Annotated in this window: 55 protein-coding genes and 1 other annotated feature (2 of these 56 cut by a window edge); of the genes, 36 read left to right on the forward strand and 19 right to left on the reverse strand. The window is 48.0% G+C overall.

Translation table 11 applies throughout. The annotated features are described in order from the left end of the window. On the reverse strand, positions 1–1,365 hold the 5' portion of the coding sequence (locus tag MKY22_RS15020; RefSeq protein WP_341089678.1) for an alanine/glycine:cation symporter family protein. The gene continues 81 nt to the left of window position 1, outside the view; the window shows 1,365 of its 1,446 coding nt (coding positions 1–1,365); it begins with the start codon at positions 1,363–1,365; its stop codon lies beyond the left edge, outside the window. Positions 1,366–1,547: 182 nt separating this feature from the next. Then, a complete protein-coding gene (locus tag MKY22_RS15025) occupies positions 1,548–4,001 on the reverse strand; it encodes a CoA-disulfide reductase (protein WP_341089680.1) in 2,454 nt (817 codons plus the stop codon). 200 nt (positions 4,002–4,201) lie between these two features. Here MKY22_RS15025 and MKY22_RS15030 point away from each other — a divergent pair, with 200 nt between their 5' ends. From MKY22_RS15030 to MKY22_RS15070, 9 genes are all read left to right on the forward strand, one after another. Beyond that, positions 4,202–4,729 carry a YbjN domain-containing protein gene (locus tag MKY22_RS15030; RefSeq protein WP_023469644.1) on the forward strand — a complete coding sequence of 176 codons (528 nt, stop codon included), beginning with the start codon at positions 4,202–4,204 and terminating at the stop codon, positions 4,727–4,729. 156 nt (positions 4,730–4,885) lie between these two features. Next, positions 4,886–6,070 carry a hypothetical protein gene (locus tag MKY22_RS15035; RefSeq protein ID WP_341089682.1) on the forward strand — a complete coding sequence of 395 codons (1,185 nt, stop codon included), beginning with the start codon at positions 4,886–4,888 and terminating at the stop codon, positions 6,068–6,070. A gap of 26 nt (positions 6,071–6,096) precedes the next feature. Further along, positions 6,097–7,008: an NAD-dependent epimerase/dehydratase family protein gene (locus MKY22_RS15040; RefSeq protein ID WP_341089683.1), complete on the forward strand. Its 912-nt coding sequence runs from the start codon at positions 6,097–6,099 to the stop codon at positions 7,006–7,008. Beyond that, positions 6,990–7,844 (forward strand): lysylphosphatidylglycerol synthase transmembrane domain-containing protein, encoded by an 855-nt coding sequence (locus MKY22_RS15045; protein WP_341089685.1) that lies wholly within the window; start codon positions 6,990–6,992, stop codon positions 7,842–7,844. The genes MKY22_RS15040 and MKY22_RS15045 overlap by 19 nt, the downstream gene beginning before the upstream one ends. After that, entirely contained in the window at positions 7,841–9,277 is a 1,437-nt protein-coding gene (locus MKY22_RS15050) for an alkaline phosphatase family protein (protein WP_341089687.1), read from the forward strand. Before MKY22_RS15045 ends, MKY22_RS15050 begins: the two co-directional genes overlap by 4 nt. Beyond that, complete coding sequence (locus MKY22_RS15055) at positions 9,274–10,002, forward strand: glycosyltransferase family 2 protein (RefSeq protein ID WP_214729914.1); 729 nt, start codon at positions 9,274–9,276, stop codon at positions 10,000–10,002. The genes MKY22_RS15050 and MKY22_RS15055 overlap by 4 nt, the downstream gene beginning before the upstream one ends. Then, positions 9,999–10,733 carry a hypothetical protein gene (locus tag MKY22_RS15060; protein ID WP_341089690.1) on the forward strand — a complete coding sequence of 245 codons (735 nt, stop codon included), beginning with the start codon at positions 9,999–10,001 and terminating at the stop codon, positions 10,731–10,733. The genes MKY22_RS15055 and MKY22_RS15060 overlap by 4 nt, the downstream gene beginning before the upstream one ends. 12 nt (positions 10,734–10,745) lie before the next feature. Beyond that, positions 10,746–11,663: an FTR1 family iron permease gene (locus tag MKY22_RS15065; RefSeq protein ID WP_214729915.1), complete on the forward strand. Its 918-nt coding sequence runs from the start codon at positions 10,746–10,748 to the stop codon at positions 11,661–11,663. Then, positions 11,576–13,039 carry a hypothetical protein gene (locus MKY22_RS15070; RefSeq protein WP_341090156.1) on the forward strand — a complete coding sequence of 488 codons (1,464 nt, stop codon included), beginning with the start codon at positions 11,576–11,578 and terminating at the stop codon, positions 13,037–13,039. The genes MKY22_RS15065 and MKY22_RS15070 overlap by 88 nt, the downstream gene beginning before the upstream one ends. 72 nt (positions 13,040–13,111) lie before the next feature. On the opposite strand, the gene MKY22_RS15075 is transcribed toward MKY22_RS15070, so the two are convergent. The 3 genes from MKY22_RS15075 to MKY22_RS15085 all read right to left on the reverse strand — a co-directional run bounded on the left by MKY22_RS15075 (position 13,112) and on the right by MKY22_RS15085 (position 15,453). Next, positions 13,112–13,678: a GNAT family N-acetyltransferase gene (locus MKY22_RS15075; RefSeq protein ID WP_341089693.1), complete on the reverse strand. Its 567-nt coding sequence runs from the start codon at positions 13,676–13,678 to the stop codon at positions 13,112–13,114. Between the two features lie 38 nt (positions 13,679–13,716). Further along, positions 13,717–14,655 carry an IS30 family transposase gene (locus MKY22_RS15080; protein ID WP_341088793.1) on the reverse strand — a complete coding sequence of 313 codons (939 nt, stop codon included), beginning with the start codon at positions 14,653–14,655 and terminating at the stop codon, positions 13,717–13,719. 180 nt (positions 14,656–14,835) lie between these two features. Beyond that, positions 14,836–15,453: a YitT family protein gene (locus MKY22_RS15085; RefSeq protein ID WP_214729026.1), complete on the reverse strand. Its 618-nt coding sequence runs from the start codon at positions 15,451–15,453 to the stop codon at positions 14,836–14,838. A 410-nt stretch (positions 15,454–15,863) separates the two neighbouring features. On the opposite strand from MKY22_RS15085, the gene MKY22_RS15090 reads away from it, so the two are divergent. Then, the gene (locus MKY22_RS15090) at positions 15,864–17,213 is read left to right on the forward strand and encodes an FAD-dependent oxidoreductase (protein ID WP_341089695.1); all 1,350 of its coding nucleotides are present in this window, start codon (positions 15,864–15,866) and stop codon (positions 17,211–17,213) included. A gap of 63 nt (positions 17,214–17,276) precedes the next feature. Here MKY22_RS15090 and MKY22_RS15095 read toward each other — a convergent pair whose 3' ends face one another. Then, complete coding sequence (locus MKY22_RS15095; RefSeq protein ID WP_214729030.1) at positions 17,277–17,738, reverse strand: VOC family protein; 462 nt, start codon at positions 17,736–17,738, stop codon at positions 17,277–17,279. 131 nt (positions 17,739–17,869) lie between these two features. Between MKY22_RS15095 and MKY22_RS15100 the strand changes: the two genes are divergently transcribed. The 9 genes from MKY22_RS15100 to MKY22_RS15140 all read left to right on the forward strand — a co-directional run bounded on the left by MKY22_RS15100 (position 17,870) and on the right by MKY22_RS15140 (position 27,085). Continuing rightward, entirely contained in the window at positions 17,870–18,754 is an 885-nt protein-coding gene (locus tag MKY22_RS15100) for an SDR family oxidoreductase (protein ID WP_058704422.1), read from the forward strand. Between the two features lie 122 nt (positions 18,755–18,876). Continuing rightward, positions 18,877–19,428 (forward strand): maltose acetyltransferase domain-containing protein, encoded by a 552-nt coding sequence (locus MKY22_RS15105; protein ID WP_058704421.1) that lies wholly within the window; start codon positions 18,877–18,879, stop codon positions 19,426–19,428. A gap of 159 nt (positions 19,429–19,587) precedes the next feature. Then, positions 19,588–20,760: an IS200/IS605 family element RNA-guided endonuclease TnpB gene (gene tnpB, locus MKY22_RS15110; protein WP_341089701.1), complete on the forward strand. Its 1,173-nt coding sequence runs from the start codon at positions 19,588–19,590 to the stop codon at positions 20,758–20,760. A 114-nt stretch (positions 20,761–20,874) separates the two neighbouring features. After that, entirely contained in the window at positions 20,875–21,759 is an 885-nt protein-coding gene (locus MKY22_RS15115; RefSeq protein WP_251137654.1) for a hypothetical protein, read from the forward strand. A 19-nt stretch (positions 21,760–21,778) separates the two neighbouring features. Continuing rightward, on the forward strand, positions 21,779–22,462 hold the full coding sequence (locus MKY22_RS15120) for a response regulator transcription factor (protein WP_029342874.1): 684 nt from the start codon (positions 21,779–21,781) through the stop codon (positions 22,460–22,462). After that, complete coding sequence (locus tag MKY22_RS15125) at positions 22,459–23,730, forward strand: HAMP domain-containing sensor histidine kinase (RefSeq protein ID WP_214729034.1); 1,272 nt, start codon at positions 22,459–22,461, stop codon at positions 23,728–23,730. Before MKY22_RS15120 ends, MKY22_RS15125 begins: the two co-directional genes overlap by 4 nt. Positions 23,731–23,797: 67 nt before the next feature. Next, entirely contained in the window at positions 23,798–24,871 is a 1,074-nt protein-coding gene (locus MKY22_RS15130) for a site-2 protease family protein (protein WP_133208400.1), read from the forward strand. Positions 24,872–25,021: 150 nt separating this feature from the next. Continuing rightward, entirely contained in the window at positions 25,022–26,410 is a 1,389-nt protein-coding gene (locus MKY22_RS15135; RefSeq protein ID WP_341089709.1) for an MATE family efflux transporter, read from the forward strand. 108 nt (positions 26,411–26,518) lie between these two features. Beyond that, positions 26,519–27,085 carry a 3'-5' exonuclease gene (locus tag MKY22_RS15140; protein ID WP_214729040.1) on the forward strand — a complete coding sequence of 189 codons (567 nt, stop codon included), beginning with the start codon at positions 26,519–26,521 and terminating at the stop codon, positions 27,083–27,085. A gap of 52 nt (positions 27,086–27,137) precedes the next feature. Here MKY22_RS15140 and MKY22_RS15145 read toward each other — a convergent pair whose 3' ends face one another. The 3 genes from MKY22_RS15145 to MKY22_RS15155 form a co-directional block, all read right to left on the reverse strand. Next, on the reverse strand, positions 27,138–28,253 hold the full coding sequence (locus tag MKY22_RS15145) for an NADH-dependent flavin oxidoreductase (protein ID WP_023469665.1): 1,116 nt from the start codon (positions 28,251–28,253) through the stop codon (positions 27,138–27,140). A gap of 92 nt (positions 28,254–28,345) precedes the next feature. After that, complete coding sequence (locus tag MKY22_RS15150; RefSeq protein WP_341089712.1) at positions 28,346–30,436, reverse strand: MMPL family transporter; 2,091 nt, start codon at positions 30,434–30,436, stop codon at positions 28,346–28,348. 69 nt (positions 30,437–30,505) lie between these two features. Next, the gene (locus MKY22_RS15155; RefSeq protein ID WP_341089714.1) at positions 30,506–31,300 is read right to left on the reverse strand and encodes a hypothetical protein; all 795 of its coding nucleotides are present in this window, start codon (positions 31,298–31,300) and stop codon (positions 30,506–30,508) included. Between the two features lie 115 nt (positions 31,301–31,415). Between MKY22_RS15155 and MKY22_RS15160 the strand changes: the two genes are divergently transcribed. Then, positions 31,416–31,589, forward strand: coding sequence for a YycC family protein (locus MKY22_RS15160; protein ID WP_023469668.1), 174 nt, complete (start codon positions 31,416–31,418; stop codon positions 31,587–31,589). A 45-nt stretch (positions 31,590–31,634) separates the two neighbouring features. On the opposite strand, the gene MKY22_RS15165 is transcribed toward MKY22_RS15160, so the two are convergent. Continuing rightward, positions 31,635–32,117 carry a site-2 protease family protein gene (locus MKY22_RS15165; RefSeq protein ID WP_214729050.1) on the reverse strand — a complete coding sequence of 161 codons (483 nt, stop codon included), beginning with the start codon at positions 32,115–32,117 and terminating at the stop codon, positions 31,635–31,637. A 185-nt stretch (positions 32,118–32,302) separates the two neighbouring features. Next, positions 32,303–34,309 (reverse strand): type I pullulanase, encoded by a 2,007-nt coding sequence (pulA, locus tag MKY22_RS15170; protein WP_341089718.1) that lies wholly within the window; start codon positions 34,307–34,309, stop codon positions 32,303–32,305. Between the two features lie 111 nt (positions 34,310–34,420). Here pulA and MKY22_RS15175 point away from each other — a divergent pair, with 111 nt between their 5' ends. Further along, positions 34,421–34,915, forward strand: coding sequence for a YajQ family cyclic di-GMP-binding protein (locus tag MKY22_RS15175; protein WP_023469671.1), 495 nt, complete (start codon positions 34,421–34,423; stop codon positions 34,913–34,915). A gap of 113 nt (positions 34,916–35,028) precedes the next feature. Here the strand turns inward: MKY22_RS15175 and MKY22_RS15180 are convergent, their stop codons facing one another. Then, a complete protein-coding gene (locus MKY22_RS15180) occupies positions 35,029–35,814 on the reverse strand; it encodes a 3-hydroxybutyrate dehydrogenase (RefSeq protein WP_058704411.1) in 786 nt (261 codons plus the stop codon). Positions 35,815–35,935: 121 nt separating this feature from the next. Between MKY22_RS15180 and MKY22_RS15185 the strand changes: the two genes are divergently transcribed. The 3 genes from MKY22_RS15185 (at position 35,936) to MKY22_RS15195 (ending at position 37,989) form a co-directional block, all read left to right on the forward strand. Then, entirely contained in the window at positions 35,936–36,814 is an 879-nt protein-coding gene (locus tag MKY22_RS15185) for a LysR family transcriptional regulator (RefSeq protein ID WP_214729051.1), read from the forward strand. A 91-nt stretch (positions 36,815–36,905) separates the two neighbouring features. Further along, positions 36,906–37,319 (forward strand): carboxymuconolactone decarboxylase family protein, encoded by a 414-nt coding sequence (locus MKY22_RS15190; protein WP_023469674.1) that lies wholly within the window; start codon positions 36,906–36,908, stop codon positions 37,317–37,319. Between the two features lie 76 nt (positions 37,320–37,395). Continuing rightward, positions 37,396–37,989 (forward strand): metallophosphoesterase family protein, encoded by a 594-nt coding sequence (locus tag MKY22_RS15195; RefSeq protein WP_214729053.1) that lies wholly within the window; start codon positions 37,396–37,398, stop codon positions 37,987–37,989. Between the two features lie 61 nt (positions 37,990–38,050). Here the strand turns inward: MKY22_RS15195 and MKY22_RS15200 are convergent, their stop codons facing one another. Beyond that, complete coding sequence (locus MKY22_RS15200) at positions 38,051–38,656, reverse strand: hypothetical protein (protein ID WP_214729055.1); 606 nt, start codon at positions 38,654–38,656, stop codon at positions 38,051–38,053. 30 nt (positions 38,657–38,686) lie between these two features. Beyond that, positions 38,687–40,369 carry an arginine--tRNA ligase gene (gene argS / locus MKY22_RS15205; protein ID WP_341089724.1) on the reverse strand — a complete coding sequence of 561 codons (1,683 nt, stop codon included), beginning with the start codon at positions 40,367–40,369 and terminating at the stop codon, positions 38,687–38,689. Positions 40,370–40,429: 60 nt separating this feature from the next. After that, positions 40,430–40,648, reverse strand: a binding site (T-box leader). Between the two features lie 129 nt (positions 40,649–40,777). On the opposite strand from argS, the gene MKY22_RS15210 reads away from it, so the two are divergent. Continuing rightward, on the forward strand, positions 40,778–42,454 hold the full coding sequence (locus MKY22_RS15210; protein ID WP_214729059.1) for a GGDEF domain-containing protein: 1,677 nt from the start codon (positions 40,778–40,780) through the stop codon (positions 42,452–42,454). Positions 42,455–42,469: 15 nt separating this feature from the next. Continuing rightward, on the forward strand, positions 42,470–43,252 hold the full coding sequence (locus MKY22_RS15215) for an alpha/beta hydrolase (RefSeq protein WP_341089727.1): 783 nt from the start codon (positions 42,470–42,472) through the stop codon (positions 43,250–43,252). A gap of 60 nt (positions 43,253–43,312) precedes the next feature. On the opposite strand, the gene trhO is transcribed toward MKY22_RS15215, so the two are convergent. Then, on the reverse strand, positions 43,313–44,227 hold the full coding sequence (gene trhO / locus MKY22_RS15220; RefSeq protein WP_341089730.1) for an oxygen-dependent tRNA uridine(34) hydroxylase TrhO: 915 nt from the start codon (positions 44,225–44,227) through the stop codon (positions 43,313–43,315). A gap of 238 nt (positions 44,228–44,465) precedes the next feature. Between trhO and MKY22_RS15225 the strand changes: the two genes are divergently transcribed. The 4 genes from MKY22_RS15225 to MKY22_RS15240 all read left to right on the forward strand — a co-directional run bounded on the left by MKY22_RS15225 (position 44,466) and on the right by MKY22_RS15240 (position 48,231). Next, positions 44,466–45,113, forward strand: coding sequence for a TVP38/TMEM64 family protein (locus MKY22_RS15225; RefSeq protein ID WP_029342892.1), 648 nt, complete (start codon positions 44,466–44,468; stop codon positions 45,111–45,113). A gap of 266 nt (positions 45,114–45,379) precedes the next feature. Continuing rightward, positions 45,380–45,706, forward strand: a complete 327-nt coding sequence (locus MKY22_RS15230; RefSeq protein WP_214729066.1) for a DUF485 domain-containing protein — start codon at positions 45,380–45,382, stop codon at positions 45,704–45,706. After that, on the forward strand, positions 45,703–47,259 hold the full coding sequence (locus MKY22_RS15235; protein WP_341089736.1) for a solute symporter family protein: 1,557 nt from the start codon (positions 45,703–45,705) through the stop codon (positions 47,257–47,259). Before MKY22_RS15230 ends, MKY22_RS15235 begins: the two co-directional genes overlap by 4 nt. 114 nt (positions 47,260–47,373) lie before the next feature. Beyond that, positions 47,374–48,231, forward strand: a complete 858-nt coding sequence (locus tag MKY22_RS15240; protein WP_050678439.1) for a sulfite exporter TauE/SafE family protein — start codon at positions 47,374–47,376, stop codon at positions 48,229–48,231. A gap of 268 nt (positions 48,232–48,499) precedes the next feature. Here the strand turns inward: MKY22_RS15240 and MKY22_RS15245 are convergent, their stop codons facing one another. Next, positions 48,500–49,876: an alanine/glycine:cation symporter family protein gene (locus MKY22_RS15245; RefSeq protein WP_341089738.1), complete on the reverse strand. Its 1,377-nt coding sequence runs from the start codon at positions 49,874–49,876 to the stop codon at positions 48,500–48,502. 144 nt (positions 49,877–50,020) lie between these two features. Here MKY22_RS15245 and MKY22_RS15250 point away from each other — a divergent pair, with 144 nt between their 5' ends. From MKY22_RS15250 to MKY22_RS15260, 3 genes are all read left to right on the forward strand, one after another. Further along, positions 50,021–51,238, forward strand: a complete 1,218-nt coding sequence (locus tag MKY22_RS15250) for a PucR family transcriptional regulator (protein WP_035395605.1) — start codon at positions 50,021–50,023, stop codon at positions 51,236–51,238. Positions 51,239–51,359: 121 nt separating this feature from the next. Next, the gene (ald, locus tag MKY22_RS15255; protein WP_023469687.1) at positions 51,360–52,484 is read left to right on the forward strand and encodes an alanine dehydrogenase; all 1,125 of its coding nucleotides are present in this window, start codon (positions 51,360–51,362) and stop codon (positions 52,482–52,484) included. 173 nt (positions 52,485–52,657) lie between these two features. Continuing rightward, positions 52,658–53,518, forward strand: coding sequence for a tetratricopeptide repeat protein (locus MKY22_RS15260; protein ID WP_341089742.1), 861 nt, complete (start codon positions 52,658–52,660; stop codon positions 53,516–53,518). 3 nt (positions 53,519–53,521) lie between these two features. Here MKY22_RS15260 and MKY22_RS15265 read toward each other — a convergent pair whose 3' ends face one another. Next, positions 53,522–54,169, reverse strand: a complete 648-nt coding sequence (locus tag MKY22_RS15265; protein ID WP_087681632.1) for a diacylglycerol/polyprenol kinase family protein — start codon at positions 54,167–54,169, stop codon at positions 53,522–53,524. Between the two features lie 115 nt (positions 54,170–54,284). Between MKY22_RS15265 and MKY22_RS15270 the strand changes: the two genes are divergently transcribed. Beyond that, entirely contained in the window at positions 54,285–54,908 is a 624-nt protein-coding gene (locus tag MKY22_RS15270) for a DUF1836 domain-containing protein (RefSeq protein WP_149428005.1), read from the forward strand. 45 nt (positions 54,909–54,953) lie between these two features. On the opposite strand, the gene MKY22_RS15275 is transcribed toward MKY22_RS15270, so the two are convergent. Together MKY22_RS15275 and MKY22_RS15280 are read right to left on the reverse strand one after the other, a co-directional pair. Continuing rightward, complete coding sequence (locus tag MKY22_RS15275; RefSeq protein WP_023469691.1) at positions 54,954–55,430, reverse strand: hypothetical protein; 477 nt, start codon at positions 55,428–55,430, stop codon at positions 54,954–54,956. Positions 55,431–55,601: 171 nt separating this feature from the next. Then, positions 55,602–55,988 carry a restriction endonuclease gene (locus tag MKY22_RS15280; protein WP_230088865.1) on the reverse strand — a complete coding sequence of 129 codons (387 nt, stop codon included), beginning with the start codon at positions 55,986–55,988 and terminating at the stop codon, positions 55,602–55,604. 290 nt (positions 55,989–56,278) lie between these two features. On the opposite strand from MKY22_RS15280, the gene MKY22_RS15285 reads away from it, so the two are divergent. Beyond that, positions 56,279–57,217 (forward strand): IS30 family transposase, encoded by a 939-nt coding sequence (locus tag MKY22_RS15285; protein WP_341088793.1) that lies wholly within the window; start codon positions 56,279–56,281, stop codon positions 57,215–57,217. A 132-nt stretch (positions 57,218–57,349) separates the two neighbouring features. After that, positions 57,350–57,671, forward strand: partial view of an ATP-binding protein gene (locus MKY22_RS15290; protein WP_341089753.1) — the 5' portion only. The gene runs 1,814 nt beyond the window's last position; the window shows 322 of its 2,136 coding nt (coding positions 1–322); its start codon is at positions 57,350–57,352; the stop codon falls past the right edge of the window.

Raw genomic sequence — 57,671 nt, forward strand, 5'->3', positions numbered from 1 at the left:
ATAGAATCGTGGCTCTTTTCCAGCTTTTCGTTGCCCGACATAATCTTCGAGCGCTAGTTTCGCGATTTTCGAGAGACGGAAGATCGCATACAAGTTAACGATCGCCATCAGTCCCATGAAGATATCTGCCAACGCCCACACGAGGTTCGCCGATTCAACGAGTGAACCGAAGACGATCATGACGAGAACGAGTACACGATACGCCATCAAGACTTGTTTATTTTCACGGATGAAGTTGATATTCGATTCACCGTAGTAGTAGTTTCCGACGACAGAACTAAAAGCAAAGAGGAAAATCGCGACGACCATGAATCCTGTAGCGAGTGATCCCACTTGTGATGCGAGCGCACCTTGCGCTAAGTCGATCCCAGCTACCGGTTGACCACTAGCATCCTTTGTTGCCACTCCACTGACGAGAACGATCATCGCTGTCGCCGAACAGACCATCAACGTATCAACGAAGACCGCAAACGATTGAATCAACCCTTGTTTGACCGGGTGAGAGACTTCCGCTGTTGCCGCCGCGTTCGGCGCTGAACCCATACCGGCTTCGTTCGAGAACAAACCACGACGAATCCCGTTCAAAAGTGCTGCACCTACTGCACCACCTGCGAGTGTCTTGAATTCGAATAGACCTTCTTGGAAGATCAATTTAAAAATACTTGGCAGTACTTCAAGATTCGTAGCCATGATGTAGAGTGCGATCAGAATATAACCACCGGCCATGATCGGTACGAGGAACGACGCGACGGTTGCGATACTACGGACGCCACCAAAGATGACAAGTGCCGTCAGCACGACTAGTCCGACCGTAATCCATGTTTTATCAAAGCCATATTGATTTTGAAGAGAAAGCGAAATCGTATTCGATTGAACGGAATTGAAGACAAATCCGAATGAGATCGTAATCAAGATACTAAATAAGATTCCTAACCAACGTTGACCGAGTGCTTTTTCCATATAATAGGCAGGACCCCCACGCCATGCCTTATCGTCCCGCACCTTGTAGATCTGCGCGAGTGTACTCTCGACGAATGCTGACGCCGATCCAATCAAGGCAATTAACCACATCCAGAAGACTGCTCCCGGACCGCCGAGCGCGATTGCAGCCGCAACACCCGCGATGTTACCGGTACCGACGCGAGCTGCCGTACTGATTGCGAATGCTTGGAACGGTGATACACCGTCTTTGCCTTTATCCGTTCCTTGGAACAGTAAACGTAACATCTCCGGTATCATCCGGAATTGAACGAACCGCATCCGGAATGTAAAATAAATGCCTAATCCGACGAGTAAGATGATCAGTACGTTTGTCCATAACATGTCACTAATTCTACTGACTACATCCATTACCTGCTTCTCCATCCGATTCCCTCCACTTCCACCACATAGTTTCTCTTTTTAGATGTAAACTTTTTTCACATGTGAATTATCATACGCAATTTTTTTTGAAAAATCAAACTCATCTATACCTCATACCACAAAAAACGTGTCAAACCTCACATCAGATGTTAGGTTTGACACGTTCATTTAAAAAGGTTTTTAGATTAGATGAACAGATTCAGATTGGCACCATCCGTTGCACCAAGGTAACTGGCGACGCCACCATAATCGATACCATCCAGTAATTCCTCTTTCTTGATGCCCATGATATCCATCGACATCGTGCAGGCGATCATCCGGACACCAGCAGCTTGTGCTTTTGCCATCATCGTTTCAAGCGCATCGACTTGTTTGTCCTTCATGACTTTTTTCATCATTTTTTGACCGGCGCCTGCCATGTTCATGTTCGAGAGCGGTAGCTCCCCGGCATGCTTCGGCATCATCATGCCCATCATCCGTTCAATACCGGCTTTTTCGACTGCCGGTGCGTCTGGTTTTCGAATGATGTTCAAGCCCCAGAACGTAAAGAACATCGTCACTTGTTTCCCCATCGCTTGTGCACCTTGTGCGATGACGAAAGAGGCAAGTGCTTTATCAAGATCACCACTGAAAACGACCATCGTCGCATCATCTGCTGGATTGACTTGAACCGGCGCTGCAGCAGGTGTCTCTCCTTGCCCTTTTTCAAGCATGACCTCGACGACACCTTGATTCATCTCCGCTGAATGAACTGTGTGACCTAGTTTTTTCGCCCATGCTTGAACGTCTGGCAAGAATCCTGGGTCTGACGCCTTGACGAAAATTTGCTCGCCGTCCGTCATCTGATCAATTTTTGTTTTCAGCTCTAAGATTGGACCTGGGCACTGTAAGCCGCACGTATCGAGCAGCGTCACTTGTTCTGGTGCAGTCTTCGTTGTTGGCTCACGTTTCGTTACCGTCACAGCAATCTCCTCCTTCGCTTGGCTTCGTGCTTCTTGATCACGACGCACGACCGACCATGTTTTGTATCCGCCGCTTAAGTTTTTCACATCATAACCGTGTTGTTGCAACAGTTGACTCGCAACATATCCACGTAATCCGACTTGGCATGTCACATAGATCGTTTGATCCTTCGGCAGATCAGTCAACTTCTCACGTAATGTCGGTAACGAGATATTGACCGATCCCGGAATCGCGCCTAACTCGTTTTCCGATGGTTCACGGACATCGAGTAACAAACCTCCGTTTGCGACGATTTTATCGATTTCGTGCCAATGAACGTTCGCACTGTCACCAAGCACGATGTTCGACGCAATATATCCTGCCATATTGACCGGATCTTTTGCTGAACTATACGGCGGTGCATATGATAGTTCAAGATCTGGTAGATCAAGCACTGTCAATCCACCTTTAATCGCTGTCGCGAGGACATCGATTCGTTTCTCGACACCTGTCATGCCGATTGCCTGCGCTCCGTAGATCGTTCCTTCGATCGGATCAAATAACAGCTTCATCGAAATCGGACTCGCCCCTGGATAGTAACCCGCATGGGATCCCGGATGGAGGTGAATCGCTTCATAACGCATACCGAGCTGACGCAATCGTTTTTCGTTGTTACCGGTAGAAGCGACTGTCAAATCGAAGACTTTCGCTACTGCTGTACCGAGCGTTCCACTGTACCGGACATCGCGTCCGGCAATGATGTCGGCAACGAGACGCCCTTGACGGTTCGCAGGCCATGCGAGCGGCACATGTGTCGCTTCCTTCGTGATAAAATCCTTAACTTCGATCGCATCACCGATCGCAAAGATCGACGGATCGGATGTCCGCAGTTGATCGTCGACTTGAATCGTCTGTTTGATGCCAAGTGTTAAACCAGCATCTGCTGCGAGCGTACTCTCCGGTGCGACACCGATTGATAGGATGTTCATCTCGGTTTCGATCACGCGTCCGCTTGTCAGGACGACGCGGCGACCTGCCTCTTCAAAACGAGCGACGCCATCTTCTAGAATCAACTCGACGCCTTTCGCACGCAGATGTTCATGAACGATTGCTGCCATTTCCGGGTCGACCGGAGCCATGACTTGATCCGCCATCTCGACGAGGGTGACGTGCGCCCCACGTTCGACGAGGTTTTCTGCCATTTCGAGACCGATGAATCCTCCACCGATGACAACTGCTTGCTCTGGACGCGTCGTATCGACGTATTCCCGCATCCGGTCCGTATCCGGGATGTTCCGTAACGTAAAGACGTTTGTTGCGTCATCGAGTCCTGGAATGTTTGGACGAATCGGTTTTGCACCTGGAGAAAGAATCAGATGATCGTACGATTCATCGTATTCTTCACCCGTTTCAACATTGCGGATCGTGACCGTCTTCGCTTCACGGTTAATCCGAATCGCTTCCGACAAATTGCGGACATCTAAATTAAACCGTGCATGCATGCCTTCTGGCGTCTGGACGAGTAATTTATTGCGATCTTTGATGACATCTCCGATATAGTAAGGCAGTCCACAGTTCGCGAACGAAATCTCTTTTCCCCGTTCAAGCAAAATGATTTCTGCCGTTTCGTCAATCCGACGCAGTCGTGCTGCTGCCGTAGCGCCACCAGCGACGCCGCCTACGATGATCGTTTTCATCTGATGATTCCTCCTCGATTTTCTATCTGCCACTTAATATACCCTGTTAGGTATGTATTTTCAAGTCAGTTGCTCGCAGATTCACAAACATGACATATCTCTACTCTTTTGTATTTTCTTCCTATCTTAACGGACATTAGTTGCAATTCCTTCTGAAATGCTTGAAACTGAATTTATAGTATATAAAGGGGGATTTTGCAATGGACCAGGAACGTAACTCGAACGAATCAAACGAGAACAATAAAGTGACACCGATTCACCAAGATCGTCAACCCGAAACAAACGAACAAGGAATCGCGCCACAACAGCAACAACACTTGGAAGCATTCCAAGCTTTCCTCGTTGAAAAAGGCATTCCAATGGAAGCACGTGAGAATGAGACACACGTCTTCTTCATGACACAAGAAAAAACACCTGCTGGAGCAGAACCGATGATGATGATCGTCTTCAGTAAGACGACGACAGATGTCGAATTGTTCGCTCGTACGGTGACACACGTACCAGATGGTGTCGAGGATCTCCCGATTCTGAACGCCATCAACGACTTCAACCAAGAATTCAAATACTTCCGCGTCGTTCTCGACAGCGACCGTGATGTCACGATCGCATCAACGATCGATCTTGATCACGGCTTCAATCCAGCTGCCATCTTCGGACATTCTGTCATGATGTTCCAAGCATCAGACGAAGTCTACACGTATTTGACAAAACTGTACGAACAGTTCTAATTTCTCATTTTAAAACGGCTTTGGAGCCCTGCTCCAAAGCCGTTTTTTTCTTTAAAGTTCAATTGACAATGAGAATTATTCTCGCTATAGTTAGATTTGTGAAAACGACTACATGACGGAAAACGTCTTATTAATTCTTCTGGGGGAATCACGATTATGAAAAAACGTTTAAAAGTAGCTTCGATCTTCATGGTAGCCGGTATCTTGGCTGCCTGCGGTTCGAATGAAACGGATACGACTGCACCGAAAAAAGAGAAAACGGAACAGTCGACCGAAACAAAATCAGCAGATGCGGGGATTGCTGCAACGACACTGACAGATGAATTGACGATCTTCAGCTCAATCAAAACAGAACTCGACAAAGCAAAAGAAGGACAAGCGATCGATTGGAAGATGGTCACGACAAGTTATGAATCGAAACTCAAAGGTGGTGTCGAGACGACAGCACCAGAAATCGAACAAGTCATCCAGTCTGCTTTAGCAGGTGTGGAAGCGAAGGACCTCGATGAGAACATCGCGCGTCAACTCGTGGATAAAGGTCTACAATCGTATTTCTATAAATTACAAAAAGCAACACAAGCAAAAGCTGAAGAAGCACTCGTAGCTGGTAAACCGGAAGCTGCAACGGAAGCACTCAAGGACGTGGAAGCGATGGCGAAGACCGTCTTCATTCCGACAGCTGAAAAACGTGACGCGAGCTACGGCTTTAAAAACGAAGACGCCATCGCTCAAGCGATCACATCAGGTCTTACAGCTCAGCAAGAAGCCATCGACGCGAAAGAAATCGGTGACTTCAATGTTGCAAAACAAGTAACGGATAAATCGATTTATCGTTCCTTCTATTTAGCTGCCCTCGGCTACGCACAAAAAATCGAGGATGGCGCAAAAGCCGGTACGGACGAAAAAGAATTACAAATGGAGCAAGCGGAAGGATATGGTTTCCTCCTTGCGATTGAAGAATCATTAGCAGGCGGAGACGAAGAAGCTGTCAAAACGCTGAAAGAGCGTTATGATTTCTCGAAAACAAAACCAGCTGATGTCTCTTACAAAGAAATCGAAGGGTTGTTCGCAAAAGCGTTGACGGAAAAAGTCGACGGGTATCATGAAGAGGCACAAGAAGCGATTGAGAAGAAAGACGTCGATACAGCACGTGCCGAAGCAATGGAAGCGAACATGTTCGTCGTTGCGATGAAACCGACGCTTGAGAATCGTCTCGGCAAGGACAAAGCAGCACAAGTCGCAAAAGACGCAAACGAATGGTTCGCACTCGTCGAAAAAGGTGACATCAAGGCTGAAACGACAGGTGAACGGATCACAGACGCACTCGAATCACTTAACTAAGAAGGAAATGGAAACGGAGGGATAAGATGAATATCGGAATCACAGGAGGTGCCGGCTTCATTGGCGCCGCCCTCGCCCTCCGGCTCCAGCAGCACCATACCGTCCATGTCCTTGATGCTTTCACGGACTACTATGATGTCCAGTTAAAAGAAGAACGAGCAGATGAACTAAGACGTGCCGGTGTTACCGTTACGACGGGTGACGTTCATCACGATCTCGACGCCTGGATGGAGACGTCGTTCGACGCTGTCTTTCATCTCGCAGCACTTCCTGGTGTTCCGCGCTCGCTCGAAGAACCGCATCACTATATTCGTGAGGACATCGATATGACGGTGACCTTGTTAGAAGCCGCAAAAAGACATGGCATGCCACATGTCTTTTTCGCGTCTTCTTCTTCCGTTTATGGGGAGCAGACAGGTCCACTGAAAGAGGAACAGGCAACGGGACATGTCGCCAGTCCTTATGCAGCAGCGAAGTATAGTGCCGAAAGCTTTTGCCATGCTTATGCTCATTTATATGATGTAAACGTGACGCTGTTTCGCTTCTTTACGGTCTATGGTCCATCGGGTCGTCCCGATATGGCGCTGTTTCGCTTCATTGAACAGGCATTACGCGGAGAGACACTCACCGTCTTCGGTGATCCAATCCGTGACTTCACATATATCGATGATATCACCCGCGGAATGGAACAGGCGTTGCTGGCTCGTGCAGTCGGGACGTATAACCTCGGCGCGAATCAGCCGGTCTCCGTCCGTACGCTAGCTGAACGGATCGGTCAACGGTTTGATGTGCCTGTGAAGACTCAAACTGCACGACGCGGAGACGTGACGATGACATGGAGTGATACGACGGCAGCACAGAAAGCCTTCGGTTACCAACCGTCAATCGAAATTGATGTTGGACTGGAGCAGGTGATCGCGTGGCATCAAAACCGCTGATTCGAACGTTTCTGTATCTGACGCTTACCGGGCTTGTCATCTTTTTACTGCTCCGTTTTTTCTTGGAGTTACCGGTCTCGTATCGGTACATTGAAGCTTTATTTAAGAGTCCCTGGACGATCCTTGCGACCTTGACGTATGCGACCGCCTTTTATTTACGGGCGGTCGCCTGGCGCCGCGCCGATGCAAAACGTGCACCGACCGCTGTATACCTGTCGAGCCTGTATCTCGGACTGACGATCAATCACCTCTCACCAGTCAAACTGGGAGAGATGATCCGACTCGTGACGGCGAGAGCCGTCGGAAGTCCATGGAAGCAGACGAGCGCGATCTTCGTCTTACAACGAAGTATTGACTTGATCGTTCTGTGTACCTTCATTTTGATCGGTTGGTTGTTTCATCCGATCGTCTTGCTCGTCGCGCTCCTTGCGACCGCGTTATTGCTCGTGTTACGCCGACATGTCCCGCATCTCCCATCGCTCGTTCTGTTCGGAACGCTCGCTTGGGCCGTTGAGGCACTCGCCGTCTTCCTCCTCTTGCACGGAGCTGGTGTCGATGTGTCCTTCCCGACGACATTGATCGCGATGAGTGCCGGTGTCCTGTCTGGTGTGATTCAGTTCACGCCGGGTGGACTCGGTACGTACGAACTCGCGATGGGTACGGTGTTACGGCAAGCCGGTGTTGCTCATGCGTACGACGTTGCCTTGATGACGCACTTCTTTAAATATGCCTTTGCTTTTCTTATCCCGCTGTACGTTCTCATTCGGCATCCGGCTACGTTTCGGTTGTTGGTTCGTCAGCTCAAATACACTGATTGGAAAGGAGGAAGACGATGAAAAGTGCTTCTCGCTTTGAAAAAGTCGCAGCACGCGCCTGGAACTTACTCAATGAAGGAAAACCCTTCACACCCATTTTTACGATCGGCGTCTTCTTGACGTACGCCTTATGGACGCAGATGCCACTCACAGAAGCTGGTCTTGGTTTCATCGTGACGCTTCCTTTATTCATCTTGCTGTGGCGTTATGATTTTCCGTTATTTTTACGAAATTACCTTTGGATTCCGGTCATCGTTTGGCTGTTCCTTCGGGGTACGAATGCAGATTATTTACCTTTGTTCGCCTATGGCGCAGGTCTCTATTTCTTCTTTACGATTTTTTTCTGGGGGACGATCTATTATCATCTCCGGATTGGAACGCGCTGGACGAACTTTACGCGCTTTTGGAAACTCGTTCTGAAGAATAGTGATTCGACAAGTGGTAACGCGCAGGAGCAACTGCCTAAGGTTGCTCTGTTGCTCATGTACTGGTGGACGGCAAATGACGCGTCGACACTCGACATGACATTCGTCTGGTTCCCAATTGGTCTATTCGTCTTTGCATGGATTCTGCATCACTACCTGTTCGACTGGAAACCGAAGTTGCCAGAAGCATTAACGACGGATGCGACACTTCCGACTTCAGAAAAAGTGTACGTTCTGATTGTCGATGGGATGCGTAAAGATCGCTACATGGCAGCAAACACACCGTTCCTCGAACGATTGCGTCAGGAAGGAACGGAATATACGAATATGGAGACTGTCTACCCCGCCCGGACCGTCGTCTGCTTCAGTTCGATGTTCACCGGTGCTCGCCCGGAAGATCACGGCATTCATTCGAACATGGTCTGGAACACGACCGGCGTTAAAACGGATACCGTCTTCGACCGTCTCCGTGCCGTCGATAAATCAGGAAAAATCCTTGGCATCGCACACCTTGTCGATGCGTTCGGTTCAACTGACGTACAGACCGTCACGGCGGTCATGCATAACGATGTCGCGGATCGAAATATCGTAGAGCGCGCCAAACAAATCGTCCATGAAGAGGATCCGGATCTACTCGCAATCCAGCTGATCGGAACGGATCAAACGGGACACAGTCGAGGCACCCTTTATTCCGAGTATGTCGAAAAAATCGAGGAAGCGGATGCGCTACTCGCTGAGTTTTGTGAGGAGCTCGATCGTCTTGGTAAACTCGAGGATGCGACACTCATCGTCATGGCGGATCACGGTCAAGCGGACGGAATCGGTGGACACGGTCACTTGGATGAAGGCGAACGGTTCGTTCCGTTCTGGATGTATGGCAAGAACGTTCATGCCGGTCTGAAAGTGGATACGCACCGCCATATCTTGTCACTCGGACCAACGATCACCAAAGTCCTAGGGGCAGACATCCCGCACGATAGCCGTGGTGTGCTGCTGACAGAAGCGTTCAAGGAGGCGAAGTCTAAATGAAGATCATCGTCTTTTTACCAGCACACAATGAAGAAGTGTCACTTCCGCTCGTCTTAAAACGAATCCCGGATATGATTGACGGCATTCCGGTCGAGACCCTCGTCATCGACGATGGCTCAGTGGATGCGACGAGTTCGATCGCGCGTCAACACGGCGCACATGTCTATCGGTTCGAGCAGAATCAAGGACTCGGCGCTGCAGTCCGGGAAGGACTCCGCCAGTCCTACGAACTCGGCGCTGATGTTGCTGTCATGATTGATGCCGATAACGAATATCCTGCCGATCAAATTCCGGATATCGTCCGACCGATCTTACACGATCAGGCCGACTACGTATTCGGTTCCCGCTTCCTCGGTACCGTCGACGGGATGCGGCTCTATCGCTATATCGGTAATCATGTCTTCACGTGGTTGCAATGCCTTTTATTGAAACGTAAAATCCATGATGGTCAAAGTGGAATGCGTGCTTTTTCACGCGCAGCGTGTCACCATGCTGAGATCATTCACGATTATAACTATGCGCAAGTCTTAACTCTCAATCTCGTCCGAAAAGGCTTCCGCCTTCACGAAGTCCCGATCCGTTATCGGGTCCGGGAAGCAGGAAAGTCCTTTATCCGTCTGAATTATGTCCAACGTGTCCTCCCAGCGATTTACCGGGAGTGGCGACGACCGATCACACAGCTTAGCGTTGAAGAACGCATGGAACGAAAGGAGCACCTCGGATGAAACGCCTTCTCTTGCTACCGCTCCTCCTACTCTCACTGTTCGTGAGCACTTCCACGGTTTCTGCTTATAGTTACGGAGACCCAGGAAAGGAAGCTTTTGCGGAAGCGTATAAACAATTTGAAGAACAACTCGATGCCAAGGATTATGCGCTTGCGAAAGAGACGCTTGCCGCCTATGATAAAGAATTCAAACTGTATTTCCCTGAAGCGAAAACGAAGATCGACACGGCGCTTGAACAAGAAGATGCCGAGGCTGCCAAACAAGCGTATCGCGTCGCTCTCCGTCAAAATATCGAACGTCGCCTGCACTTTGCTGAAGAGCAGTTCGAGGACTTCGGTCAAGCGAAACTCTTACTCGCGAAAGCCCACGGGACATATGATGTGCTCGCGCCTTATGTCAAGGAAAGCAAGGATGCACAAACATCCGATGACGTGTATACTGCATTTGATGAATCATTAAAGGCACTCGGAAACCCTGGTCTGTTTGGGGTCGGGAAAAAAGCGAGTGATGAAGAATCCTTCAAGAAAAACATTACGATGATCGAAGATACGTTGACGCCTCTTTTCGTCCTGCCGGGTGAAGAAAAAACAGGAGTCTTCACGGAAGAAGACTCCTTCCTCGGTCAAACGTTCGGAACGGACGCGATCTGGAAATTAATCGCACTCGGACTCGTCGTTGTACTCATCGTCATCGTCATCATTGGTCAATGGAAGAAGAAACGTCGCTCATAAGGAGGAAGACAGATGGATTTTCAAGCGTTTTTGATTACGCTTCGGGAGTGTCTCGAGGCTGTTCTCATCGTTGGGTTGATCTTAGGTTATCTCGATCGATTGAACGCTCCACAATATAAAAAGTGGGTCTACGCAGGTGTCGGGTTGGCACTTCTCGCTAGCCTTGGTGTCGCGTTCCTGTTCCAAGTCGTCTTTACGAGTTTTGCGAGCTTCGGAAGCGATACGTATCTCCGTCTCGGCATCATGATGGTCTCCGTCCTGCTCTTGACACACATGGTCCTCTGGATGGGGAAGGAAGCGAAAGAGAATCAAAAAGCCTCCCAAGCTAAGGTCGCCGCTGCCGTCTCGACGGGTAGTGCGATCACGATGATCATCCACTCCTTCCTCGTCATCGTTCGAGAAGGAATTGAGACAGTCTTCTTCTTCGCTGCCATCTCAGGTGGGGAAATCGAAAAAGTCCTGACGAGTTACGGTGCGGTTTCTGGTCTGTTACTCGCCTTGATCTTCGGATACTTATTCGTTTCCGGCTCAATGAAAATTCCCGTCAAACGCTTCTTCCAAGTAACGGGCGTATTAATTCTCTTCATTGCAGCCGGCATGCTCGTCCAAACGATTGGACGCTTCCAAGATCTTGGTTTGCTCGGTAGTCTCCTGATGAATGCTGACGGCACACCAGCTGCTGTGTATAACATCGTCGGCTTCATGCCGGAGCACTACATCGATCAGGTACAATACTTGCGTGATACAGGAAACTCAACATTGATCAGTGGACAGATCGGAACGTTCATGGGTGCAATGTTCGGATACAGTCATAACCCATCGCTCGAACAAGTCATCGCTTGGTGGGGTTATTTCGCCTTTGCTGGTTGGATGTTGCTCCGTCAAAACAAACCATCGAAGTCATCGAAGTCCTTACAGGAGGTTTCTTGACCGTCCGAAGCGATCGTTCACGTCCGCGTGGACGATCGCTTTTTTTGATCACGTTGCTATTCATCGGTGGCTGGATTGGTTTACGGATTGCCTACGTCAGTCCTTTCATCGCAAGCTATGATATCGCGAACTTCACGCTCGCCGTGACCGATTATGATTTGGCAGATTTACGTCCGCATTTTCCGGGCTATCCCTTTTTCATCTTATTTGCCAATCTGTTTCTGCCACTGCTGATACCTGTCAAAGCGCTCGGTCTCGTCTCCACACTCGGACTGGCAAGCGCCCTCTTGCCACTCTACTGGTTCTTTCGCCGTCATGCTTATGATACGACGCGGCTGATCGCTGCCTTTACCGTTCTCTCCACTGCCTCACTCGTGACGTTCGCTGCAACCGGGATGTCAGATGGACTCGCCCTCGGACTACTCGTTTGGTACGGCTGGAGCATCGAACGCGCCCGACATCAGATTCGTCGCTGGCTTCCGTATCTTCTGTTCGGTTTACTGATGGCGACTCGACTGTCCTATGCGCCGTTTGGTTTCATGTTGCTTGTCTTGCTGTGGCAAGTACGAAAGGATTACTGGCAACTCTTATCCGAGAGCGCTATTCTTGTTCTGGCACAACTGGCTTGGTTGCTCCCGGTCGCCTTTTCCGTCGGGGGTCCCTACTCGTTTCTTCAACTGTCACTCCGTTTCGTCAGCGGTCATTTTTCCGATTGGGGTGGTTCTGCTCAGACCGATGATGCATCCATCCTCCAACGATTCGTTCAAACACTTCAGCAACTCTTCTGGCATGGGATCGGTTATGGCACGTGGATTGGACTAGTGTCTGGACTGCTGCTATTCTTACGGAAACGTTGGACAGTCGATGTCTCTTGGGGAGCGACGGCTGGACTCTATTTCGTCTGGGTCTGGCTCGGACAAAACATCGATAAACCCCGTCATGTCTTACCGCTTGTCCTATTGCTACTCATCTGGTTGATCCGTCAGCTTCCGTTACAGATGTATCTACCATTTTTAGTCGTTCAGTTGACGATCGGTAGCCTCGCGTTGAACGAACAAGCCACGCGTCCGCCGGCGACGATTGAACTGGCTCGTTACGTAGCGACTCTTCCAATCGGCGCGACAGTCTTTACCGACGAGGAAGCTCGCCAATTCCAGTCTGAACGACCGGATGCTGCGATCGTTCCGATCGGATCAATCAGTAAATGGAACGCAGAACCAAAATCCGATCAGAGTTACGTGACCGGTCGATTGCTCGAGCGCCTTCACGCTCAAGGCGTGCGACCAAACGTCAAACAAGTCGTCCGCTTCACGAGTGATACCCGCTACGAACCAGAAGACGCGCAGGCGATTCTGTATCAACTAACAGCGCCTTGACGGCATGACTGCATGCATACGAAAAACCATGTCGATTCCCGAATGACACCGTGGGGATCGACATGGTTTTTTTCATTGCTGCGTATCGTAACGACGTTCCATATAATCAAAGGTACCGCCGCTAATTTCAATCGTCCGAATCGGTTCGAAGCCGAGACGACGATACAGTCGCTGTGCCCCGGCATTCGTTTGATCAGCGTTTAAGGTGAACGCTTGTAGTCCTCGTTTCTCGCCCTCTTCCGCCGCTGCCTGAAGCAGTTCCGTACCAATTCCTTTTCCGCCATGACGCGCGTCAACTGATAAAGTATCCAGGTAATAGACCGGACCTTCCGTCTCGACGTCGATTTGGATATCTTGACCCGTCCAGTGCTTCAGTTGGTCTTTAATCGGTTCGTCGAGTCGTTTCGCATCCGTCCCGGCATATGCAATGACGATTCCCGCTACTTCACCCTCGATGATTTTCACGAGGATGTTCTCATGGCTCAGTCGGTTTCCTGTTTCAGCGACAAAGTACGCGAGTCGCTCTAAAACGTCCTCCCGCTTTGTCGTTCCCGTCAATGTCTCAGCAATCTCATGAATTGCTTGCTCAATCAACGGGGCAATCTGTTGTGCTTCTGAAGCATATGCTTTTCGAATCATCTAGTCGTTCTCCTTTGAATTTTTTTAATGACGGTTTGTCAAATTAAGCGCAACACTTCTTCGGAAAAGACCTCGTATGCAGTTTTCCAATCCAAACACTTTCGTGGTCGATTGTTGATTCTAGAAAGTGCGTGATCTAATTCTGTCTTGTTGATCATTCCGAAGTTGGTTCCCTTTGGGAAGAACTCACGGAGAAGACCATTGGCATTCTCATTGCTGCCACGTTGCCATGAAGAATAGGGGTCCGCGAAGTACATCGGGATACCAAGAGAGTCCTGTATCCGTTCGTGACAGCTGAACTCCTTACCGCGATCCGTCGTCATGGTTTGAAACGTTCCCGATGGGAAAGAAGAATAAAGCGTTCGGATGGCGTGTTCCATCGAGTGAGAAGAACGATCGACCATCGGTAGTACGATATAGAACCGACTTTTACGTTCGATGAATGTCGCGACACATGCCTTTGTCTGTCCTCGTCCTGATACAACAGTATCCAACTCCCAGTGCCCGAACGTCTCTCGACCCCGGACGTCCGACGGACGTTTACTGATCGGAAGCCCGATGTTGAAGCGACCTCTTGTCTCACGTGGCTTTTGGCGCTTTCCTTTTTGTCGTAAAACGCCTAAATCGCTCTTGATGAATCCTTTATATATCCATCGATAGATTGTACTGTACGATGGTCCCTGTTTGTGAAAGAGCCGTCTTGCGATCTGTTCGGGAGACCATGTCTCTCGCAGTTTCGAAAGGATACGTGAGCCAAGCGAAGCGCTGAACAGCGTGCGTGCTCCACAATTCTTTTTTTGCATCTCATAACGCCGCCCAGCGTTGATCGCATTGTAGGAAGGATTCCGTTTTAGCTCACGTGAAATCGTAGACGGCTGTCGTCCGAGATGCTGAGCGATCTTTCGCATTGAAAATCCAAGCTCTAGATAAGTTTCTATTTTGACTCTTTCTGATGTGGTAAGATGAACATAGCTCATAACGAATCCTCCGTTGAATTTTGTGTGGTAACTCTATTCTACACGAGGTCGTTATGGGTTTTTTTGTGTTTTCAGCTAGGTGTTGCACTTAATATTACAATTCGTCTAATCAATAAACCTGAAAAATCGGACTCGACGATGTCGAATCCGATACATGATTTTTTTAGACATTCATTCGTTTCACTGCGTGACTTTTTGTACGACTGGTGCCGGTACGATGACAGGCTCCCGTGTCATGACAGCAACGACACGTCCAGCGATCGCTACAGCTAGTAACGTATATAACGTTAAGCTGAGCGGCAGATAGACGAGTGAGATGACTAACACGATGGCGTCGAGTCCGAACAAGATTGTTCCGATCGATAGACCTGTCAGTTTGCTGAGTCCCATCGATAGCAGGTCGTCCCCACCTGTTGCCGCTCCACTTTTCAAAACAAGTCCGAGACCATATCCGGTCACGATTCCGCTAGCAATCGCTGCGCTGAGCGTCGCTGGCCAAGCCTGTTCTGGAAAGTGGAACAAATCAAGTCGGTGCCACATTTCATAAAAGACTGATAACGCACCTGCTGAAAGTAACGCTTCACTGACAAAGCGTTTTCCTTTGAAATACAAAGCACCAATGAAAAATGGAATATCGAGCACGATCATCGAAATTGAAGGATTGATATCAAAAAAGTATCGACCTAGCAACGATAATCCGATGAAGCCGCCTTCTGCTAATCCGAACTGTTCATTCAATGTGTAGTAACCAAACGCCATGATGAGCGTTCCGGTTAAGATGGTTGCGATTCGTTTCATGTTTTATTGTCCTCTCCCGTTTACATCGTGGGAGAGGTTTTATACGTCCCGTTTGGGTATTCATCTATTTTCGCTCTCCCTGATTTTTATAAGCCATTACCGTCTGTTCGTTATGACCGGTACTGCTAAAAATCAGGTAAGCTGAATAGATGATTGGTCCTCTCGGTATCCATCGGTTTCCACCCTTTCATTAAAAATCTACTTTCATTATAACCCGAATTTCAGTAACTAAAACAGTATTACGCATTCTTCACATAATCCAAACAGTTTTGCTCACTCATTCACAATTTAGACAAGATTATGCTCAACATTGAACAAACTACTTGAAAACGATCTTGTGAAGGATTACACTAAGTATATCAAATGAATGTGATATTTATCACAAACAAAACACAAAGGAGACTTTACCCATGAAAATAGCAGTCATCGGATGTACACACGCAGGAACAGCAGCAGTCAAAGAACTCGCTTCACAACAAGACGTCGAGATCACCGTTTATGAGCGGAATGACAATGTATCGTTTCTCTCTTGTGGAATCGCGCTTCACGTCGGTGGTGTCGTCAAACATGCGGAATCACTTTTCTACTCATCACCAAGTGAACTCGCTGAACTCGGCGCTGAGATGCGTCTGAAACATGATGTGCTTGAAATCGATAGTGAACGCCAAACGATCGTTGCGAAAAACCTCATGACTGGTGAAGTCGTTCACGATACGTACGATAAACTCATCATGACGACAGGATCATGGCCAATCATTCCGATGCTTCCTGGCATCGAGTTGAATCAAATCGAGCTTTGTAAAAACTATCACCACGCTCAAACAATCATTGAAAAAGCGACAGATGCACAACGGATCACCGTCGTTGGTGCAGGATATATTGGTGCTGAACTCGTTGAAGCGTTTGAAGCATACGGAAAAGACGTCACGTTCATCGACAGTGCGGATCGCATTCTCAACAAATACCTCGACCGCTCATTCACTGACGTCATCGAACGTGAATTGACAGACCGCGGTATTCGCCTCGAACTCGGACAAACCGTCCAAAGCTTCAAAGGAGAAAACGGTGCTGTGACACACGTCGTGACAGACAAAGGAACGTTCGAAACGGATCTCGTCATTCTCTGTGTCGGTTTCCGCCCAAGTACGGAACTCTTAAAAGGTCAAGTCGACATGCTACCGAACGGTGCCATCATCGTTGACGATTACATGCGGACGAGCAACCCGAACATCTTTGCTGCTGGTGACAGCTGTGCTGTCTATTACAATCCAGCTCGGACACATGCCTATATCCCGCTTGCAACAAATGCTGTCCGGATGGGAACATTGATCGGTAAAAACTTACGCGCACCAAAGATTCGTTACCAAGGAACACAAGGCACATCAGGTCTTCGCCTATATGATCTGAACATTGCGTCGACTGGTTTGACAGAAGAAGCGGCACCCTTGTTCGGACTTGAAGTGAGCAGCACGACGGTCACAGATGCGTATCGCCCAGAGTTCATGCCAACAGCAGAAGACGTCCAATTGAAACTCGTCTTCGAGACGGAAACTCATCGTGTCGTCGGTGCACAAATTATCTCGAAAGTGGATTTGACACAAGCGATGAACACACTTTCTGTCGCGATTCAAAATGATATGACACTTGAAGAGCTCGCTTTCGTCGACTTCTTCTTCCAACCGCACTACAACAAACCTTGGAACTTGCTGAACCAAGCAGCTCTACAAGCGATGAACGAGCGCCAATCTGCTCGTGTTTAAACGAATCACAGATAAATAAAACAAGCAACGGATCATCCGCTGCTTGTTTTCGTTTATTCTCATTCATTTTTCGTATACTTCTTGCCAGTCATGATACGGCATCGTGCCATTCACTGTTTCCATGTCAAAGCGTAACGGTGCGATCAACTCGAGCGAATTACCATCTGGATCCTCAAAATAGATCGCTGCATGCGCATGCGGATGATTATCGAGAACGAGCGGTTGATCAACTGCCGCTACACCAAACGCAGATCGAACGGCAATGCCCCTCTCCTTTAACCAGTCCTGTGCTTTATCGATATTTTCTTGCTCCATTCGAAACGCTACATGTCGAATCGATGGATGATACGGTAACTCGACTTGACCGGCTTTCCATAGTCCTAACCAACTCTTACCGTGGTCGATCCAAAAGAAAGCGACGTGTTCATTTCGGAACGCACATGCAAGACCCAATTTTTCGTAAAAGACAATCGATCGTTCGAGTTCTTTGACCGGTAAATGAGCTTCATACAGTCCAGCAATCATCTTCTTCACACTCCTCTTTTTCTAGTGTAAACCATCAATTTCCAAATTTACTACCATCAGAAACGTTTAATCCGACCTGTTGAGGGAACATACAACCTATACCAAAACCAACTTTTAGGAGGAATGTTTACATGGCTGCATCGAAAAATCCGTTAACACAATACTTCAATGACGATTTTCCAAAACAATATCAGGACGCACCAGCGGTTCAAGCAAAAATGGAACCTGTTCCCGATTGTGGCGAAGAGAGTTACAAAGGCTCCGGCAAATTGATCGGTAAAAAAGCACTGATTACGGGTGGCGACTCCGGCATCGGCCGAGCAGCAGCCATCGCCTATGCTCGTGAAGGGGCTGATATCGTCCTCAACTACTTACCGGAAGAACAACAGGATGCGGAAGAGGTCAAAGCACTCGTTGAAGCAGCGGGACAAAAAGCATATCTCTTACCTGGTGATTTAAGTGATGAAGCGTTCTGTGAACAACTCGTCAAAGAAGCACACGAATCGCTCGGTGGACTCGATATTTTGGCACTTGTCGCAGGTAAACAACAAGCTGTCGAAGACATTCTCGACCTGTCGACGGAGCAATTACGAAAAACATACGAAATCAATGTCTTCTCCCTCTTCTGGGTTGTCAAAGCAGCCTTGCCACTCTTGAAGGAAGGGGCTTCGATCATCACGACGACATCCGTTCAAGGATACAACCCAAGCGCGAACCTCTTGGATTATGCATCGACGAAGTTTGCCATCAACGGGTTCACGCGTGGACTCGCTAAACAAGTCGCGCCAAAAGGAATCCGTGTCAACTCCGTCGCACCTGGTCCGATTTGGACACCGCTTCAAATCTCGGGTGGTCAGCCAAGCGAGAACATTCCAGAGTTCGGACAGGAAACACCACTGAAACGAAGTGGTCAACCGGTCGAACTGTCGGATGTGTATGTCTTCCTCGCTTCAGACGCTGCGAGTTATGTCACGGCGCAAATCTATGGTGTCACAGGCGGAATCGAATTGGCATAAGGATTGAATCTCGACAGGGTAGCTTCGGCTATCCTGTTTTTGCGTGTCTTAACGGGATATCAGTTGCATCACGAGGTACCATTTAGTCTAATGAGAGTAATAACGATGAAGGAGTGATTCAGATGACTGAAAAAGAAAAAATGATTCAAGGGGAACTCTACTTAGCACAAGATCCGGAACTCGTGGCTGACCGCATCCGGGCACAATCACTCTGCTATGAGTTCAATCAATTGAGTGTCCATGATAGGGCTAAACGGAAGGCACTTCTCCAGCAATTATTCCGGACAGAGCAAGCCGACTTTTACATTGAACCGACGTTTAAATGTGATTATGGCTACAACATTACGTTAGGGGCTCGCTTTTATGCCAATTATGACTGTGTCTTGCTCGATATTTGCCCGATTACGATTGGTGACAACTGCATGTTTGCTCCAGGAGTACATATCTATACTGCGACCCATCCACTCGATCCTGTCGAGCGCAACAGCGGTTATGAATTCGGAAAACCGGTCGTCATCGGGAATAACGTCTGGATCGGTGGACGCGCGGTCATCAATCCCGGTGTGACGATCGGAGATAATGCTGTCATCGCCTCAGGAAGTGTCGTCGTCAAGGATGTACCGGCAAACAGCGTCGTCGGTGGAAATCCGGCCCGAGTCATCAAGACGATCTAATTCTCATCAAATTCTAATCTGTTCCTCAGCTTCCTTTCACGTGGTCTGGTTATTCTATCTAATATTAGGCGAGAGTACTTCCACTTCTAAACGAAGTGAACGTGGGAGGTGAATCGCCCCTTCCCTTTCGGGTATAAACCTTTCTAGGAGGTGAAAATCATGCGGAAGCATAAGGCCTACAAATTCAGGATCTACCCGACAAAAGAGCAGGAAATCCTGATTACGAAGACCATTGGTTGTTCGCGCTTCGTCTTTAATCATTTCTTAGCGAAGTGGGATGAGACGTATAAAGCGACAGGCAAAGGACTGTCTTATGGTTCTTGTTCAAAAGAAATCCCGATGCTGAAACAAGAGTTTGACTGGCTGAAAGAAGTCGATAGCCATTCGCTTCAATCGAGTGTAAAACACCTGATCGATGCGTATGACCGCTTCTTCAAGAAGCAGAACGAACGGCCTCGATTCAAATCAAAGCGTAATCCCGTCCAATCCTACAAAACCAATATCGAGAAGAAGAACCAACTTCCCGAAGTCTCAATCGTCGGTAGCAAGCTCAAACTGCCTAGGCTGAAGTGGGTGCGTTTTGCCAACTCCAGGCAGATAGTAGGACGAATCTTGAACGCCACAATTCGACGTAACGCTTCGGGGAAATACTTTGTCTCCCTGCTCGTCGAGCAGGAGATTAACGAACTGCCAAAGACGGGTGTGTCCGTCGGTGTCGACGTCGGGTTGAAGAACTTTGCCATCCTTTCGGACGGCACGGTGTATAAAAACGACCGTTACTTCCGAACACTTGAGAAAAAGCTGGCACGCGAACAACGCAAGCTCTCTCGACGTCAGCGCATGGTCTTGGATAAGAAAGTCAAGCTGTTCGAGGCGAGGAACTATCAGAAGCAGAAGCGGAAGGTCGCCCGCATCCACGAAAAGATTGCCAACAAACGCACCGACTTCCTGCATAAGGTATCGACCGAGATCGTCAAAAACCACGACGTCATCGGAATCGAGACCTTGCAGGTGAAAAACATGCAGAAGAACCGCAGGTTGAGTAAATCCATCTCCGAGGTCAGTTGGTCAGCGTTCTTCCGCATGCTGGAGTACAAGGCAGGATGGTACGGGAAGACCGTCGTAAAGGTCGGCAAGACCTTCGCGTCGAGCCAACTGTGCTCGAGTTGCGGTCATCAACACCAAGATGTGAAACATCTTGGATTGCGCGAATGGATATGCCCGAGTTGCAGTATCCACCACGACCGTGATGTGAACGCGGGACTGAATCTCAAACAAGAAGCAGAACGCCTATTAGCTTCATCAACCGTTGGGACGACGGGGTTAGCCTGATCACGTTTCGACCGATTGGTCGGATCACTCAGGAATCCACCACCTCTAAGCAAAGCGTAGGTGGTGGTAGTTCAAGTATAAGAACAACAGCCACTACTAAAGGAGGATATGATCATGACTGAAAAACGAACAGATAAAGGGAATAAACGCTTCAAAAAAGGAATCGCTACACTTGCCGTAACGGGTACAGTATTAACAGGAGCCGGTGCGTTCCTACTCTTCACAGGTCCGGGACACTCTCTCGTCAATTCGACGGTCACCACTTCACAGCAGGCAGAGCAAAAAGTCGAAGCTGCTTCGCGCCAAGTCGAACAAAAGCTTCCTGCTTCCATGCGTGACGATCAGGAAATCGAAGGCACATTGCAGAAACTATCGGATCGTTCGATGACGATCGACGTCAACGGTGAATCTCGGACGTTTGACTTTGCATCGTCAGTCGAACGCGAAGCCGTGCAAGAAGGCGATTGGGTTAAAATCGATTTGAATGCGAATCAGCAAATCACGGAACTCGAGCGAGAAGATCAAGATGATCGGAATGACCGAGAGGACGATGGCAATCGCTCAGATGATTCATCGGATGATGCGAATGAACGGTACGGCATCCTTCGTGCCCTATCACAAAGTGAATTGACACTCGAACAAGATGGACAAGAGACAGTCTACGCGATTGCGGATCGTGCGGAACGCGACGCTGCGAAATCTGGGGATATCGTGAAAATCGAATTGAATGCAGACGGTCAAGTTCGTGAGCTTGATCGGGAAGATGACAACGAAGATCGTAATGCTACACGCGACGAAGACCGTGACGATGCACGGGAACAAGAAGTCCGCGGCACGCTCGCTAAAATAACGAATCAAGAGATCGTCATCGAACAGAATGGTGCGCAAAAATCGTACTCTCGTGCATCGAACATGGAGCAAGATGATGACGTCCGAGTCGGTGGTTCCGTTAAACTTGAGTTAAACGCGTCAGACGAAGTGACAGAAATCGATGAATGATCATTAAAGGAGGATGTTTATGCCAACCACCATCTTAATCGTTGAGGACGATGCGAAAATTGCACGCCTCCTTGAACTCGAACTCCAATATGCCGGGTACGCGACACGTGTCGCCCCCAACGGAAAAGATGGTCTCGCTGCCGCTGAGCATTCGGTTGATCTCGTCTTACTCGACGTGATGATGCCGGAGCTGAGCGGCTTCGAGGTGTTGCGCAGGCTCCGTGGGAAAGGCATTCACGTCCCCGTCATTATGCTCACAGCACGTGGGGAAGTCTACGATAAGGTCGCAGGACTCGATCTTGGTGCGAATGATTATGTGACGAAACCGTTTGAGATGGAGGAACTCCTTGCCCGGATCCGGGCGTTACTACGTACTCCGACTTCAACTAATAACGCATCGCGCACGTTACAGTTCGCCGATCTTATACTCGACCTTGATCGACACGAAGCATTTCGCGATGAATTACGACTCGATTTGACACCACGTGAGTTCGAACTTTTGACGTATTTACTGGAAAACAAGGAACATGTCCTGACACGCGAACAAATCCTAAATCGCGTCTGGGGGTACGATTACTTCGGTGAGACGAATATCGTCGACGTCTACATCCGTTATCTTCGGAAAAAAGTCGATGCCCACCCTCCTGCTTTGATCCAGACCGTTCGTGGAGTGGGGTATGTGCTACGGGAGGCGACGCCATGAAGCTTCGAACGAAACTTGCTTTATCCGTCACTGCCTTTACGACACTCTTATTGTTACTTTCGTTCATCGTCGTGACCTTCGTCGTCCGCAATCATTTGATTGAATCGCGTTATACCCAACTGGAACAGGCAGAGGAATTGATGGAGGATGATTCATCGGTCCGAGCATTGCTGACGCTTCATGAAGATTCCGTCGTCTTATCGAACGAAGATGGACGATGGGTCATTTCAAACGACGAAGATGACGACGACTCGTCTATCGTTAACGGAGACGTACGAGCAAGTGACCTACCCGGTATTCCGCGTTCGAATGATCCATTCAAGTCTGGCGATTGGTTCGGTATCGTCCATCAGGATCAAGCTTATTTGTTCGAAGATGAGAGCGTCGATGATACGGTCTCGACACTCGTCTTGACCTTCACCATCGTGTTGGTCGTTGGCATCGTCATCGCGTTCATCAGTAGCTTCTGGATTGCGTATCAGACGCTCCGCCCGCTCAGGCAACTGAATGATACGATGCAACGGATTTCGTCTTCCGGTACGCTTGAGACCGTGCAGACCGAACGCGATGATGAGATCGGTCGCCTCGGTCGCGTCTTCAACCAGATGATTGGTCGTGTCGATCAGACGATGGAACAACAACGGCAGTTCGTCGCCGATGTCTCGCATGAGATGAAGACACCATTGACGGTCATCGAGGGCTATACCCAATTGTTGAAACGATGGGGCAAAACGAAGCCGGACGTCCTCGATGAATCGATTGAACACATCTTGCAGGAGACGCACGCGATGCGGACGACATTGATTGAACCTATGCTTGAATTGTCGCGTCTCGGTTATGAGGAAACATCTGTCGAAGCGATCGACTTAGCGGAACTTGGGAGCGAACTCGCCGATCGGATGTATCATGCGACAGGGACGATCATCCCTGTTGATGCCTCTGGGACGATCCGGGCGAATCGCGAAGCGGTGCTACGGATCTTGACGATTTATATCGATAACGCCCTGAAATATGCTACTTCTCCCGAATTGCATCTGCGCAAGGAGCGACTAGCTGTTCTTGACCGTGGGACATCTCTAACGGACGAAGAACGTGCCCGGTTATTCGATCGGTTTTACCGACTTGATGCAGCACGCGACCGTTCAGGAAGTGGACTCGGATTGTCGATTGCTGCTGCGCTTGCAACGACACATTATTTTCAGGTCGGTAGTGAAGCGCGTCAGCCAGATGGTAGTTGTTTCTATCTAATTCCCGAGCAGTCTAAATGAAACTTTTTCTACATTTGTGTCGTACACTTAAGGAAGAACGTCACATGATGAAAGAAGGAATTTCACGATGGCTAAAAAACGTTGGGGTGGGCTTGCTGTTGCCGGCGCCTTTCTCTTAACAAAAGGAAAGGTCATCCTTGCCTTATTGAAATTTTCGAAGTTTGGAGGCACTCTGATTTCGTTTGGAGTTTCGCTTCTCTTTTACGCTCAAGTATTTGGCGTCTGGTTCGGGGTCGGATTGCTTTATCTCCTATTCATTCATGAGATGGGACATCTACTCGCTGCGAAACGACTCGGTTTTAAAACGGGTCCCGCGATTTTCGTACCGTTCATGGGAGCCGTCATCGGAATCAAAGATACGTTCCGGACACCAAAACAAGAAGCGATTCTTGCGTACGGTGGACCACTCGCGGGTCTTGTGTCCCTGATTCCGCTTGCGATTGGATACGCTGTGACCGGAAATGACTTTTGGCTCGTCATCTTCCATCTCGGGGCTCTATTGAATCTCTTCAACCTACTTCCCGTCAGTCCGCTTGACGGCGGACGGATTCTTGCGGGACTTCCGATCATCGTTTGGGTTGCAGGTCTTGCTGCCTTGATTGCTTACGGCATCACGAACTTCAGCTTGATTCTGCTCTTGATCGCTTTCTTCGGCGGCAGTGCCGTTTGGAAACGGTATAAGTTCGCGAAACAATATGAGGCGAACCGGTCGACCTTAATGTTGTATCGTGCTGCACGCGAACGCGTCTTACGCGCAAAGGCGGAGCAGGAACGCGTAAACGCTGAAGTCGCTCTTGCACCGGAAGTGGAGGAAGAACAAACGGTCGAAAGTACGTACGACCCGATTGCTTGGTCGCTTCGTCTCGATTTACAAGATTTGCGACAAGCGAGTCCAGAAGAGGCACGTCAGGAAGCGGACGATCTGTTACGGTATCAATATGATGCTGCGAACGACTACGATGCGTTGTTGCGACGAATCGATCAGCGGATCGAACCGCTCCGACTCGCTGAAGAGTCGGTCCAGTATCACCAGATGCCGAAAAAACAACAAACGATCACCTTACTCGCTTACTTGGCGCTCGGTGCCATTTTATTCATTGCTTTCGAGTACTCGAAAGGGTACTTGCCTACACCATCTTAAAACGAGTTCCATCGGATGCGCTTCATGGCGCATCCTTTTTTCATGGAACGAACACATTGACTAGAGTGATTTCTTGCATCTCTTCATAGAAGCGACTACTCTGAGTAAAACCCTACTTACCACTTGTCTAAAAAAGGAGGCTCTCCTTCCATGAATAAAAACACTGCCCGTTTGGGTGAAGCACCTGTCAATCAGCTTTTACTTAGTCTCTCTTTACCAGCGATGGTCGGGATGCTCGTCACGGCACTCTACAATATCATCGATACGATTTTCGTCGCTCAAGGAATCGGTACGGCTGCCGTCGCCGCCGTCGGAATCGCTTTCCCCGTCCAGCTCGTATTAATGGCAATCGCCAACTCGATCGGGATTGGTGGTGCTGCAATTGCGTCACAACGGCTCGGTCAAAAACAAACGGATGGTGCCAGTCGTGCTTATGCCAACGTCTTGATCGCGGTTTTCTTCATCAGTATGCTCGCCATCATCAGTGCTTTCATCTTCGTCGAACCGTTACTTCGTCTCTTTGGAGCGACAGATGAGATCATGCCGTATAGTATCGATTTCTTACGCGTCCTCTTGATTGGATCTCCGTTCTTCATGTTGACGATGGCGTCGAGTGCCATGTTACGTGCAGAAGGACGCGCGAACTATCAGATGCGCGTCATGCTGACGACGGTTGCGATCAACATCGTCTTGACCCCGCTGTTCATCTTTGGTCTTGATTGGGGCATCCAAGGTGCTGCACTCGGGACAGTCGTTGCGCAAATCGTCGGTGCTGCACTTGTTTTCCGATTCTTCTTTACGAAACGTCGGCAAACGGGGTTAACACTCGATCGAAATGCTTTCAAACCCGATTTCCGTTTAACGTTTCGGATGATGCAAATCGGATCATCGTCGTTCATCATGCAGGTCTCTCAATCGATTTTGTTCATCACCGTCAACCATATGCTCGTCCGGTACGGGGGTACGACAGAACTAGCGACGTTTGCGGTCATCAATAAGTTCATGGCGCTTGTCGGTATGCCGATCATGGGGATCGTACAAGGGATGCAACCGATCGTCGGGTATAGTTTCGGTTCTCGGCAATTTAGCCGGATGTCGCTTGCCATCAAGCTCGCAATCCGTTACGGCTTATCGTTATCAATCAGCTTGTGGTTACTGATTCAACTGTTCCCCCGTTTTTGGGTCGGCTTGTTCACGGAAGAAGCAGCACTGCTGCAGGAAGGCTCGAGTGCGATGCGCATCTTATTCGCTCTATCGTTCGTCTACGGGATTCAAATGATTGTCAACGGGATGTATCAATCGCTTGCCAAAGCAAAAGTCGCTTTATTCTTGTCCTTGTCACGCCAAACGTTATACACGATTCCACTCGTCCTGATTTTACCCCTGTTCTTCGGTGTCAACGGTGTCTGGTTCGCTTTCCCGATTGCTGATGCGATGGCTGTTTTGACGGCCCTTGTCTTCGCCTATAAAGATCGCGTTCTGTTATTTAAACCGGAGGAATACGTCGCAGAGGAACAAAAAGTCGCCACCGCGAAATGACTGGAAGGGATATCAGATCATCTGCCTTGCAGATGGTCTTTTTTAATGGACTTCTATAATACGAACATGTATTCTGTTACTAGTGAATGACAGAAAGGAGTCTGCTGTATGTATACATTAGCGATTGACTTTGAAACGGCAAATCGGAATAGCGGAAGCATTTGTGCGTTTGGTTGGTCCGTTCTCTCCAACGGTCGCGTCACGGAGAGTAAACAGGTCTTAATCAATCCAGAAGAAAACTTCGATGCCGGAAACATCCGGGTTCATGGAATTCGTCCGAGTGATGTCTTCGATGCACCGACGTTACCTGAAGCGATGGAAGCACATGGCTTATACGATTTAATCGCAGGTGCTCAACTGGTCGTTGCCCATAATGCATCATTTGATATGGGGGCGCTTCAGAAAGCGATTCAAAAATACGATATGTACCAGATGCCAGCTTTCACGTACGGCTGCACGGTCAAATTATCCCGCAAACTGTATCCATGGTTGCCGAACCATCGATTGAATACGATGGCAGAATTCCTCAACGTCTCTTTCCAACATCATGACGCGAAAGAAGATGCCTACGTCTGCGCCCTACTCTTAAACGATATGTTGGAACGAACGAATCTACAGGATCCGGTCACCTTGCATACATTCTGTGGCGTTCGGATGGGACAGGTTGCCTATTAAACAAAAAAGCACTCTAGACATGAGATCTAGAGTGCTTTTTGATGGTGTTCAATTATTTGCTTGTTTGTTTGATCGGGAACCAGCCTGGACGACTTGTGATGCCTGCCCATAATGCATCTGGAACGACGAGTTCTGCTTGTGCCTCTGGATCAAGTTCTGTCCGGATTGACGCAAGGTCACCTGCTTCAACTTTTTCAACCCATTTCGGTTCCATGATCAGTTCACGACCGAGAGCGATCATTGGAACGACAGCCAAACCTTGTTCGACTTCGTCCGCTGTGTGCAGCGATCCGACACCGATGACAGGTACTTGTTCGCCAACACGTTCTTGGACGAGCGTGATTGGTGATGTCGTTGCATTTTCGTCACGAATCGAACCTGCGAAGAAGTCCATTACGGAAACGTGCAAGTAATCGAGGTCTTTTTTCGCCAGCTCATCGACGAGGCGCATCGTGTCATCGAGTGTGATTCCTGGATTTTCGATCTCTTCTGGAGAGAAACGGTATCCGACGATGAAGGAAGGATCCTGTTTCGCGACGGCTTCGACTGCATCTACGACTGCTAATGGGAAGGCGAGACGTTTTTCTAAGCTACCGCCCCATTTGTCTTCGCGACGGTTTGAATGTGGTGAGAAGAATTGTTGGATCAAGTACGTGTTCGCACCGTGAATCTCAACACCATCAAATCCAGCTTCCATCGCACGACGTGTCGCTTGACCGAATGCTTCAATGATTGCTTCAACTTCTTCTGCCTCTAACGCACGAGGTGTCATTGCCCCTTCACGTACAGGTGCGACAGCACTTGCACTAACTGTTTGTCCACCGACGAGTTCTGGTGGTGCCATACGACCAGCGTGGAAGATTTGTAAGATCGCTTTTGCGCCTTTATCTTGAATCGTTTTTGCGAGTCGCTTCAGACTTGGAACGAGATCGTCACGATGCGCACCGAATTCATTCGGGAATCCTTGACCGTCTGCCGTGACATTCGCACACGCTGTAATGACCGCACTGACGCCACCTGAACGTTCTGCGTAGTACGCGAGTTCCGCATCCGATACTTCGCCGTTCTCTTGTGCCGCATAGTTCGTCATCGGTGCCATCAAGACGCGGTTTTTCAGCGTCACACCGTTTGGTAATGTAAATGGTTCAAACATTGCTTGAGTTGCCATGAGTGAAGTGCCTCCTCTAATTTCTTGAACTGAATATCGACAGTATACGCTCGTCTTCCTTCGAATAGCTACTGATGTGCTTACGCGATGTGTCACTTGCGAATTGCTTTACGACGTCCACCCGGCCACCACCAGTTCCAGTGACCAAATAGCTTCATCAATGCGGGAACGAGCAGCATCCGGACAATCGTGGCATCAATAAAAATCGCAAGTGCGATACCGACGCCCAGTTGTTTGATTGGACTGACGCCCGTGAAGGCAAACGCCCCAGTGACGACGATCATGATCAAGGCTGCAGACGTAATGATCTTACTCGTTTTCGCAAGACCCATCTCGGTCGCGTAATCGTTATCGCCTGTCTCGTCATAATATTCTTCCATTCGCGAGACGAGGAATACTTCATAATCCATCGATAAACCAAAGACGAGTGAGAAGATGAAGACCGGTGTCAGAATACCAATCGTCTCCTGTGGAAGAACTGCGCCCGACTCGAACAAGATGACGAGTAATCCGAATGTCGCCCCCAGACTAAGCAAATTCATCAAAATCGCCTTGATTGGGATTAAGATGGATCGGAACGCAATCAGCAGGATGATGAACGTTGCCAAAACGACGACACCGACTGCTAGTGGGAGTTTCGATTCAATGGCATCATAAATTTCCTGATTGAAGGCTGCCGGTCCCCCGACAAGATAACCGTCCGCTTGCATGTTTCGCACCCAGTCTTGCGAAGCAGCATCGCCGGGATCTCCTTTTAAGTTGACATCAATTCGTGCTTGGTCATTCTCTGACAGAAATGACGTCAAGGCTTCGCGTCCGGTCGGAACAGCGACTAACTGTTCGAGCGGCACTTGTTGCTGTTCGGCAATCGTTGCGGCGGATACGACGGAACGTACATCGGGATCTGATTCGAGTCGAATCGTCACATCTTCGATTTTTTCTCGTCCCACCTCTGAGGAAGCATCGGCAGACAAGATGAGGACAGCATCTGTTCCATCATTCCCGAATGTTTTTTCCCACGACTCAAAAGCGAGACGAGACGGATAGGATTCCGGTAAAGCGGTCGCTTGCGGAATGTTCAACGTCAAGTCACGTAACGGCAATAAACAAGGTAACAACAGCAATAAGGACAAAACAGTGACTGCGATAGGGCGCTTCATGACGAAACGAGCGAGGCGACGCCAACGATCTTCACTACGCCCTGCTCGTTGCCGGAAGAGTCGCCCTTTCTCTAGCACCTTCCCGAAAACAATCAATAGTGCCGGCAGTAATGTCAATGCACTAACGACTGCTCCAAGAACTGAAACGAGCGTTCCGATCGCGACAGCGCGGAAAACATCCACATCAATCAATAATAATCCGGCAAGTCCGACGAATACACAGATTCCGGAAAATAAAATCGAACGTCCTGCCGTCTCGACCGAACGGATTGCCGCCTTCCGAATATCTTGTCCGTCCTGCCGTTCTTCGCGAAATCGATTGACGTATAACAGCGAAAAATCAATTCCGAGCGCAAGCGAAATCATCGCGACCGCATTCAAGACGAAGATCGATAACTCTTGTTGTCCGGCGACGAAATACAGAACACCGGCACCAAAGACAAAAGTAACGAGTCCCATGATCAACGGTAGGATGGCGGCAACCGGGGTACCGAAAACGAGTAGCAAGACGATCAACGCTGCTGGAATTCCGATCAATTCAGCCCGGATGAGGTCATTTTTTGACGCTGTATTCAAATCATCGACGACGACCGGTTCACCCGTTAGCCGAATCGTTCCGGTGTCATCCAGTTGACGTGTGACCGCAGCTGCCCATTTCGCATCAAGTGTCGGTACACCGACTGTCACGTATCCCTTATCGTCACGAATCGCTCGCGGATTTTCAACAGGACCAGTGACGTTCCCGACGCCATTAATATCACGGAAGCGCTCGACATGTTGCACCATCGTTTGTTGTAGATTCTCTTGATTTTCAAATAGGACGATGATCGTATGCGGATCCTGACCGAAGTCTTGATCGAGTACTCTCTCGACACGTTGAAAATCACCGTCACGTGTAAATCCGTTTCCTTCTAGACGATCGGGTAATTGATAGGCGAAATAACCAAGCACGACGAGCAGTATCGCCCAAACGATTAACACTCCTCGAAAATACGTACTCATCAGATGACCAAGCCGTTCCATGATGTGTCCCCTTTCTGTATAAACGTACAAAAAACATCCTTCTTGCTGAAAAGCGAAAAGGATGTTTCGTTACGTCTTTTGAAAAATTTGAACCCATGTGTTGCCGAATGTCGCCGATGTCGATACGATCGCAAGACGTCGCGCCTCTTCATCGAGTAACACACTTTTGAGTAAAACGGAGGAATGACATCCCTCGAACTTATATTTCAGCTGACTCTTCTCATACAAGTAAAAACGAGATGAATCGGTGATCGAAAACAATTGGTGCCGGTGATCAACGAGTGAGTACTCCGCGTAATCTGAAAAAGGAATAATCGATTCCTGATTCGTCGCAGCGTCCCAAATCACATACCGTTCTTTTAGATCATCATAAGAAATGATTGTCGTAGGTGCGATGAAACGTTCGAACGTCAAACGTGTATCATATCCTCGCTCCACTAAGCGTCCGAACAGTGGTGCCTCTTCATAATTTGAGTACCGCCAGTCCCCTGTTTGAACGTTCACACATACGACGTCTGTTTCTGCCGTGTACAAGAAGATCTCATCGTCTTGCCACAAGAATAAATTACTGAACCATGCTTCGGAAAAAGCAGCGGGTCGCTTGATATACTCTAAATGCCCTTGCTCTAAATCTAGTAAACCAAAATAAGCTGACTCTTCAAATACGATGAACAATCGTCCACCGCCTGGCTCAATGTACCAGGAGAATGGAACATACGCACATGCTGTTTCCCATAGTGGTCTTAAATCCGCATCACATTTCATAAATCCGTGGCGATCTCGAAAAAGAAGCAAATCCTCCCCGATTCGATCGAACAGTGAGACGGATTCATGGAGTAACAGCTCTGCAGCAGGTTTATACATATGCATCACTTCCTACTTCATACGGTATCAACCTTCTCAGTTTCTCGCTACTATTGATGCGCTCGACTTGCACCTCCTGTTATACTAACTTCATGGAAAAAGGAGGACGAACACGATGAAACCTTTACAATTATCAGCAGAGACGGCTGTCGAACTCGCAAAACGTCTGAACGTACCACTTGAACAACTGATGCATATGCCGCGCCATATCTTGATTCAAAAGCTCGTCGAACTCGAGCAGGAACAAGCGAAAACGGAATCGGATTCGTCTAGCGAATCGGAATCTTGAGTAAAAAGCCTCTATTCCAACGCGGAAGGAGGCTTTAATCTTCGTTTAAGATTGTGGATGATAGTCGGATTTACCGTAACGGAAGACATTGATGATTGCTTTTCCGTCACTCGGATAACCATTCGGATGATCAATCGGAAAGAGGGAGAAAAAGACGAAATAAAACGAGAAATACGCAAATTGGTAAGTGAAGATTGATGCCTCAAACACACCGGCATAAATGAGACCATTGACAATAAGGATACTAGCCAAATTTGCAAGCGAACCTCCTGCATACACCAGGATATTGGTAAGCTTTGTCTCATGACCTAGTGCCTCATACTGACACCAGCCATCCCAAAAATAGATACGATTCAAGCGGATTGGACCGACACGGAGTAACGATTTTCCTGAACCAATGTTGATCTCCATATTTCCACCGAATAATCGGGCAAAAAAGTAATGCCCCATCTCATGAATCAAAGTTACGATAGGCAACAGTAAAAAGAACGACAAAAAGAATTTCCATAAATCCCCGAAACCAAACATACCACGTACATCCTTTCATAAAAACAACATCCCATATACTACTTAAGAGGTTTTTTCCCGAAAGATGCGTCTTCAAACAAGCTTTCAAAGATTTTACGCAAGTCAATTGCATGACAGGTTGAAATCGAATTGTCATTCGCGCAAAAAAGAAGGACGAAGCCTTCTTTCGCTTCGTCCTTCTCGATTTAATCCGTTTTCTTACGACGTTTGTTCGCTGCGTACAACAATCCGATGATTGTCAGTGCTGCACCACCTGCTATTGCGTATTTCTTGTAGTCTGCTTTTCGTTCGGCGATGACCGTCGTCGTCAATGCCTGGATGACCAACTGTTTCCCTTCATGCAACCGTGGTGCGTGCAACTTGACGGCACCCGACTCAACTAACACCTCGAATTCACCGTTTGGCAATTCAATCGTGATATCCTCTTCCGTCGCATTATGGTAGACACGCTGTCGTTCGACGTATCCTTCATAGGTGCGTTTCAGTTCAAAGGCAATCACGCCCTCCCCTTCTTCAAGGAAACGAAGGTGTTTTTTAATCATTGCTGCGTTTGCGAGACGGAACATCGGATACTGACGACGAAGAGCAATCAATCCTTTGACGTATTCGACTGCTGGACGCTCTGTTTCCGCCCGTTCATAGTCAAGACGATTGACAACCTCTCCTGCATTGAAGCTGTCACGAATCCCGTCCTTCGTCCGGAAGAACTCTTGTCCGGCATGAAGGAAAGGAATGCCTTGTCCCGTCAAGATGATCGCATTCGCGAGCATTTGTCGTTTCCGACGAATCTCCTCCGTGTCCTCTGGACGAGATACCGTTAATTTATCCCAAATCGTCAAATCATCATGAGCCTCGACGTACGAGACGACCTGATTCGGTTCATCGGCAAACCCTTGCGAAGAGACGTTACCAGCGATTCCCCGTTTGACTTCACTCGTCCGGTCAAATGCACCACTGATGAAACCACGATCTTCTGGTGTTTGAACGTCGCCTTTGACCCCGTCCCGTAAGCCGTTATTGAAATGCGCGATTCCTGGCATCTTCGGTGCATTGAAGTAATTCGCTTTTTCTTCCGGATCAAGCGGCGTATCGAGATCCCAGCCTTCACCAATGATCAGAATCGACGGATCAATGCGATCGAGTGCATGACGCACCTGATTCATCGTTTCGACATCATGCAGTCCCATCAAATCAAATCGGAAACCGTCCAGATGGTACTCTTTCGCCCAGTACGTCACACAATCAAGAATGAACTTCCGCATCATCAAACGTTCAGACGCCGTATCATTTCCACAGAAACTACCGTTCGAGAGACTACCATCCGCCTCTTGACGATAGAAGTAGCCAGGAACGAACTGACCGAGCGGAACCGTTGCCGCATCATACGTATGATTGAAGACGACGTCCATGATGACACGTATCCCACGGTCATGTAACGCCTGAACCAATTGTTTTAATTCAAGGATCCGCGTTCGTGGATCATCCGGATTTGACGAGTACGAACCTTCCGGCGCAAAGTAGTTCACCGGGTCATATCCCCAGTTATAGTTATCCGGGTCGTTCGGCGCTGCCTCATTGACTGAGCCAAAATCGTAGATCGGCAATAACTGGACATGCGTCACACCGAGATCCGCTAAATAATCAAGTCCTGTTAATCCACCATTTGGTGTCCGTGTTCCTGCTTCCGTCAGTCCAGCGAATGTACCACGTGCGACGACACCACTAGCCGGATGACTCGTTGCATCGCGTACGTGTAGTTCATAAACAACTGCGTCTTGCGAAGAATGGAACAGTGGGCGTTCTTCAATCCATCGTTCTGGTGTCACACTTGTCGGGTCAATCAGCGCACCGCGTTTTCCGTTCGTTCCGACGGCTTTCGCATACGGATCGACTGCCTCGACCTTTTGTCCGTTGATGCTCGCTTGAAACGTATAGAAATAACCTTCATATGCCGCTCGATCGAGTTCAACGACGTATGTTCCCCGTTCGCCTGCCATCATCTCGACCTCTTCGACTTTTCGTGCGCGTAATGTCTTATAGAGACGAATCACGACACGTTCTGCCGTCGGCGCCCACAAGCGCACGCGAATCGCTGTCTCTGAGAAAGTCGCTCCTAAATCATTTCCACTATAGGCAAATCGCTCATCCAGTTCTTGCGGTGTGAGCGTCAACATGTCTGCTGTTTGTTTCAAAGCTAAGCACCCCTTTCATTTCATGGTTTTTATTATAACAAAATTTCAAAGCAGTGGACGCTTCCGGTATTCCTCTCTAAAATAGAGAGTGGAATGAAAGGGGAGATTAAAATGGCAGCAAAAGATAATTCATTTGATATCGTGTCACAAATCAACATCGAGGAAGTCAAGAACGCCGTCCAGATTGCACTGAAAGAAATCACGAATCGCTTCGACTTCAAAGGTTCAAAGAGCGACATGAAGCTCGAAAAAGAGGATTTGATTCTAATCTCAGATGACGATTTCAAACTCGATCAAGTCAAAGATGTCTTAACAGCAAAATTGATTAAGCGCGAAGTTCCGACCAAAAACCTGCAGTACGAAAAAGTCGAGCAGGCTGCTGGGAACACGGTTCGTCAACGCGTCATTCTGAAAAGTGGAATCGACCGTGACGACGCGAAAAAGATCAACAATGCCGTCAAGGAATCGAAATTAAAAGTGAAGACACAGATTCAAGATGACCAAATCCGTGTCACTGGTAAATCACGTGACGACCTACAACAAGTCATGCAAATCGTTCGTGAGCTTCCGTTATCAGTCGACGTGCAGTTCATTAACTTCCGTTAATCGATTCTCATCAATCGGCTGAACGTTCATGTTCAGTCGATCAAACAAAAAAGGGAGGTGCTTTCTGGATCGTATCCAAAAAGTACCTCCCTTCATTTAATTTAAAGTGTTGCTTATTGCGCTGTGTAACCACCATCGAGAACGACGGCTTGACCCGTGACACCTGCTGCTTTGTCACTTGCAAGGAAAATAGCGTAATCCGCGATTTCTTTGACTTGCAGTAACCGTTTTTGCGGAACAAGCGGATAAATGACCTCTTCTAAAACATGTTCGAGCGGTACGTTCCGTGTCTCAGCGAGCGAAGACAACTGATTTTGGACGAGTGGTGTATCGACATATCCTGGGCAAATCGCGTTGACCGTAATACCAGAAGTTGCTCCTTCTAATGCTGCGACTTTCGTTAAACCGATGACACCATGTTTCGCGCTGTTATAGGCAGCTTTCCCTGCAAAACCAATCAATCCGTTAATCGATGACATGTTCAAGATTCGTCCAGAGCCTTGTTTTTTCATGATCGGGAAGACATATTTCGTATAGAGGAATGGTGCACGAAGCATGATGCTTTGAAGCAAGTCGAATTTCTCAGTCGAGAACTCTTCGATTGGTGAGACGTGTTGCATCCCCGCGTTATTGATGACGATGTCAATCGTTCCGTAATGCGCGACCGTCTGATCGATACTTGATTTGATTGCCTCTTCATTCGTCACGTCACCTGCGACAGCAAACGCATCGAAGCCTTTTTCACGAAGTGTTTCAGCAGAGCGTTTTGCAGCTTCTTCCTGAAGATCGACGATGACGACCTTCGCACCTTCTTGAGCGAATTCTTCAGCAATCTCAAGACCGATTCCGCTTGCTGCTCCTGTAATTAATGCAACTTTTCCTTCGAGTTGTTTCATCATGATGGATTCCTTCTTTCTTTACCTTTACGTGTTCGGTCTCTTTACTGTACGCTGATTGAAAGAATAATAAAAATGAATACTTGTTATGACATCTATAACTCAAAAGAATAGGAGAATACTGATGGATTTCCGCCAACTGGAATACTTTACGGAAGTGGCACGCTTCAAAAGCTTCACTCGTGCCGCTGAACATCTCCACGTCACGCAACCGACACTCAGTAAAATGGTCCGTCACTTAGAAGAAGAACTTGAGATGGAATTGTTCGATCGGAGTAAACGACAAATCGTCCTGACGGATGCCGGTGAGACCTTATTGATTGAAGGTGAAAAGATTCTGCGGCAGTTATCTGACCTGCCTTCCCACCTCTATGATGTCATGCATCTGACGAAGGGAACGATTCGGCTCGGTGTGCCCCCACTGATCGGTTCGCTGTTTTTCCCGGGTCTCCTGCGTCGCTTCGAAGAGATGTATCCGATGATTCAAATCGAATTAATCGAAGCCGGTGGGCATGCGCTAGAAAAAGCGGTCGTCGCCGGTGAAGTCGATTTGATCGCAACGGTGCTGCCTTCGGATGAGCATTTAACGACACACCCCTTCATTGAAGAAGAATTGCATTTGTTTTTACCAAATGATCACCCACTCGCCGATCGGTCGATGATTGCGTTAGAGGAAGTCGCCGACATGCCGTTCGTCTTGTTCAATGAAACATTCTCACTACACGATGTCGTCTTGAACGCCTGCAAAGATGCCGGATTTACGCCTAACGTGTCTCGGGTGAGCTCGCAGTGGGACTTCTTATGTTTACTAGTCGCAGAAGGAAATGCCGTGACTGTCCTGCCGCGTTCGATCGCGGATCGCTTTTCGATTCGTGGCGTCAAAACGATTCCGCTTGAAACACGTGTCCCGTGGCACTTAGGAATCGCCGTTCCGACCGGTCGCTATCAATCGTACGTGACGCGGAAGTGGATTCAATTCGTCAGCGATATATATTCCAAATAAGCATACCTTTCATAAAAACCATGTATTTGTAGCATGGTATTTCTTCCTTTACGATAAGAACATCGTTAAAAAAGAAAGGAAGTCCTTTACCATGGCAACTCATTTTGAATCACGTCACGAAACAGGCGTTAAAAAACTCAGCGAATTCACAGACGCAAACGCTGCACAATCTACGCATGACAAAATCTCTGAATCCCTGAAAGATATCGCTCCAGCAGTCGGTGAGTGGATCACGGATTTCGCATACGGTGAAGTTTACAGCCGCGATGGTCTCGTCAACCGTGACCGCGCAATCGTCACGATTGCTTCCCTCGTCACACAAGGTACAGAACCACAACTTGCTCTCCACATCAATACTGGATTGACAGCTGGTTTAACAGGAAACGAAATCGTCGAAGCTATCATGCATCTTGTTCCTTACACTGGATTCCCACGTGTCTTGAACGCACTTGAAGTCGCAAAAGTCGTCTTCGCAGAACGTGGCGTCACAGTCGAAACAGAATAAGATCCGTACGACTTAATTGAAAAAAGATGGGCATGACGCATTTTCGGGTATCTCCTTAACAAAGGAGTGGTCGATCATGCGTTATGCCCTTTTTGCGGATCTTCACAGTTCAATAGCTGACACAGCAGCTGTCCTAGCTGACATACGGCGGCTCGCTCCCGATGCGCATTTGTTTTGTCTCGGTGATGTTCATGAATGCCATATCGGTAAAAAACGAGCGAAGCGCTATTCTTTCGAATCGCTCTCCCTCGTCGTGACGCTCGATGATGATTTTTTAGAGCTGATTGATTTTAAGACGTTACTTGGTAATCAAGAAGAGCGCATCCTGTCGCTCGTTCCACCACATCTATCTCCTGTCATCGATGCATTACGCGATTGCCCTCGAAAACAACGCATCGAGGGGGCATTGTTGATTCATGGAGACCAACTCAGTTGGTCGCGGGATTTTCTACCCGACCTGTCACAACAACGCGAACCGTTACTCTTTTTCGGTCATAGTCATATCAGAGGTTTGTTTCGAAATGGCATCGCCAAACCGAGCCCACTAGGTCAAACTTTATCCATCAAAGGAAAACGGTATGCCGTTAATCTAGGTCCCGTCGTGTTCGAACGAGAATGGTGTCTTTACGATTCAGAGCAACAAACGATCGTGTTCTATCAGGCGAAGTAAGAAGATACGACAAAAGCCGTCGGGCACAGGGCTCGACGGCTTTTGTTCGTGTATCTATTGATCAGAGATAACGGACAAGCGATGCCTTGACGATATCCACTTGTGTGAAGTTCGTCTCTTCCGCGAATGTTTCGATGACTTGACGGACATCCCCTTGACGACGTACGAAGCTCGTCGGGACTGGTGTCGTACCGACAAGTTGCTCATGCAGACTCGTCAATCGATGATCATCGATGATCGTCGTCATCAAATCAAGGAATAGCAGAACATGCAGACGGTTCAAATAATCCCATGGTTTGTCTTCCGAACGGAATTCATTACGAGCGAGCCATTTTTTCAATCCGATCGCATCGATTTGACTCAACGTCTCTGTCGTACGTGCCGACTTCCAAAGCGTCAACAGTTCACCCAGTTTTTTCCGTGTCTGTTTCTTACGCATGAAGAATTCAAAATTGTCTTTCGTCCGTAATGCGTCTCCTTCAATCGGAGCAATCAAATCGGCTTCCGGCGCCGTCACGAAATCGTGAACGAAATCGACAGACTCTCCCGGTAACCAAGCAGCGACTTTCCCGTGAAAATCAGCCATAAAGGCGACCGTTTCTGCCAAAGGCTCCTGCTTCATCTGTGAAGCAGCTTGCTGTAATCGTTCTTTCGTCTCAGTCTTCATAATCTACCTCTTCTTATTCGTGGATTGGTCTTACATTTCTTCTGGAGCGCCGACACCAAGCAAACGAAGACCCTCTGTCAAGACGATCGTGACCGACTTGACGAGTGCAAGACGCGATTGTTTTGCTGCGTCATCTTCGAGAACACGGACGTGTCCGTAGTATTTATTAAAGCTTTGTGCAAGATCTAAGACGTAGCGGCTGATGATTGATGGCTCACGACGTGTGAACGCGCGATCGATGACCGTCGAGAATTGGTTCAGCATCGAGACGACACCCCATGCATGATCATCGGCACTACCAGCGAATGGTGTGCCATCATAGCCACCTTTACGGAGCAAGGAGTGCGCACGGGCATTCGTGTACTGGACATACGGTCCTGTTTCGCCTTCGAATTTCAACATCTGCTCAAGATCGAACTCGATATTGTTCATCCGTTCGTTCTTCAAGTCATGGAAGATGACCGCGCCAACACCTACTTGACGAGCCGTAGCTTCAGCATTCGCTAAGTTCGGATTTTTTTCCGCGATGTTTTGCTTTGCGACGTCGATCGCTTCTTGTAATACTTCTTCAAGCAAGACGATCCGACCTTTACGCGTCGACATTTTCTTTCCGTCCTTCATGATCAGACCGAACGGCACATGGTGCATTCCGTCGACGTTCTCAAATCCAAGTTTCTTCAAGACTGCGAACAATTGCTTGAAGTGAAGCGCTTGTTCCCCACCTACGACGTAGAACGCTTGCTCAAAACGGTACGTTTCGAGACGATAGACGGCAGCTGCTAAGTCACGTGTCGCATACAGCGTTGCACCATCTTTCTTTTTAATCAAGGCAGGCGGCATACCTTCTGCTTCGAGGTCGACGACCATTGCCCCTTCTGATTCGACGAGGAGATCTTTTTCTTCGAGCAAATCGATGACGTGTTGCATCTTATCGTTATAGAAGGCTTCTCCGTTCAAGCTATCGAATTTAACACCGAGCATCTCATAAACACGGTTGAACTCGACGAGTGAGACTTCACGGAACCACGTCCAAAGCGTCGTTGCCTGCTCATCACCTTGTTCGAGTTTTTTGAACCAGAGACGTCCTTCATCCTCAAGTGCCGGATTTGTTTCCGCTTCTTCGTGGAACCGGACGTATAATTTCAACAATTCCTTGATCGGTTCTGCACGGACCTCTTCTTCCTCACCCCACATCGTGTAAGCCACCATCAATTTCCCGAACTGTGTTCCCCAGTCCCCTAAGTGGTTGACACCGACGACGTCGTAGCCTTTTTTACGTGAGATTTGGTTGAGCGCGTTCCCGATGACCGTCGAACGCAAGTGGCCCATCGAGAATGGTTTCGCGATGTTTGGTGATGAAAAATCAGTGACGATCGTTTTTCCATTCGCTTCACTTGATCCGAACGCCTCTTGCTCCGTCAGGACTTGATTGACGATTTCTTGCGAGACGACTTCTCGGTTCAAGAAAACGTTGATGTAAGGACCTACAGCTTGAACGTTCGAGAACAGCGGCGCATCGATTTTTTCTGCGAGGTCTGAAGCGATCATGTTCGGTGCTTTACGGAATGCTTTTGCGAGCATGAAACATGGGAATGCCAAATCTCCGTGATCTTCATGTTTCGGTTGCTCGATCAGTTGTTCGATTTGTTCAACCGATAAGGCACCTTCCATGACTTGATGTAATACTTCTGCATACTGCGCTTTATAACTCATCTTTATTTCCTCCTGCTTCACTGATTTTTTGGCAATAAAAAACGCCCCTTGCGCCACGCGCAAAGAGACGGAATGACCGCGGTACCACTCTTCTTGGTGTCATTTTGACACCCACCTTGTTCGGGGATAACGGGGTTCCCCCGGCTACGCCTCTTCCATCAGGAATCGGGCAGCGTCTCAGAAGTGCGTTTCACGATCGGTTCGTCCTCAGGCTTCCACCATTCCCTGATTCGCTAGTTGACGAAAATCAACCGTTACTCTCTTCATCATCGACTATATTCGATATCTTTCACATTATACGCAATTCTTTCTTTTCTCTCAACCTTATTTTTTTGGTAAATGGCTTATCAAAATTTCCACAATTCGGGTATAGGAATAAAAGATACTTCTCAAGGGGAGGGATGTTTCATGCGCTACTACCAACATGTAGCCCGGACAAGCTGGATCGTCTTCGGTCTCGTCGCCTTGACGTTATTAGTGATCGGCATCGTTCATCCACCAACCTTCCATCCTTCTGTCTCCATCATCAACACGCTTTATTTATTCGGACTCGTTCTCCTGTTTCAGTTCGATAATGTCCGTCGTGGTGGCATTTACTATACATTCCAAGAAGGAATCATCTTATTTTTATTCCTCAATTACGGTTTAACGTACGCCTTGATTTTAAGCCAAATCGGTATTCTCGTCTTTCAATTCATGTCTCACCGAAAAGCGATTCGCTGGAAACGTTTCGTCTACCTCTACCCGATCAACGCCCTATTCGATTTAGTCTATATTTCGCTTCCCGCCTTTGCGTATTATGCGCTCGGTGGTCCGATCGGCTCAAACTTTACGTATACGAAAGCCTTGATTCCTTTCACCGGCTTTTTAATCACCGTTTTCCTTGTCTCTTATTTCCAATGTCTATTCGTCAATCGCTTCCTCTTCTTGAAATACGATTGGCGCCGTCTCGTGAAGCTGCAATCCCTCGTCTACGGAATCAGCATGTTGAGCGCTTTACTTGGAATCTGGTTTTACGATGAGAGTCCACTCGTCGCGGCTACGGTTTCCGCCTTGATCCTCTTTTTGTTCAAACGTCTGTTGCAAGAACGCGGCGACTCCCTTGAAGCAAATGATAATGCCAAACGATTTGATGATGCGAAGGAACACTTGTTGATTTCCCGCTTTGAACGCGAGACGATTGATTCGTTACTCCTTGATTTACCGCATCTGCTACCGTTTTCTGAAGGTTGGATCTCAATCCAACAACAGCGAAAACAAGTCATCTATAACATCCGGACGAAACAACCGATTGATGTATTACCACTGTTTCATTCCTTGACAGCCGACGATTTGCATACCCCGATCATCTATGGTCTTCGTTGCGACTGGGGCAACGATATTCAAATCGGATTGCCTGTCGATCGTCACTCGATGCTAGCGATTCCTTCGATTACGAGCGGAGAGGTCGATGTCTCGATCATCCTGTTCCATCAAGTCGCAGATGCCTATGATGCGACGAATGCCGATGAGTTATCTCGTCTGCTCCGTATCTTTTGTCGTGTCTTAGAGCGCTCTCGTGAAACGGTTCAACTCTACACGGAAAGTCGGACCGATGCCTTAACGGAATTACCGAATAGTCGTGCCTTCTACGAACACGGTCGGCAGGAGTTTGCTGCTGACTGCTATCCGCTCTCCGTGATCCTGTTTGATATTGATCATTTTAAACGCGTCAACGATACGTACGGTCATAAAGTAGGCGATCTTGTCCTTCGTGAACTCGGTCGACGTATCCAAGCGATCCAATTGCAACATGATGAGGTCTTTGCTGCTCGTTATGGCGGGGAGGAATTCGTACTTCTCTTACGAAATGGTAGTCAAGAGGCTGCCATCCAGATTGCCGAGACGGTCCGCCATGCGGTCATGGATCGTCCCTTCCTCGTCGATGGTCACCGACTGTCCTTAACCGTCAGCCTCGGAATTGATACAGTGGAAGAAAGATATCAACGGACGTTCGAAGAGTCGTTACGTCAAGCCGACCATGCACTCTATGTCGGCGGAAAACACAACGGACGCAACTGTACCGCGCATTATGCAAACCTTTGAAAGGTCGTGACTCTATTGTCGATTACAGAAATTGAAATGACGCTACCGACATCACAAGCCCACCGGACGATTCGGATTCATCGTCCGCCCCATTTGGATCCTTCTGAAGCATTACCAGTGATTTATATGCACGATGGACAAAACGTCTTCAGTGGAGAAACCGCCTCGTTCGGAAAAGGCTGGGAGATTCATCTTGCACTACAACAGACACAAATTCCGGCAATGGTCGTTGCGATTGACAGTCCAGAAGACGGCATGGATCGTTACGATGACTACGCCCCCTGGAGTGACGAAGCTTTACTGATGCGGACTGCCTATCCTTCACATCGGTCGTCGATCGGGGGAAACGGTAAGGTCTACATGGACTGGATCATCCGCGAGTTAAAACCATACATTGACGCCAACTACGCGACACGTCCTGATGATACGACGATGATTGGCAGCTCGATGGGTGGCGTCATCTCGCTCTATGGATTATTCGCGTATCCGGAAGTCATCACGCGCGTCGCTGCCCTGTCGACTGCCGGATGGGCAAACTTTTCCTCACTCCTTGAATTCATCGAGCGTAGTCCGTCTCTGTCTGCCACTCATCGCTGTTATATGGATGTTGGTACTAAAGAAGTGAGCGGTCCGATGACCGAGACAGATTATTTACACACGAATGATGTCTTAGCACGAGCCGTCGAACAGAAACTTACTCAAAGTCGCTATACGATCATCCCGGAAGCGATTCATCATGAAACCGCCTGGGCGAAACGTTTACCGGATATTTTGCGTTACTTATTTCCTTCCTCTTGAGTACACAAAAAGAGTCGGGTGATTTCTTTAAGTAGAAATCATCCGACTCTTAGTCTTGTCTTATACTAATTCTTCTTGTTGCTCTTTTTCATAACGGTTGCGCGGATGCTCCCGGCATTCATCGGAACACGAACGCATGACTTTCGGTTCGCATTCTTCACAGCAGAAGTGCTGTCGATTACATTCCGGGTTCGCACAATTAACGTAACGCGTCTCCGGTTTTCCACAGTAGTAACATTCTGAGACGACAGACGGATTGACGGCATTGACAGGAACTTGTACACGCTCATCAAAGACGTATAGTTCGCCTTCCCAGTCTTCTCCTTGCGTCTGTTCATCTTTTCCGTACATGACGACTCCGCCTTTTAGGTGGAAGATATCATCACTCTGTTGCCGTTTACGGAAGTACGCCGTGAATTTTTCACAACGAACGCCACCCGTACAATATGTGAGAACCTTTTTTCCTTCAAATAAATGCTCGTTCTCGTCAAGCCACTCCGGGAATTCCCGTGAAGCATCGACATCGACTTTTACAGCATTCTTGAAGTGTCCGAGGTCGTATTCATAGTTGTTTCGTACATCGAGAATGACGACATCATCTTGTTTCATCATTTCTTTCCACTCTGCTGGTTCAAGATACGCAGCGTGTTCTTCTGGTACGTTGAATTCATCCTCAAAACGCCATGTGACGAGTTCTTTTTTGTAACGGACGAACGTCTTTTTGAAGGCGTGCTCTTCGACTTCATCGATTTTGAATTCGATGTCAGCGAATCGTGGATCCGCCGTCAAGTCCTTCATGTATTGTTCCGTTTGTTCGACCGTTCCAGAGAGTGTGCCGTTGATTCCTTCTGGTGCGATCAAAATCCGACCTTTAATACCGAGCTCTTTACAGTAAGCAAGATGCTCTTTCGTTAGCTGTTCCGGATTTTCGATCGGAACATACTTATAAAATAATAGTACGCGATAAGGTTTCATATTCCTCATTAGCCCCCATGTCAGTTTTTTGCAGTAAAACGAACGTTGGCAAACGAAGCGTCTAGCTATTGACTAGCTGGGAACGCCTGCAAAACGCACCCATTTAAGTATAATACCAACTCCCTTTCGAATGTACAATCTACAATTCCTGAATCCCTTTCAAGGAATTTCATTCCCTTTCTGAATCAGAAAGAGGTAAAATAAAACACAGTAGTACATCTCGCAAGGAGGATTCCGAATGCTCCATACACTTCGTGACTGGATCGAGCAGATGATTTTCTTTCTCCAAGACTTACCTGGAGGAGCTGCCACCGGTTTGATTGCCCCGTTTCTTGAGTCTCTATTTCCTTTCCTGCCACTCGTCCTGATCATTTCCGCGAATGCGGCAACCTATGGTTTTGGTATGGGTGTTCTCGTATCATGGGTCGGGAGCATGCTTGGATCACTCGTCGTCTTCGCTTGTATTCGATATCTATTTCGTCGTCCGGTCACGCGTTGGCTTGAAAAACACCATGCCGCGCAACAGTGGATCGAACGTGTTCGTCACATGAGTCCCATCTCACTCGGATTCTTTTTCTCGCTTCCGTTCATGCCTGCGTTCATCATCACGTCCATTTCCGCCATGATTCAACTATCGTTGCGGACGTATTTGATCGCTGCTGGTGCCGGTCGTTTGATCGTCGTCATCATCTTCTCGCTGATCGGAAAAGAATGGTCGACGTTCCTTGAGCGTCCGATGCGTCTCGTTCTTCTATTTTTGATTTTACTCGCCATTTGGGGAGTCAGTCGCGGAACGGAAGAGTGGTTAAAGCGTCGCGCCCTTTCAAAACGCGCGGATCATTTACGGGAAATCGAAGACAAAATCGAACGTCCAACTGAAAAATGACTCAAGCCTGTCTGTGATTTCATAGACAGGCTTTTTTTGAGTTAATTTCGTTTTTTGTCGTGCTAGGTCTTTTGAATCATTTTCCAGCGCAATTAATATATAAAAATAACGTTCAAACAATGTTCAATATTGCAAACGCTTACATTAAATTGGTATGACCAATATTAATATAATAATGCGCTTTTCTCCTTAAAAATTAGGATAGCTTTTCCAGAAACGACATCCTTATAATGAATTTACATTCATTCCTTAAAGGAGGCGTCCTCATGCATCAAGTATCGGAAGTTCAAAAAAATGAATCGACTCAATCTGCTCCAGCAATCGTCGAGAGCGCTACCTTTCAACAATTGATGCGTCAAAAGAATGGCTTCATTCTTCCCGCCATCAGTTTCTGTCTTATTTTTTATTTTACGCTTCCGATTTTGACAAGCTACTTTACGATTTTAAATCAGCCGGTGTTCGGTGATATTACGGGTGCTTGGATCTTCGCTTTTGCTCAGTTCATCATGACATGGACGTTCTGCATGATGTATAGCAAAAAAGCACGTGCCTTTGATCGACTCGTCGAACAAATCAAGGAGGAGTCGAAATGAATTATACTGCCGTTGCTTTATTTGCGGCGATCGTCGGTTTGACGCTCGTCATTACATACTTTGCTGCCCGTAAAACAAAAACTGCTAACGACTTTTATACAGCGGACGGTGGACTCACGGGTGCACAAAATGGGATGGCGATTGCTGGCGACTATATGTCTGCTGCCTCGTTCCTCGGAATTGCTGGGATGATCGCTTTGGCCGGATTTGACGGATTCTTCTACTCGATCGGTTTCCTCGTTGCCTATCTGGTTGTCTTGTACCTCGTTGCCGAACCACTTCGGAACCTTGGGAAATACACGATGGCAGATATGATTGCCGCTCGGTTCAATGCTTCAAAAGTTCGCGGAGTCGCTGCCATGAACTCGATCGCGATCTCGATTTTCTATATGATTGCCCAACTCGTCGGTGCGGGTGCCTTGATTGAATTGTTATTAGGAATTCCTTACACGACAAGTGTCATCATCGTTGGTATCTTGATGACCGTCTACGTCATCTTCGGTGGTATGACAGCGACCTCATGGGTCCAAATCATCAAAGCGATTCTCTTGATGGCAGGAACAGCTGTCATTTCGTTCATGGTATTCGCCAAGTTCGATTTTTCGATCTTCAAGATGTTTGCAGAAGTCAAACAAGCGACACCGCTCGGTGATTCATTCTTGAATCCCGGAAACAAGTTCAAGTTACCGCTCGATACGATTTCATTGAATCTCGCACTCGTTCTCGGAACGGCTGGATTACCACATATCTTGATTCGTTTCTTTACTGTTAAGGATGCTCCGACTGCTCGTAAATCCGTCGTATATGCGACGTGGATCATCGGTGCCTTTTATATCTTGACGATCTTCCTCGGCTTTGGTGCCGCTGCTTTCGTCGGTTCTGAAGATATCATCGCTGCCAATGCTGCTGGTAACATGGCGGCACCACTTCTCGCCCAAGCACTCGGTGGCGATTTACTCTTCGCGTTCGTCGCTGCAGTCGCCTTTGCGACGATCCTCGCCGTTGTTGCAGGACTCGTCTTATCCGCAGCATCCGCCTTTGCCCATGACTTCTATAGTCATATTCTACGTAAAGGACAAGCAACGGAAAAAGAACAGATGACGGCCGCACGACTCGCTTCCATCGCCGTCGCCTTGATTTCGATGGTACTGGCATTGTTCGCACAAACGATGAACGTCGCGTTTCTCGTTTCGCTTGCCTTTGCTGTCGCGGCAAGTGCTAACTTGCCAGTCATTCTCTTGACGATCTTCTGGCGCCGTTTCAATACTGGCGGAGCTGTCACAGGTATGGTCGTCGGGTTATTCTCTTCACTGATTCTCGTCGCACTCAGTCCAAACCTTTGGGCAGTCGACGGTTCAGCCTTGTTCGTCGGGGAAGCCCTCTTCCCGCTGACGAATCCAGGAATCGTCTCCATCCCACTTGGCTTCCTCGGAGCCATCGTCGGGACACTGTTGACGAAATCGAACGAAGTTGCCGGTAACTTCGAACGTATCATAGTCAAGGCCAATACCGGTATCGATGCTGCTGCAGAAGTCGCCGCGTCAAAAGAATAAGTTCCCCTTAACGGCTCCTTCAACCCCCTTGAAGGAGCCGTCCCCTTTTACATTCTTCTCGTTCATTGCCATACTAAGTGAAGAATAGAGAAGAAAAAGAAAGGAAGACTGTACATGGATCTCGCTTTTTATTATTTCTTAATCCTCGGATTTTTCATTGGAATCATCTCCGGCTTTTTCGGAATCGGTGGCGGTATCATCTTGACGCCTCTACTACTCATTTTAGGATATGCTCCAAGCGTTGCGATCGCGACCAGTCTCATGTTGACTCTCGGATCAACGGTTTCAGGTACGATTTCTCACTTACGCCTTAAAAATGTCGTCTGGCGCGATAGTCTTGTCGTCGGGGGCGTTGGAATCATCGGTTCGACGATCGCGACACCACTCGTCCTTCGTTTAGAGGAAGTCAACGGTGCCCATCTCGTCATCTCAATCGTTTATATCGGACTCTTACTCTACTTCGCGAATAAGTTCTTACGTCCGAAAGCAACGACCGGTGAACAGACTGGTTGGAAAAATCGATATCTTGCCCTTGCCTTCACTGGTCTGTTCGCTGGATTCATCTCTTCGCTCCTCGGTGTCAGCGGTGGATTCATCATCACACCGTTACTCGTCGGGATCGTTGGCTATGAGTTGAAACGTGCGGTCGGAACGAGTATTGCTTCCGCGTTACTGATCGTTCTATCGGGACTCGTCAACTATACGGTCGCGAGTACGAATATCGATATCCTCGTCGGTATCATGCTAATCGTCGGCGCCTTGCTCGGAGCACCGATTGGCGCGAAGCAGTTGACGCATTTCGAAAGTCCGTTCGTCAAAAAGTACCTCGGTATCTTCTATTTGACGGTTGCGGTCAGTGTGTTACTCGAGGTCATCGGCTGGAACGTCGCTTCACTCTCCGTTCTCGTTGCGCTTAGTTTGATTTTCTTACTGACACTCCTCATCTACAGCCGTCGTCGAACGAATGGATGAATCGTCTCATCAGAAAAGGGGCTGACTCAAAAGTCAGTCTCTACAAAGATAAAGGTGGCAGACTGATGATCTGCCACCCTTATCTCGTAACAAAAAGAATGACGCGTCACACGTCACTCCTACAGGAAAAGCGCATTTATGCGCTGTCAGAGACGAACAAGACCCGCTTTCCTGCTTAAATGAAGCAGGAAAACTGGATTGTGTCTCGCCTGAGGAAAGGGCGTGAAAAGACGCGTCATTCTTTTTTTGAGTCAGCCGCTTTTTTCCGTTAAGCCACTCGTTTGTGACCAGCTCGTTCATAGTCTCTCGTTTGTTCAATGACTAAGTGCGACAAGAACAACATTCCAATCAAGTTCGGAATCATCATTAATCCATTTGCAATATCTGCGACCAGCCACAACGGTTCTAATTGCGCGACCGCACCATAACAGGCTGCGAGCGCAAAGAACACGCGGTATCCTTCGTTGAAGCGTGTCGTACCGCTCAAGTACTCCAAGCACTTCTCTCCATAGACATACCAACCAATGATCGTTGAATAACCGAAGAAGAAGACGGAGAAAGCGACCGTCCATTCTCCAAATGATCCTAGAACACTCGCAAAGGCGGTTGCTGTCAGTGCTGCCCCGGAAAGATTCGCATCATGCATCATACCTGAATGTAGCCCACCTGACGGATCCCAAAAACCTGTCGTCAGAAGGACGAGTGCCGTCATCGTACAGACGATCAAGGTTACGATGAAAGTACTCGTCATCGAGATCAATCCTTGCTCGACCGGACGTTCACTTTTCGCAGATCCTGCAATCAAGGCTGCTGTCCCGAGTCCTGCTTCGTTCGTGAAAATGCCTCGTGCTACACCGACTTGCATCGCCATCATGATCGATACACCGGTGAAGGCTCCCGCTGGCGCAAGCGGCTGGAAGGCGTACTCAAAGATTAAACCAAAGGCTGGTAGAATCTGATCCGCCTTCAATATTAAAAGGACACAAGCGGCACCGATATAAAGTAAGCTCATGATCGGAACAAAGATCGTCGAGATCGCACTGACGCGTTCAAGTCCACCACGAATCGATACATAGACCGCAATCGCGAGCAGAATGCCGAACAATAGCAGCGGCACACGGAACGATTGCTCAAGTACCGTTGCCATCGCATTCGCTTGCACCGTATTCCCAACACCAAATGATGCGATCAAACCAAATACCGCAAACAGAATGGCGAGGAATTTAAATTTAGGTCCTAGTCCCTTCTCGATATAATACATCGGTCCACTGACGGCTTCGCCGCGTTCGTTTCGACTTCTAAAGAGAATGGCAAGGAGGCTTTCTGCATATTTCGTCGCCATTCCAATTAAACCGATGACCCACATCCAAAAGACTGCGCCCGGTCCGCCCATCGTCAAGGCGACTGCGATCCCTGCGATGTTTCCGTTTCCGATTGTCGCCGCGAGGGACGTCATCAACATCTGAAAGCTACTGATTTCACCTTCACCTTGCCCTGATTTTTGAACAGATAATTGAAACGCTTGTTTTAAACGCCGAAACTGAAGACCACGTAAACGGATCGTAAAGTACACTCCTGTTCCTACCAACAACATCATACTCGGAATCCCCCAGACCCAAGCCGATATCAGACGTAATACTTCCATGCCATTTCATCCTCTCTCTCTTTTCCGAGGCTTACCGTAGCATGTAGTTGTGTTTTCTTACAATACAAAAGAATACTTTTTGTGATTTTACACAATAGAAGATATACTAAAACTATCGAGTGAAAGAGAAAGAAGGGAAACCCCATGTTAGAAGCTTCATATCATTCCTTAGACGACTTAGCGGAAGCGATCGGTATTGCCTTGAATGCCCCGATTACGATTGAAGATCGCAATCACCGCCTTCTTGCGTATAGTACGCATACGGCGGATACAGACCCTGCCCGTGTCGCAACGATCATTGGTCGCCGGGTACCGGAATCGGTCATCGACCAACTCTGGAAAGATGAAGTCATCCAGAGCCTTGCTACACAAGATGATCCACTCATTATTTCTGCACGCACGGATGTCGGACTGAATGACCGTGTCGCCATTGCGATCAAGCAAGATTCAGAAATTCTCGGCTATATTTGGTCGATTGCCCGAAGCACGCCGTTTACTCCTTCGGAACTAGCGGACTTAAAGAAAGGAGCTCTACTTGCTCAACGTCAGTTACTGGCGATCGACATGCAGAAAAAACGGAAGGAAGAGCAGACGGAACAGTTTTTCTTCGAGTTATTACATGAAGAACTATCCGAGTCGGAAATCCTGAAGATGTTCTCTAAACTCCATGTCGCACCACCTGGCATCAGTCGTTTGACGGTCATTCGGTTTTCAGAGGCCATCACACCGCGTCTCGCCGATCGCCTGCGCTATTTATTGACGATTCAGCAGACAGTTCGTCCGTTACTTTACGCGTATGATGAAACAGATTTCATCTTGTGGATCAGCACAAACGACCGCGACGCAGAACAAGAGCGTCTGCAGTTCGACGCCTTCATCCAGTCGTTTCGACAATTGCTCGCGGAGCGGTTCGATTATACGGACTTCGTCGCAGCAAGTAGTGAAGTCTTCACCGGCGTCCAAGCGATTCCCGAGCGCTATGAAGAAGCGGGCATTGTCTTGCGTCTAAAAGACGCCTTCCCATTTGAGCTGAAGAACGTGACCCGTTACGAACGCCTCGGCTTATTCCAGCTCTTACCGATTTTCTCGGAGCGTCTGCGACGGCGGACGGTTCGCTTGGAAGAAATCGAACGGCTGCGTGCTTACGATGTGAAACATGCCTCCTCCTTATGTGAGACGCTAGAATGGTTCCTTCATTATGATGGAAACGTCAAACAAGTCGCTTCCCATCTCCATGTCCATCCGAATACGATCCTCTATCGGATGCGACGGATCGAGGAGGAAGCGGGCATTCGAATGGAATCTTTACCTGAACGCTCCTTACTTTATTTGTATCTAAAAGCAGACCGATATCCTTTGTGATTTTCCACAAAGGATATCGGTTGTTTTTGAAAACACCGATAAAGTAGAACGCTTTCATTTCTCGTATACTGAAGATGAAGAGAAATTGATTTGTTTATTTGCGAAAGGGGATCGCGTTCACATGATCATTGGAGTATTAAAGGAAATCAAAAACAACGAAAACCGTGTTGCATTAACACCTGCCGGGGTAGCAGCGTTACATGCACAAGGACATCGTGTCATCATTGAATCAATGGCAGGTATGGGGAGTGGCTTCACGAACGAAGAGTACGTTAAAGCAGGTGCTGAAATCATCGCGACTGCTGCTGAAGTCTGGGCAACAGCCGAACTCGCTCTAAAAGTTAAAGAGCCGATCGCTTCAGAGTACCAATACTTCCGTCCGGATCTGACATTGTTCACGTATCTTCACTTAGCGGCTGAGCCAGAACTGACACGTGCACTTGTTGATTCGAACATCACAGCAATCGCTTACGAGACGGTTGAAAAGAACCGCACGCTTCCATTGTTAACACCAATGAGTGAAGTCGCAGGACGTATGGCATCGCAAATCGGTGCACAGTTCTTGGAAAAACCACACGGTGGTATGGGCATCCTGCTTGCAGGTGTTCCTGGGGTTCGTCGTGGAAAAGTCACAGTCATCGGCGGCGGTGTCGTCGGAACGAATGCTGCGAAACTCGCGGTTGGTCTCGGTGCGGATGTCACGATCATCGATGTCAGCCCAGAACGCCTTCGTCAGCTCGATGATATCTTCGGTAACTCGATCAACACATTGATCTCAAACCCATACACGATTGCTGAAGCGGTCGCTGAGAGTGATCTCGTCATCGGTGCTGTCTTGATTCCAGGTGCAAAAGCACCGAAACTCGTCACTGCCGATATGGTCAAACGCATGAAGCCGGGCGCTGTCATCGTTGACGTTGCCATCGACCAAGGTGGTATCTTCGAGACGGTCGACCGTATCTCGACGCATGATGACCCAACATATGAAAAATTCGGTGTCGTTCATTACGCAGTCGCGAACATGCCAGGTGCTGTTCCACGCACGTCTACACTTGCATTGACGAACGCAACGCTCCCGTATGTCCTTGAACTCGCGAACAAAGGCACACACCGTGCGCTTGCTGAAAACGAGGCTCTCGAAAAAGGATTGAATGTCGCACAAGGATTCGTCACGTACGAAGCGGTCGCACGCGATCTCGGATACACGTACAAATCCGTTGAAGATGTGCTTCACCTACACGCATGATCTTGAAAGTAGAAATAGTCGATGATTCCTTTTTGAGGAACCATCGACTATTTTTTATGAAAAGAAGGAATCCCAGGCGAATCTCTTCATTACTTCTTGAGGCACCACCTGGCTTATCATATGATGAGAAACGAAGACTTATGATTTCGAACTAGTAGAGGGGATCTCATTACATGACACAAACCATAACCGCCCATTCTCATGAACTTCAGAGCCACGTCGCTGAAGTCGCGTTACTCGAAGCACTGACATCCGATACAGAAGAGAGCGTACGTATTGCCGCAACCGAGCGCTTACGTGTTCTTGTCCCATCTCATCCATTGCTCAACATTGCTACAGCCCATTCCCTTTATTTCAAGAACGAACACACTCAAGCGCGCCGGCTGATCGAAGAGACACATCAGCAACTCGGCGAACATGTGCAAGGATATATACTCCTCGGTATCATCAGTGAAGAGGAAGGGTATATGCACGAAGCAGAACAGTTTTTCCTTTCGGCCATCGCACGGTTCCCTGAAGAGCCGGCAGGACATCGTTTCCTTGCCGTCCATTACAATCATCGTCAATTTTATGGGGAATCAGCCGTTCATGCGTTTACATATTTAAAGAAGGTTGGCGCATCTGGAATCGATACACTGATGGCCATTGATTCCATCCAACAATTAGACGGTCATTCGATCGACATGTTGGAAGCACTCTATGCGTTAATCATCGGCGTACCTCATCTCGACAAAACCGCCGTCTTTCATGCGACAGCTTCTGTCAATCAAAGCATTCAATATGAGATGCTGCATGCTACATTGCGCGAAGACAGCGACGAGACCCTCTACGCCAAGCTCGACGAATGCCTTTCTAACATGCTCGAGCACGGCTTGTACGCAGCTGTTTACGACGATTCCGAAGAAAAGATCTATCGCCATGTTTTTCGGGACATGTGTCGGGATATGACCATTCGTCATGCAGGTTGGCGCGCGTACCCAGACTATATTCGACTACGTTTTCTCTATTTCAAACAATTGTTGCTACGCGACTGAACGTTAAAAAGCAAACGCAACGAGTGCCGCGATCGTCCAAGGCAAGATCAAATTGTCGAGATCGCGATATGAGATGGCTTCGATCAAGGCTGCGATGTTCGCAAGCAAGAAGCCATAACTGACAGCGAGCCAAACCGGTTGTCCATAAAATAAGAACGTCACGGTCAAAACGAGGAATGACGCCAAAAACAGGGCGATACTTCCTTCAAAGGATCGTTTCGTCTCACCACGGACGTAAAACGTCTTCCCATAGCGTTTTCCGACGAGAGCAGCGAGACCGTCGCCCCAAGCAAGCACCATGCTTCCCGCAACGAGCGCCATTGGCTGTCGTTCGAAGAAGAATAGGACGAGTCCCGCTAGAGCGAGTGGATAATAGACCGTTCCGTAAGAAGGACGATCGACGTCGTGCATCTGGCCGATTCCTTTTCGTAGTGTCACTAGATTCACGACAGCAAAGAATAACAACGGTACGATCGCCACGTACCAGTGATCCAGCCAGAGCAGCGCAAGAAATACCCAGTGACCGACAGCAATATGAATCCATTTCCGAACCGTCTCGGGAGAAAAGCCGAAACGGCGTCCAATGACTTCCAGGATGACGAGAACTAGCCCGACGATTCCAATCGTGCCAAGAGCAGCTATCCATTCCATCGTCATTCCCCCTTTCTTTCCTATTATTGTACGTTGTTTCAGTTGCCATTTGCTCTATTGAACCTTCATTTGATAACATAAGGTCAAATGACGTCCTAGAGAGGAAGTTTTGGAAATGTATGATGCTCAAGCAGTCCAAACATTATCAAGTTGTCTGCAACGCTTGAACGAAGGAAAAGGAATCGAACCCCTCGTCGCAACGGAAGGCATAGAATTGCCGAAGGTCATCAATCGCTTGAAACAATTCGATCCCTTAAAAAATGGTCTATCCATCAATGAAATCGTTCATTTGGCAAATGCCCTGATCGGCGAACATATGTCAGCGACGACGATCCAGAACTGGACGAAACGTGAAGTCCGGGACATCATCGGCGTACCGCATCGCGGAAAGAAGTACTCGATCAATCAGGCTTCGATCATCTATCTACTGGATGATTTAAAACACCTCTTCTCGTTAGAAGAAACACGGGAACTGCTGACGATCGTCTTCAAGAATCCGAATATTGATGAGGATGATTTAATCAGTCCGCTTAATTTTTATCTCGTCTATACGCAACACGCAGAAACAAGTGGTCCGATCGAATTAACGGAGAAGCGTCTCAGACGCTCGCTCGAGCGTATTAACGCTTACCGCCCTGAAACTGTCCACGTTCTCCAACTGTGTCTCTATGCCCGTCGTGTATCGCATTTGACGCACGAAGCGAAACAACGTCTCCATCATGTTCTGCAAACGACATGATGAAAAAAAGATGCCATCCATGTCATGGAAGGCATCTTTTTTTATTTAGACGGCTGTCAGTGATTTATAGTGGACGTTGTTCGTCAGACTTTTCAAGACAGAGAGTAGTTCGTACATCGAGAGTTTGTCCGCATCCTTGACGAGACGGTACTCATCACCGTCTTGCAACAATTCCGCAACGACTTCTCCAGCTGCACTCCGTACGGAGAATTTTCCTTTTGTCAGGTCGAAGGAAATCGTGAATGTACCACGCTCATACACGTTGTACTCACATTTCTTCGAGAAGAGCGAAAACTTCTCACGCATTTGACCTACCTCTTGTCCATCATGGTTCATCACGACCCACTTCTTACACGTCGGAATGAACTTACCAAACGCTACCCCTCTACCTTCACCATTCATTACTTGAACACGACCATTCTCGTCGTGTTGAACCGCACCGATCATTTGGTGCGCTTCATCATAAATCGCGGCATGACCTTGCGAAAAAACGCAACCCTGCACATAGACAACTTTGCGCAACAGAAATTCTCCTCTCACTGCTAAAACGTGCTGGTTTTTCGTCCCCAGTTTATTTAGACATCCTGTATAGTTTAACTTTCTTTATCTGTATGATATTTCGTTAACGAAAATGATTATTGCACCGTTTCTCCAAATTGACAACCCCCTTTTGTCGACAATCATTCGACATGTTCAATGCAGGTTCATCTCCTTTGCAAATGCGAGCAATTCTTCCCGATCAATGAGGCGAACCTGATTTGGTTCCGCTAGCTGATACGCAGCTTCCGTAAAGGTCGAATTCGTAACGACCCACCCCTCGTCCATCCCGTAGAATGGAACCGAGGCAGCGACCTGTTGAACCGCTTCGAGCCCTACAGCCGCACTATATCGCTTTGCCTGGATGGCAATCTTATACCCTCGTTCATCCTCTATCAACAAATCTGCTCCGAAGTCGCGTGAAGCAGGTGTCAACTCGACCCGATATCCTGCTGTTTCAAATAAATCGGCAAGCCATTCTTCAAATTCTCGTCCTTCCATTCGATCGAGTCGTTTTTCAAGCGACGGCGTTAAAATGGACAAAAGAAGAAAAAGGATACACCCTAATATACTGATGATTAAGATTAAAGGTTCCCAAGAACTCGAAAAAAAATAAGTTCCGAAAATTCCTATCATTGCAAACAAAGCTGCTAGTAACAATCGTTTTCGTTTTAATCGTTTCATCGTGCTTTTCCCCTCTACTTCGTCGTGACCTTTTTTTCACTATGACGAATTGTAATATTAAGTGCAACACCTAGCTGAAAACACAAAAAAACCCATAACGACCTCGTGTAGAATAGAGTTACCACACAAAATTCAACGGAGGATTCGTTATGAGCTATGTTCATCTTACCACATCAGAAAGAGTCAAAATAGAAACTTATCTAGAGCTTGGATTTTCAATGCGAAAGATCGCTCAGCATCTCGGACGACAGCCGTCTACGATTTCACGTGAGCTAAAACGGAATCCTTCCTACAATGCGATCAACGCTGGGCGGCGTTATGAGATGCAAAAAAAGAATTGTGGAGCACGCACGCTGTTCAGCGCTTCGCTTGGCTCACGTATCCTTTCGAAACTGCGAGAGACATGGTCTCCCGAACAGATCGCAAGACGGCTCTTTCACAAACAGGGACCATCGTACAGTACAATCTATCGATGGATATATAAAGGATTCATCAAGAGCGATTTAGGCGTTTTACGACAAAAAGGAAAGCGCCAAAAGCCACGTGAGACAAGAGGTCGCTTCAACATCGGGCTTCCGATCAGTAAACGTCCGTCGGACGTCCGGGGTCGAGAGACGTTCGGGCACTGGGAGTTGGATACTGTTGTATCAGGACGAGGACAGACAAAGGCATGTGTCGCGACATTCATCGAACGTAAAAGTCGGTTCTATATCGTACTACCGATGGTCGATCGTTCTTCTCACTCGATGGAACACGCCATCCGAACGCTTTATTCTTCTTTCCCATCGGGAACGTTTCAAACCATGACGACGGATCGCGGTAAGGAGTTCAGCTGTCACGAACGGATACAGGACTCTCTTGGTATCCCGATGTACTTCGCGGACCCCTATTCTTCATGGCAACGTGGCAGCAATGAGAATGCCAATGGTCTTCTCCGTGAGTTCTTCCCAAAGGGAACCAACTTCGGAATGATCAACAAGACAGAATTAGATCACGCACTTTCTAGAATCAACAATCGACCACGAAAGTGTTTGGATTGGAAAACTGCATACGAGGTCTTTTCCGAAGAAGTGTTGCGCTTAATTTGACAAACCGTCCTATACTAAAATTCTTCGTCGGTTGCTTCCTTCAACAGGAAACACGACTCGTCTTGCAGAAGTAAACTAACGAGGAAAGACTGTCTTAAAATCCATGGTCGAAGACCAGTCAGGAGGTAGCTCATGGCAGAACATTCATCTCCTTCATCGCTACGAATCATTCACGCGACGTTACGTGCTATGAAAGACCCCGTTCTTCTTATCGATGCAAATGGAAGGATTCAATTTCATAATGACGCGTTTCAACACCAGTTCATGAACACTCCGAATATCGAAACCGTTCAGGAGCTGTTTCCCATCACGGATGATTTCTTTCCATTACAGAAGGAAGCCGTCATTTCAACGACACATCAATTAACAGTCACAGCGATTGAAGCAACGGACTATTTTCTTGTCCATGTCGCTCCCCTGAAAATCGAGGACTTATTCAATTCAACACTAGATA

This window comes from Exiguobacterium sp. FSL W8-0210 (assembly GCF_038006045.1).
Lineage (GTDB): Bacteria > Bacillota > Bacilli > Exiguobacteriales > Exiguobacteriaceae > Exiguobacterium_A.

Excerpts from the sequence above, each read along its gene's own strand:
- MKY22_RS15055 (WP_214729914.1), top strand. The coding sequence starts at position 9,274 with ATGAAGATCATCGTCTTTTTACCAGCACACAATGAAGAAGTGTCACTT.
- MKY22_RS15025 (WP_341089680.1), bottom strand. The coding sequence starts at position 4,001 with ATGAAAACGATCATCGTAGGCGGCGTCGCTGGTGGCGCTACGGCAGCA.
- MKY22_RS15210 (WP_214729059.1), top strand. The coding sequence starts at position 40,778 with ATGCGCTACTACCAACATGTAGCCCGGACAAGCTGGATCGTCTTCGGT.
- MKY22_RS15115 (WP_251137654.1), top strand. The coding sequence starts at position 20,875 with ATGACTGAAAAACGAACAGATAAAGGGAATAAACGCTTCAAAAAAGGA.
- MKY22_RS15095 (WP_214729030.1), bottom strand. The coding sequence starts at position 17,738 with ATGATTGCTGGACTGTATGAAGCTCATTTACCGGTCAAAGAACTCGAA.
- MKY22_RS15240 (WP_050678439.1), top strand. The coding sequence starts at position 47,374 with ATGGATCTCGCTTTTTATTATTTCTTAATCCTCGGATTTTTCATTGGA.
- MKY22_RS15075 (WP_341089693.1), bottom strand. The coding sequence starts at position 13,678 with ATGATTCGAAAAGCATATGCTTCAGAAGCACAACAGATTGCCCCGTTG.
- MKY22_RS15200 (WP_214729055.1), bottom strand. The coding sequence starts at position 38,656 with ATGAAGACTGAGACGAAAGAACGATTACAGCAAGCTGCTTCACAGATG.
- MKY22_RS15135 (WP_341089709.1), top strand. The coding sequence starts at position 25,022 with ATGAATAAAAACACTGCCCGTTTGGGTGAAGCACCTGTCAATCAGCTT.
- MKY22_RS15050 (WP_341089687.1), top strand. The coding sequence starts at position 7,841 with ATGAAAAGTGCTTCTCGCTTTGAAAAAGTCGCAGCACGCGCCTGGAAC.
- MKY22_RS15060 (WP_341089690.1), top strand. The coding sequence starts at position 9,999 with ATGAAACGCCTTCTCTTGCTACCGCTCCTCCTACTCTCACTGTTCGTG.
- MKY22_RS15100 (WP_058704422.1), top strand. The coding sequence starts at position 17,870 with ATGGCTGCATCGAAAAATCCGTTAACACAATACTTCAATGACGATTTT.
- MKY22_RS15270 (WP_149428005.1), top strand. The coding sequence starts at position 54,285 with ATGTATGATGCTCAAGCAGTCCAAACATTATCAAGTTGTCTGCAACGC.
- MKY22_RS15225 (WP_029342892.1), top strand. The coding sequence starts at position 44,466 with ATGCTCCATACACTTCGTGACTGGATCGAGCAGATGATTTTCTTTCTC.
- ald (WP_023469687.1), top strand. The coding sequence starts at position 51,360 with ATGATCATTGGAGTATTAAAGGAAATCAAAAACAACGAAAACCGTGTT.
- MKY22_RS15185 (WP_214729051.1), top strand. The coding sequence starts at position 35,936 with ATGGATTTCCGCCAACTGGAATACTTTACGGAAGTGGCACGCTTCAAA.
- MKY22_RS15250 (WP_035395605.1), top strand. The coding sequence starts at position 50,021 with ATGTTAGAAGCTTCATATCATTCCTTAGACGACTTAGCGGAAGCGATC.
- MKY22_RS15085 (WP_214729026.1), bottom strand. The coding sequence starts at position 15,453 with ATGAAACGAATCGCAACCATCTTAACCGGAACGCTCATCATGGCGTTT.
- MKY22_RS15125 (WP_214729034.1), top strand. The coding sequence starts at position 22,459 with ATGAAGCTTCGAACGAAACTTGCTTTATCCGTCACTGCCTTTACGACA.
- MKY22_RS15190 (WP_023469674.1), top strand. The coding sequence starts at position 36,906 with ATGGCAACTCATTTTGAATCACGTCACGAAACAGGCGTTAAAAAACTC.
- tnpB (WP_341089701.1), top strand. The coding sequence starts at position 19,588 with ATGCGGAAGCATAAGGCCTACAAATTCAGGATCTACCCGACAAAAGAG.
- MKY22_RS15235 (WP_341089736.1), top strand. The coding sequence starts at position 45,703 with ATGAATTATACTGCCGTTGCTTTATTTGCGGCGATCGTCGGTTTGACG.
- MKY22_RS15105 (WP_058704421.1), top strand. The coding sequence starts at position 18,877 with ATGACTGAAAAAGAAAAAATGATTCAAGGGGAACTCTACTTAGCACAA.
- MKY22_RS15040 (WP_341089683.1), top strand. The coding sequence starts at position 6,097 with ATGAATATCGGAATCACAGGAGGTGCCGGCTTCATTGGCGCCGCCCTC.
- MKY22_RS15265 (WP_087681632.1), bottom strand. The coding sequence starts at position 54,169 with ATGGAATGGATAGCTGCTCTTGGCACGATTGGAATCGTCGGGCTAGTT.
- MKY22_RS15180 (WP_058704411.1), bottom strand. The coding sequence starts at position 35,814 with ATGATGAAACAACTCGAAGGAAAAGTTGCATTAATTACAGGAGCAGCA.
- MKY22_RS15260 (WP_341089742.1), top strand. The coding sequence starts at position 52,658 with ATGACACAAACCATAACCGCCCATTCTCATGAACTTCAGAGCCACGTC.
- MKY22_RS15155 (WP_341089714.1), bottom strand. The coding sequence starts at position 31,300 with ATGTATAAACCTGCTGCAGAGCTGTTACTCCATGAATCCGTCTCACTG.
- MKY22_RS15130 (WP_133208400.1), top strand. The coding sequence starts at position 23,798 with ATGGCTAAAAAACGTTGGGGTGGGCTTGCTGTTGCCGGCGCCTTTCTC.
- MKY22_RS15150 (WP_341089712.1), bottom strand. The coding sequence starts at position 30,436 with ATGGAACGGCTTGGTCATCTGATGAGTACGTATTTTCGAGGAGTGTTA.
- MKY22_RS15175 (WP_023469671.1), top strand. The coding sequence starts at position 34,421 with ATGGCAGCAAAAGATAATTCATTTGATATCGTGTCACAAATCAACATC.
- MKY22_RS15030 (WP_023469644.1), top strand. The coding sequence starts at position 4,202 with ATGGACCAGGAACGTAACTCGAACGAATCAAACGAGAACAATAAAGTG.
- MKY22_RS15245 (WP_341089738.1), bottom strand. The coding sequence starts at position 49,876 with ATGGAAGTATTACGTCTGATATCGGCTTGGGTCTGGGGGATTCCGAGT.
- MKY22_RS15090 (WP_341089695.1), top strand. The coding sequence starts at position 15,864 with ATGAAAATAGCAGTCATCGGATGTACACACGCAGGAACAGCAGCAGTC.
- MKY22_RS15165 (WP_214729050.1), bottom strand. The coding sequence starts at position 32,117 with ATGTTTGGTTTCGGGGATTTATGGAAATTCTTTTTGTCGTTCTTTTTA.
- MKY22_RS15160 (WP_023469668.1), top strand. The coding sequence starts at position 31,416 with ATGAAACCTTTACAATTATCAGCAGAGACGGCTGTCGAACTCGCAAAA.
- MKY22_RS15065 (WP_214729915.1), top strand. The coding sequence starts at position 10,746 with ATGGATTTTCAAGCGTTTTTGATTACGCTTCGGGAGTGTCTCGAGGCT.
- argS (WP_341089724.1), bottom strand. The coding sequence starts at position 40,369 with ATGAGTTATAAAGCGCAGTATGCAGAAGTATTACATCAAGTCATGGAA.
- MKY22_RS15285 (WP_341088793.1), top strand. The coding sequence starts at position 56,279 with ATGAGCTATGTTCATCTTACCACATCAGAAAGAGTCAAAATAGAAACT.
- trhO (WP_341089730.1), bottom strand. The coding sequence starts at position 44,227 with ATGAAACCTTATCGCGTACTATTATTTTATAAGTATGTTCCGATCGAA.
- MKY22_RS15140 (WP_214729040.1), top strand. The coding sequence starts at position 26,519 with ATGTATACATTAGCGATTGACTTTGAAACGGCAAATCGGAATAGCGGA.
- MKY22_RS15195 (WP_214729053.1), top strand. The coding sequence starts at position 37,396 with ATGCGTTATGCCCTTTTTGCGGATCTTCACAGTTCAATAGCTGACACA.
- MKY22_RS15230 (WP_214729066.1), top strand. The coding sequence starts at position 45,380 with ATGCATCAAGTATCGGAAGTTCAAAAAAATGAATCGACTCAATCTGCT.
- MKY22_RS15035 (WP_341089682.1), top strand. The coding sequence starts at position 4,886 with ATGAAAAAACGTTTAAAAGTAGCTTCGATCTTCATGGTAGCCGGTATC.
- MKY22_RS15120 (WP_029342874.1), top strand. The coding sequence starts at position 21,779 with ATGCCAACCACCATCTTAATCGTTGAGGACGATGCGAAAATTGCACGC.
- MKY22_RS15080 (WP_341088793.1), bottom strand. The coding sequence starts at position 14,655 with ATGAGCTATGTTCATCTTACCACATCAGAAAGAGTCAAAATAGAAACT.
- MKY22_RS15145 (WP_023469665.1), bottom strand. The coding sequence starts at position 28,253 with ATGGCAACTCAAGCAATGTTTGAACCATTTACATTACCAAACGGTGTG.